We start from the raw sequence: 57,671 nt of genomic DNA on the forward strand, positions 1-57,671 counted from the left end.
AACCGCCGTAAAAAAGAAATGTATGGAAGTGGTGGAATAAATATGATATTTGGAATTAAAATAAAGAACATATTATTTATACTTATAGGTGCTGCCATTATGGCGTTTGGACTTGTCAATTTTAATATGCAAAATAAACTTGCCGAGGGCGGTTTTACAGGAATTACTTTATTATTTTATTTTTTATTTAAATGGGACCCTTCTTATTCAAACCTGATACTGAATATCCCACTCTTTTTTATTGGGTGGAGAATTTTGGGCCGTAATGCTTTTATTTATACCATTATAGGAACCGTGGGGGTTTCCATTTTTTTATGGATTTTTCAGCGCTATAGTATCGATATGCCACTCCAACATGATCTAACTTTAGCAGCATTATTTGCAGGTGTGTTTACTGGGATTGGATTAGGAATCATTTTCCGAACCGGAGGTACTACTGGCGGGGTAGATATAATAGCCCGACTTGTTCAAAAGTATGTTGGATGGAATATGGGCAAAACCATGTTTATTTTCGATTTTTGCGTTATTGCCGTTTCATTATCGTACTTAAACTATAAACAAGCAATGTATACTCTAGTTGCCGTTTTTGTCAGTGCCCGAGTGATAGATTTCATGCAGGAAGGTGCCTACTCAGCACGTGGTGCCATGATCATTTCAGAGAAAGAAGAAGAAATTGCCGAAAAAATAATGGAAGAAATGGACCGTGGTGTAACAGCCCTTCGTGGGTATGGATCCTATACAAAAAACGAACGTGATGTATTATATTGTGTCGTCGCCAAGAACGAATTAATCCGCCTGAAAAATATCATTACCTCGGTTGACCCACATGCATTTATTTCCATTTCAGTGGTACACGATGTCCACGGTGAAGGGTTTACACTGGATGAAAATAAAATGCCCATTAAAGACTAAAAAGCAATGTCCAAAGACAGGACATTGCTTTTTTTAATCTTCACTTCTATTCATTCCGGTAAAGATCAAAACAAGTCTTAAAAGCTCTAAAACAGCAACAGCTGCTGCAGCTACATATGTAAGTGCGGCCGCATTTAAAACCTTTTTAGCCTCTCTTTCTTCACGATTAGCGATTAACCCAAGGGAAACAACTTGATCCATTGCACGATTGGAAGCATTAAACTCAACAGGTAAGGTAATGATTTGAAATAGAACGGCTGCAGCCATAAAAATAATTCCAAGTAACAGCAGTCCACTTAAATGAGCAAATATTCCAATCATAATAAGAATCCAAGATGCATTTGAACCTAAATTAGCAACAGGAACTAAGGCATGGCGGAACCTGAGGAAGGTAAAACTTTCTGCATCCTGGATTGCATGTCCACATTCATGTGCCGCAATAGCTGCAGCCGCAATAGAATTACCATGAAAATTTTCTGGTGAAAGTCGAACGGTTTTGCCCCTTGGATCATAATGATCACTGAGGAAACCTCGCCCTTCTTCAACCCCTACATGATACAAGCCGTTAGCATTTAAGATTTCCCTAGCAACTTCAGCTCCTCTACGATAAGTTGATGTTGGTACCCGTGAATATTTCGCAAAGGTATTTTTGACTTTCATTTGTGCCCAGATAGGAACAATAATAATAATGGCAAAATAAATAAGATAATACATAATGTCCTCCAAATCAGCTCGTGGTGTTATTGGCAGGATGTCAAGCCAATTAGATGCATCAATCCTTTAAATCTCTTGACCGGTTTTTTTTCAGATCTTTATCAGCTTGATACTTTCTCCAGCCCACATACGATAATGTCATGATAATTATGCTTCCTGTCGAAATGATTACCCACCATAATGATGGATCCGCATCATCTTCTTCCATATTAGCAAACAGATTTTTTAGGTCTGTGTCTAAGGCATTTAATTCCTGCTGATTTTGTGAATCCTGGATAACTTGAGAACGATATTCATTTATAAAGTCAATTCTTGCATCTAATCTTTGAATATTCTCTACAGGAACATCAATTTTCATACTAGGATAAATGACATTATATAGAGATAGAAATGTGTTAAAGTTTGTATGAAAATGGGCCGCATCACCCTTAACTGCAGCATCCTTAGCGTGGTGAAAGGCCGACATAATTTGTTCTTCCATTTCAGTCCATAAAGGCTGATGACTCGTTGCTACCGCATCAATAACAAGTCGGAACTTTGTTAGTTTATTTAATCTTTCCTCATATTTCATGTTGGGACTAACTGCGGCTTCCATTGCTTCATCATGTGAGGTATTTACGATTCTAACCTCGTCCATTGATAAAGGGGGTTCTGCCCCATTTATGCTCGTAAACTGGTCAGAAAAATAATCGAGCATTTTTTTTGCGTCTTCATATCTTTGGAACTTGACCATTTGAAGAGCTTCATCTGAAATATCATCCAGCTTCTCCATTGGCGATTGTTGTTCGGCATATACAGTTATGGGAGTGAGCAACATGATAATTGCTAAAAAATATAACCATCTAACTTTCAATCCTTGTCCCCCCTTTCATTACTAATAAAATGTATGTTGGGTTGGACAAGGTTAGACCATCTTCTATTATTTTATTTCAAGTATAAATCGTTTTGGTCTAATGACAAGATAGTAGGCAATCCCCAATGATAGGATCGATAACCAGAAAGTAAAATAGCCAATATTCGGGGTATATTGGTCAAGCATGTGATAGCTTGGCATCATAAAAAAAACGTAATCAATCACATCATTATGAAGTGTCCAAATGGCGGTTACGATTAGATGCCACCCTTTAAATCGATAGAAGGGTGCATACAGAATCCCCTGTACCGCCATTGCGAAATGAGAAAAAATCAACATATAGCCTATCCAATCCAGTTCACCTTGAACAAAATAGACAAGAATGTTCATAACTACAGCCCAAATTCCATATTTAAAAAGAGTAACAATTGCTAAAGCTTCAATCAATGGCCAATTTTTCCGTAATAAAAATGCTAACAGGACAAGTACAAAAAATAAACTAGCTGTAGGACTATCCGGTACAAAGGCTAAAAAGATTGCTGGCGTTTCTTTAAGCTGCCATCCATACCAATAATACCCGTACACAGTTCCAGCGATATTAACAAAAAATAAAAGCTTTAGGATCGACCGATTTGCCAAGAGAGGATAAATAGAACGCACAAATAACTCCCCGTTTCATAATTTTTCTCTTACTATTGAATAAGAAAAGCGCATGGCGCTAGACTGTAGAAACTTATAAATTCTTATATTATGTAGAAAAAAGCTGACGAAAGAACGTCAGCTTTTTATAATTTATCTTTATTTTCCAAGACCAGAGATATACTCTGAGAGCTTAGTAAGTTCTTCGTCAGTTCCCTTGAAGATACCAGCTGGCATTTTGCCACCTTTACCTTCTTTAGCAATTTTCGCTACCTCTTCAGCTGATAAACCTGTACCAATTAATGTCGGTGCTCCAGCTCCACCTTGAAAGGCATCTCCGTGACATGTGATACATGTATTATCACTAGCGATTTTATACCCCTCGCTAGTTTTATCAACATCTACTTTTGCCACAATTTTTCCTTGACGTTCTGCTGCTGCCCAGTCATGCGTTGCAACAGATTGCCAAGTTAAAAATACAACTCCAGCAATGGCTAATAGCATAAAGCTAGTAGCAAGCGGTCTCTTTCTTGGGCGACGTTCAGGGCCTCGATCAAGGAACGGTGCCAATAATAAACCACCAAACATTAGACCAGGTATAATCATTGAACCAATAACATTATATGGACCAGATGCAAATGTATATTTTAGCAATTGATATAAAAATAAGAAATACCAGTCTGGTAGTGGGATATAGCCTGTATCAGTCGGATCCGCAATCCTTTCAAGCGGAGCCGGATGTGCAACTGTTAGACATAAAAAGCCGACAAGAAATACGGCACCTATCATCCATTCTTTTAAAAGGAAGTTAGGCCAGAATGCTTCTGTTTTACCAGGATATTCTGAGTAATCTTTCGGAAGTTTCGGTGTGCGTGATTCAGGTGCTGGAACACGTGAGTCACCTACGAACTTCATACCTTTACCGCGATGCATTGAACAATCCCCTCCTTTTTTCCGTATTAAATTATTACTATGTCTGAAATTTTTTTTCTTAAAGTGGTCCAGAAATACCTTGTCTGCGAATCATTACAAAGTGTGCTGCCATTAATCCAAATAATACTGCTGGTAGGAAGAACACATGAATCGCAAAGAAACGAGTCAATGTTTGCGCACCAACAATATGTTCATGACCTGCTAATAGTACTTTCACGTAGGAACCTATAAACGGTGTCGACTCAGCAATCTGTAGACCTACTTTTGTTGCAAACAGCGCTTTCATATCCCAAGGTAATAAATATCCAGTGAATCCTAAGCCTAGCATCACGAAGAAAATAAGTACTCCGACGATCCAGTTTAATTCACGTGGCTTCTTATATGCTCCTTGGAAAAAGACGCGTAATGTATGTAAAAACATCATGACAAGTACTAAGCTTGCTCCCCAGTGATGCATTCCACGTACTATTTGTCCAAAAGCAACTTCATTTTGCAGATAATAAACTGATTCCCATGCATTTTTAATATCCGGTACATAGTACATTGTTAAGAACATACCAGAAAGAATTTGAATGACTGTTACGAAAAAAGTCAGACCGCCAAAGCAGTAAACAAACGCTGAAAAATGGTGCGCTGGGTTAACATGCTCAGGAACTTCATGGTCTGCGATATCGCGCCACATAGGCGTAATATCTAAACGCTCATCTACCCAGTCGTAAATTTTGTTTAACAAAGATTACGCCTCCTTCCGTGGTTCTGCTTTCCCTAAATAAAGGAAACCATCTTTTTCCTTGAATGGATATACATCAAGCGGTGCCAGTGGTGGTGTACCAGCGATGTTTTTTCCATTTTTCTCATATCGACCATAGTGACATGGACAGAAGAACTGATTTGGATGTTCCTTATCAGTATTCCAGTTAACCGTACAGCCCAAATGTTTACATACTGGTGATAATGCTACAATTTTATCTGTACTCTTATCCCGATAAACCCAGGCAGTATTGGTAACCTCTGACTCATACCAAGCATCCTTTTGTTTAAAAGTAAAATCGACCCTTACTGGTTCATCAGTTAATTCAGAAACTTTTTGCTTGGTTGCAATAAAGTCTCCGCCTCCTTCTGCTTTTAAAACAGGATCCACAGCGAAACGTACCATTGGCATTAACATACCGGCAGCCATAAATCCGCCTACACCAGTTAATGTGTAGCTTAAAAATTGACGTCTTGAAACGCGTTCTTTACTCATGTTTATCCCCCCCTCTATTCATGAAGTTAAGTCCAGCGGACAATAATTAAACACATATAAAACTAGGACATAACAATGATATATCAATCTGCAGGCAAGGTCAATATCATACTATTTTAAAAACATATAATCTGCAGGTTTTTACTAATTTTCATTCCATTTTTGCGTGAAGAAAGTCGATATTTGTTTCACTTGGCTATCGATCAATCCTATTTTTTGCGAGTCATTCATATCTTCTAATGGTATCGAAGGAAGCCATAATAATGGACCTCCTAAACTTTGCTCGTGGGACCGCCAATCTAGCTCAGACGTGATGTAAACAATATGCTTAAAATCACTCTTTACGATGTTATCCTCCCACTTTATTAATTCACTTAATACTTTTTCACTATCTTCACTTTTTAAATATGTAAATGGCGGAAATAATAAAATCCTTCCTGTGAATTGCCTTTCTAAGTGACTTGTCAATAGTGTAATAAATTCAACCATTGCAGCCGATTGTTTCATTTCCCCCCCAAATGCTATTGAATAGATTGGGATCACAGCTGTATCCACATACTCAATGGCATCCAATGTGGTTTGAACCTCTTGAGGAATCCATTTCATTTATTTGCACCAACCTTTTGAATTAACTAGTCCTATAATATCATTTTTTCCTAACATAATAAAAGTTAAAGTGGAATTTTTAGTAATTTCCTTCATTATCAAGGTGATTTGCCTCTCGAAGCAGAAAAAAGGAAGCCTGCTTATCGCAAACTTCCCTTTTTTTCTGTCATTGAAAGTTGATTTAATTTTTCTGTTAATTCCTTGAATGTTTTTCGATCTTGTTTATCCAATGCTTCATCAATTAATTGCAATAGCTTTTCACGTTGAAAACGTTCAATACTTTTTTGTATGAATTGTTCAGCAATGATGCCATCCTTTTCGTTCACTTGCAAATGTTTCGGAACAAATGGATTCTCTTCGAGTACAGCAGCATATTGATGGGCCTGATTGGAGGCATGAAAATTTAATTGAATAAAAATATCTTCATCTCGATTTAACCGAATATCATGAAAGGACTTTTCTGCATCTGTTGTCATAACATTCTCCTTGTAAAAACGAAATGGTACTTTATCAACACAATGTGTCGACATAATCAGGCCACGCGGACAATATTGGGCTTGCTCAACAAAATGTACCTTTTCCATAAGTTGATCATGGCTCATTAAATAGTTAAGAATCCACACACATTCTCTTCTCTTCAATTGATAATGATTTAAAAACCAGCGAATAAAGTCCTTCTTCTCGTTGACAGAAACAGGGGTTGCCATAATAGTTTCCCTCCTCTGCATAATCAGCTTTTTATTCTTTCACATCAGTAAGACGTTCCAGTAAATCCAAATACTCAACGTTTGTTGGATCCCCCATTAGTAGCTGTTTAAAAATTTCGGCGGCTCGGTCGTTTTTTCCTTCCTCAATTAGAAAATATCCATAATCCTGTAAGAATGTTTCATTATTCTTAAAGAAAGTATATGCACTTTCATATTTGTCTGATGCGTATGAATATTCTTCAAGTTTATCATGTGCAAGGGCAGCGTCCCAAATAAGCTGCGGCTCTTCATCTCCCACAATATCTAGTTGAGAAATTAATTCAACCACATCTTCATATCGTTCTTGCTGAAAAAAGAGCTTGTTAAGTGTAATGGCAGCTTCCATAAAGCCAGGATCGAGGGCAAGAGCATCACGGAAATATTGCTCCGCTTCTTCTACTTTCCCGAGCTTAATAGACATTTTTCCACCAAAGAAAAATAGTTCTTTATTAAAATCATCCTGTTTAATACCCTCTTTAATAGCGAATAAACTATTTTCAAGCTCCTCTTCTCTCTCATATGCTTTAGCAAGATGTAAGTATAGTGAATGATATTCCGGGTCAAGCTCTTTTAATTCCAAGAACTTTTCAATAGCTGTACGATTATATCCAGCCTGCAGTGCTGTAAATGCATAGCCGAATAAAGTGTTAATCTCTAATTTTTGAACTAATGCCTTGTCATAGAAGCCAAGTGCCTCTTCAAAAGCTCCGGAAGCACTTAATAAGTCTGCCATTCGCCCATTAATATTGACTCCAGCAATTTCACTTTCTTCCATTAAGACTGTCTCATAGGCGTTCATGGCCTTAATCACTTCACCCTGCTCACTGTATAGCTCGCCTAAGGCAAAATCAATGATGATTTCATCGGGTAATATTTCCTTTGCCTTTAATAGCTTTCTTTCACAAACTTCATAGAGTCCCTGGATCTGATAGAGATCAGCTAACAATAATAATGACTGTCCAAAATTTGCATCCTGTTCTGAAATTCTTTCCAAAACAAGGATGGCCTCTTCCTCTTCTCCTGCTTCTACTAATATTTCACCCAGCAGGACAAGGAGTTCCCCTTCCTCAGGATATATTACTAATAGGTTTTCAACTAATGCTTTTGCTTCAGATAGAAAACCATATTGGTATAGTTCTTCTCCTAAGAGAAATTTTTCTTCTGGAAGACCGCTTTGTAATACAACATTATATTCACTTAAGGCCTCATTATGTTGACCATTTTCTAACAAGCTAATTATTTTATTTACTCGATCCATTGGCTTTACCTCTTCTCCCCCTTGATATTACAAAGAAAAATAAGATGGGGTTCGCACCTTAACATGTTCTCCATTTCCAGGTGTAAATAAAACTTTCTTTCCTGCTCGGACAACTTTTCCTTTGTTTACTGTAACTAAGAGTCTATCTCCATGATAATGAAATAAACCTTGTTCATCAACATTATTGATTTCCCTATCTTTTAAATATAGGTTATAACTTAATTCTGTGCCATTCATTAGACTGGCTTTTTGCGGGTATAGCCCCATTTTGTTTAGCACTGAGATAGATAATGGCTGATTTTCTTGCAGCTCCTCATATAGGGCTGGTATTTTTTCCTTCTGCATTATATCATTCCATTTCGACAGAACCACCTTCGCTTCCTTCTTTTGCGAAGTGGAAATTATAGGGATGATTGGACAATTAAAGGGAAATAAAGCTTCTCTTATCCATCCCCAAGGTATAGTCTCCAGGAACTCACTATCCTGAAGATCAATAAATAATGCTGGAATTTTCAACTTTTTACAAATCCTAATAAATGCTGGTGTAATAAGACGTGTCGGGATCTTAACCCCGATAACATAATCAATTGGACTACTGATTAAGGCCGTTTTTAATTCATTAATTCTGTCAGAAAGTTCATTTGCATAGTTGATTGCAACATAGGTAACCAAAGTGGTGCATCCTTTTAGCAAAAAATGGTCAATTAAACTAGTCTTTAAATCTTGAAAGGCACCTTGAAGGGGTATTTTCGAGCTTAACATGACAAAGGATGGGGTCATAATATACGGTTCAACATCCATCTTTATAAAACGATAGTGTTTGAATCCAGATTGATTGGCTGTTATTCGATTTCCTGTAATTAACAATGAACTCGTAGTTACCTCTTTGTCCTTCAGGATATTGGCATTTTCAATGATATACATCGTCCCAACCACCTTTTCCAAACGAGCACTTTCACAATCTCTTCTTTAAGACAAGCTATGCAAAAAAAACATAACCTATGACTTACAAAAAAAGAAAAGCTGCACGAAAATGCAGCTTTTAGCGGATAAGGCTATTTAAGTGTGGGAAAAAGTTTGGGTACGAAACGGAAATAGCATCTGATTTCTCAAGTTGAACTTCATTCGTACATAGGAGTGCTGCAATCGCAAGCATCATGCCAATACGATGGTCGCCATGGCTTGAAACCTTTCCTCCCAATAAATTAGATTTTCCGTTTATAATCATTCCATCAGCTGTTGCTTCTATGGAAGCACCTAGTGTCCGTAACTCCTGCACGACCGTATCAATCCGATTAGTTTCTTTAACCTTTAATTCTTCAGCATCTTTTATGACCGTTTTCCCTTCAGCCTGTGTTGCCAAAAGAGCAATGATCGGAATTTCATCAATTAACCTAGGAATTAAATCACCTTCAACAATCGTGCCTTTCAGCTTGGATGTCTTAATAATAAGATCCCCAACAGGTTCAAACGATTCATCATTCTGCTGAACAACCTCTAAGTCTGCCCCCATCCTCTTCATAACCTCAATAATTCCGGTTCTCGTTGGATTCAGACCGACATTTCTTAACACAATTTCACTTTCTGGTAAAATCGCACCCGCAACAAGAAAGAAGGCAGCAGAAGAGATATCGCCAGGGACGAATATGGTCGAAGCCGTCAATTTTTGTCGACCCGTAACAGTAATGGTTTTATTATCTTTGTTGATTTCTCCCCCGAATTGTCGAATCATTCTTTCCGTATGATCACGAGTTTCAGTTGGTTCTATGATCGTCGTTTCACCATCAGCCTGAAGTCCTGCTAGGATGATGGCAGACTTTACTTGTGCACTAGCAACAGGAAGCTCGTAATGAATGGGCTGTAATTGTCCTCCACGAATGGAAATGGGAGTATAAGACCCGTTTTTCCGACCGTCCAGTTTGACACCCATGGCAGTTAAAGGACCTGTTACCCTTGTCATCGGTCTTTTTCCAATCGATTCGTCACCTACTAGAGAAGTGTGAAAGGCTCTCCCTGCCAATATTCCCATTAATAACCTAATCGTTGTCCCAGAATTGCCAACATCTAATACTTCATTTGGTTCAACTAAACCGTCAAACCCCTTACCGATGATTCGAAGTTCATGACCATTTTCCTCGATCGTAACTCCCAGCTTTCGAAAACACGAAATGGTACTTAAACAATCATCACCTGGAAGGAAATTTGTAACCCTTGTCTCACCGTGCGCAATTGCACCAAACATGACGGATCTATGCGAAATAGATTTATCTCCTGGTATAGTTACCTCTCCAACTAACCGAGTTATGTTATTCTTAAGTTTATATGACGACATCAAAATCACCTTTTTAATAATATCAGAATTAGTTCAATACACTTGTTAAATATTCCCAGTCCTATCCATTTAGCTTTTATACTTTCTTAAGAACCAATGGTAGTTGCATAACTAGAATAACTCCCAATACACTGTTCTGCCATTTGACGATCCTGTTCTGTTTGAAAACTAATTACCAAAACTCCATTTATATCTTCACGTGTTTCTAAGATACGAATATTTGTTATACTAATATTTTCCTTCGCTAAATAGCCAGTGATCTCGGAAATGACACCTGGATAGTCTGGTACATCAACAAACAAATCATAAAATGATGGAATCGCACCTTTTTCTTTTTGAGGCAATCCATCGCGGAATTCCTTTGCTTGTTTAAAGTAATTGAATATGCCAGTACTATTTTTATTTTCTAATAATACTTTAACCCCGTTCATTTCAATTGACCACAAATTAAGTAATTCAATCAAGGTGTCACGATTGTGCAGCAAAATATCCTTCCACATCTCCGGGCTACTAGAAGCAATACGTGTAATATCTCGAAAACCACCCGCTGCAAGACGAGGGATCAGACTTTCTGATTCGGAAAGTTTTTCAGTTTGCCTTACTATCGATGCAGCAATAATATGGGGAAAATGACTAACGATACCTGTTAAATAATCATGATTTTCCGGTGTAACGGTTAAGAATTTAGCATTTGTACCCTGTAACCAATCCTTTAAAAGGATTATCTCGGAATTCTCTATATGCTCTTCTGGCGTTAACAAGTAAAATGCATTTTCAAATAATATTTCTTTTGCAGCTGAAACCCCGCTTTTATGAGAACCTGCCATTGGATGCCCGCCAATAAACGTAATCCCTCGCTGTTTTAAACTAATAGCACTGTTTACTATTTTCCCCTTTGTACTGCCAGTATCTGTTACAATCACTTTTGGATTTAATGGTAATTCAGATAGGAGTAGGATGATTTCTTTCGCTTCATTTACCGGTGCTGCAATAATGATTAAATCAGCGTCAATTGCCCCATCCGAAATATTTTCGGCTATTTCATCAATAACTCCTAACATTTTAGCAAGTCTAGCTTGTTCCTTATTAATATCATACCCGACGATGACTGCTTCGTTATGTTCTTTCTTAATACATAATGCTAAAGAACCGCCAATTAACCCTAAGCCTACAACAAAAACACGGCCTTTCACTTTTCATCCCCCTATTTTAGAGAAAACTACTAATTTCCCCTGTTCGCTTCTAAAAATTCACTTAATACCTTAAGGACGCCTTCATTTTGTTCTGAGGAGCCTACTGTTATCCTAACCGCTTTCGGAAAGCCGAGCGCTTTTCCAGAGCGTACAATATACCCTCTCTCCTGCAGATATTGAAAAATCAAATCTCCATCTACTTTAAAATCTATAAGGATAAAGTTAGTTTGTGTAGGATAATAGCTTAGTTGGTTTTCTTCACAAAATAGATAAAACTGTTCTAGGCCTTGCCTGTTCTTCTCTTTGCAGTCTGTAACAAACTCCTGATCATGGATCGCTTCACTTGCCGCTAATTGTCCGATAGAATTTACATTAAATGGCTCTCTAGCTGGCTCGAGTGCTTTGATAATCGCTCGATTAGCCACTCCATAACCCACGCGGAGTGATGCAAGTCCATATATTTTTGAGAATGTTCGAAGGACTATTAAATTCTCGTACTGACGTGTTAGCTTAATGGAATCATAGTAATCTTCTGCCACGACATATTCAAAATAAGCCTCATCAACCACAACAAGAATATGTGAAGGTACTTTTTCTAAAAAAGATATTAATTTATATTCCGGAATATATGTACCTGTTGGATTGTTTGGACTACAAACCCAAATAACATTCGTCTGTTCATCAATGGCCCCTAACATTGCATCTAAATCATGGTCTCCATTAACAAGCGGAATTTCCTTCACAATAGCCCCTTCGATTATGGCATTATGCTTATATTGAGAAAATGTTGGCGAAGCCATTATCGTACTTGCATCCGAATGGAGGAGAGCACGGGATATGATTTGAATAAGGTTATCAGAACCATTTCCAAATATCAGCTCATCCGCATCTACTTCTAAAAATTCTGCCAGTGTCTCTCTTAATTTTGTAGCATAACCGTCGGGGTATAGAGCCAAACTAGGTTGATACGTTTGGAGAGTAGAAAGTACCCTTGCTGAACAGCCAAAAGGATTTTCATTGGATGCTAGCTTGACAATCCGCTCTAGGTTAAATTGCCTTTTTACTGCCTCGATTGATTTCCCTGGTTGATACGGAGTCAGTGTTAGTAACTGCTCTTTCCATCTCATTTTTCCCACTCCAATCATGAATGTTTCTTTTACTAACTGTTTTCTGTATGATTTCATTGCTGCTTTAGATCTGGTCGAAGCACCTTAGCACCTCTTAGGTAAACATGGACCACATCTTCCTGAGGAAGATTGGTATTTACGTGCATCATAATTCTAACGCACATTTTTAGCGAATTGGGCACAGGTATTTCTCGCATACACATAACTGGTACATATGTCCAATCGGCAAATTTTCGTAATGCCTTTGCTGGAAAGGCTGCATCTACATCTTCCGTCGTTGAAATGAACACAGAGGCAACACTGTCAGGTTGAATCTGATTAAGCTCAATTAGGTTGGTCACTAGTTCCTCAGTAGCAGAGACAATAGCCTCTTCAGTATTCGCACAAACCGTCGTTGCTCCCCTCACCCCTCTAATCATGAAAAAATCCCCCTAAATTATAAGCGTTTTAACTCATTTAATAATTTTATTTCAGATATTTCCTGAATGGTTGGTTGTCCAATTTTCTCTAATAATACAAATCTGATTGACTCACCAACGGACTTTTTATCCTGCTTCATCCTATCGATTAAACTCTCAAAGGAAAGATGCTTAGGAATATTCGTTTGGTAGCCCAACAGCTTCACCCAATTGACGAACTCATCTAGCTGAAAAGTTAATCCAAGAAGGTCCCTGCTTAGCTTCAACGCAAAAATTGTTCCTATCATAACCGCTTCACCATGGGTAAAGTTTCCATAACCCATTTCAGCCTCGATTGCATGCCCAAGTGTATGCCCTAAATTTAGATAGGCCCGCACACCCATTTCTTTTTCATCTTGAGAGACAAATTCGTTTTTTATCTTGATTCCCTTAACTAAGGAATCAGAGAGTTGTTCTGCAGTTAATAAATTCAAATCATGTATATTCATTTTTAACCAATCGTAAAAAGTTGAATCAGAAATTAGTGCATGCTTAATAACCTCAGCAAACCCTGAACGGATTTCTTGAATTGGCAACGTTTTTAAAAACTCAAGATCATAAAAGACGGCTTCTGGTTGATAAAAAGCACCAATCATATTCTTCCCTAAGGGGTGGTTGATGGCTACCTTCCCACCAACAGCACTATCATGAGCCAAAATCGTCGTTGGCACTTGAATAAACGGGATTCCTCTCATAAAGGATGCGGCCACAAAACCAGACAAATCTCCGACTGCCCCTCCTCCAAAGGAAAGAATCACTGATTTTCGATCAAGACGGTTCTCAAGCGCTGTTGAAAGTGCTTCATAAAAAACTTCAAATGTTTTAGCTTTCTCTCCAGTTGGTGCAGTATAAATAATCGGATTCCATTGCTTTAGTGCGACCTGCAACTTTTCCAGGTGAATATTTGCAACTGATTCATCTGTAATAATTAATATTCTCGTAAGGTTTGTAAAATGTTTCGATAAAAACGAGTCAAGTTCATTTCTAATTCCTTCTCCTACATAAACAGGGTATTGTTTTGACTCTGTTTGGATTTGAATGGTTTCCATTAAAACTCCCTCGCATATTCACGCTGCCGATTTATATCATCGGCAAAAGTATCAAAACGATCACTATTGAATTGTTCTACCAGGGCATTCGCTAGCTCCCACGCTACAACATGCTCTGCTACAACCGCTGCTGCAGGAACTGCGCAACTGTCAGATCGCTCTACACTTGCTGCAAAGGGTTCTTTCGTCTCAATATCGACACTCATTAATGGTTTGTAAAGTGTCGGAATTGGTTTCATCACGCCTCTGACCACAATCGGCATACCCGTGGTCATTCCCCCCTCAAATCCACCTAAGCGATTGGTTTTCCTGTAATATCCCCGTTCATTGTCCCAACCGATTTCATCATGTACTTCACTGCCAGGTTTTCTTGCAGCCTCAAAACCAATCCCAATTTCCACACCTTTAAATGCGTTTATACTCATAATAGCTGCAGCTAATTTCCCATCTAATTTACGATCATAGTGTACGTAACTACCGACACCAGCCGGCATCCCTGTGGCAATCACTTCTACAACGCCGCCAATGGAATCGCCATTTTTCTTAGCCTCATCAATGGCTGACATCATTTCCTGCTCAACTTGTGGATCGGCAACCCGAACTGGAGAACTTTCTGTCCTCTTTTTTAATTCCTCTACCGATAACGATGAATCTACATTCGCTTTAATTCCACCAATTTCGACGACATGCGAAACTAGTTCTATACCTACTAGAGATAATAGCTTCTTGGCGACAGAGCCGGCAGCTACTCTTACAGTTGTCTCTCGCGCTGAAGATCGTTCAAGAACATTTCTCATATCTCGGTGCCCATATTTAATGGCACCATTTAAGTCAGCGTGGCCCGGTCTAGCTCGAGTTACCTTACGTTTCATTTCTTCCTCTTGATTTTCATCTATCGCTTCAATACCCATGATTTTGGTCCAGTGCTTCCAATCATTGTTTTTCACAACTAGAGTGACTGGAGACCCAAGTGTTTTTCCATGACGAACCCCCGATACAATCTCCGCGGTATCCTTCTCTATTTGCATTCTTCTCCCACGACCATAACCTTTTTGCCTTCTAGCCAGTTCTTCATTTATATCTAATGCTTCTAGCGGTATTCCCGCTGGCAAGCCCTCTACTATTGTTGTTAACTGTGGACCATGGGATTCCCCAGCAGTGAGATATCTCATTCCCATACTCTTTCCCCCTTCAACTCATTAAAGAATTATGTACCAATATAACATATCAAGCGAAATAAACATAGTATAACTATTCAGAAAACGACCGAAAAGTTTTTGAAATCGGATACAAAAAAAGGCACTCATATAAACTATACAAGTGCCGATAAGCATTAAATTAGTAGATCCATTCGTTAACTAGCTTTGTATATTCCACTACTCCGCTATCTTTAAAAAACAAACCAATCTCACGCTCAGCACTCGTTGGAGAATCAGAGCCATGAATCACATTCTTACCAACTGTTAGACCAAAGTCCCCACGTATAGTACCTGGAGCTGCATCCTTTGGATTCGTTGAACCCATCATTTGACGAGCCGTTGCAATGACATTTTCTCCTTGCCATACCATAGCAAAAACTGGACCTGAAGTAATAAAATCTACTAATTCACCAAAGAATGGACGTTCCTTGTGCTCGCCATAATGTTCCTCAGCAAGCTCTGTTTGGATGTTCATTAACTTAGCTCCAACCAATTGGAAGCCCTTTCTTTCAAAACGTGCAACGATTTCTCCTATTAGGTTACGCTGTACGCCATCTGGCTTTACCATCAAAAAAGTTTTTTCCATGAATTCCACTCCTAATTAATTATGTATGTTGATTGTTAGCAGAGAACAATCCATGGAAATATTAACATTTTTTTGAATATTTAGCAAGGTGAAAAAAAGAATACTGCTGATTCTTAAAATTTTCGTCTACCTATGGATTTAGCAATATCACGAAGTGTTTTTTTAGCCTTATTCTCCGGCAGTTCATCTAAAACTGCGATTGCTTTATCTAAATAATGATCACTTAAAGCGATCGATTTTTCAATGGCTCCTGTTTGTTTAATAAGGGAGATTATTTTCGCGATATCCTCTGAGTCCATCTCTTCATGGACCTTCGCAATTTCCCTACGTACTTCTGGATCCTCCATTGCGTACAGAGCTGGTGCTGTAATATTTCCTTGTAAAAGATCACTTCCAGCTGGTTTACCCAGTTCCTTCTCTGTGGAAGTGAAATCTAATATATCATCAATAATTTGATATGACATTCCCACATAATACCCAAAACGATATAGTTTCTTGTGGACGTCTTCTTCAACTCCTGCAGCAATTGCACCTAGTTGGCAACTAACAGCGATTAACAAGGCTGTTTTTCGCTTGATGCGACGGAGGTAATCGCGCAGGTTCTGATCGAAACGGTATTTATCTTTTATTTGCTGTATTTCCCCTACCGTCACTTCAACGATTGTATTCGCTAAAATTTTGTGAGCAGCCGGTTTTTCTATATTTGTCATTAATTCTAAGGCTAAGGCAAAAACAAAGTCACCTGTATACATGGCAATTTTGTTATCCCATTTCGATTTAACGGTTGGTTGACCTCTACGAAGGTCTGCATCATCAATCACGTCATCATGGACAAGCGAAGCCATATGAATAAGTTCTAACGCAACTGCCACATTTTTCATCACATGAATATCATAATGACCAAATTTACCTGCAAGCAAAACAAAAACAGGACGAATTCTTTTCCCTCCGGCTTGTAATGTATGCATAGAAGCCTGTCGCAAGAGAGGAGACTTTGGTTGAATCGTCTCTTCCAGTTCTTTTTCGATTATGTTAATATCCGAATTCAAAAATGAATACATCATTTTTAATTTCATTTGTATTCACCCAGCTTTTCATCCTGTCTTCAATATCTATGAATTATTCTTTTTACCGATATGAACTGCGGCTGCACCGCCGCTATATGATTTGTATTTTACGTCTTTGAAGCCTGCTTGTTCAAACATTTTTGCGAGCTCCCTCATCCCGGGAAAATCACGTGCAGATTCATGAAGCCATGAATATTCTCGATAGCTTTTAGCTAACAATTTACCGAACAATGGCATAATAAAACGGAAGTAAAAGTAATAAAGTTGTTTATAACCGATTAAGGTAGGCTGAGAGGTTTCAAGACAGACAGCAATGCCTCCTGGCTTTACTACTCGATTCATTTCCTTTAGAACTTGCAGGTAATCCGGGACATTCCTTAAGCCAAAGCCAATGGTAACATAATCGAAGCTATTATCAGGAAAAGGAAGTTCCATGGCATTCCCGTGGATTAGCTTGATTTGGTCATAACCTAGACTTTCTACCTTTTCTATACCAACATTCAGCATATTTTGACTAAAATCTAAACCAGTTACTTCACCTTTTGGGCCAACTGCTTCTGCTAAAGCAATTGTCCAATCTGCTGTTCCACAGCATACATCAAGTGCTTTTGAACCTGGTTGGACATTCATTCTTTTCATGGTGTCTTTTCGCCACTTGATGTGTTGCTGAAAACTAATAACAGAATTCATTTTATCATAGTTATCAGAAATCTTTTCAAACACATTGTGAACACGCTGTTCTTTCGATTCCTGCATGGTTTACCCTTCTTCCACAAATGTTTTTGCAAATGGCTGGTATTGATTTAACAACGAATTAATCCTGTTTTCTAGCAGGTCATTTAAGAAAGGAAGTTGATTCAATCCTTTTTCAATGACATTTTTCGATTCCACTAAATAGTGATCACAAATTTGTACTAATTGATTTCGTTGTGCACCAGTTAATTCTTCCAATTTTGATTCATTACCCGAAAAGATAATTTTCTTTAATGATTCAAATAAAACTGAGTTTTCCAATTGAAAGTATAGCTTTTTTTCATTCAATAATCGCTTAAAAAGTAAGAAATGCGCAAGAAAATCGTTCCATAAGTCTACTTTGAAAAAATCAGAGAGCTTCGTAAGAATGGAGCTTTCAATCCGCTTCATGCTGGTCATCAGTGTTTCTATGCCTTCTAACTCACTTTGGTAGAGGAGAATCTTATTTTCATTGACCTCTTTAACACCTTTTGAGAGTGATTTAATCATCGAAACATCTTCCGAATCTGCGAGAAGTTTATAATATAAGCCGCTAAAATAATCCCCTGCAAGAACCGTTAGTTGTCGATTTTTTTCATCACTCGAAGAATTGGAAATATGTTCATGGGTATCAAGGGCTATTTGAATCAACATAGTCGACAATGCATAATTCTGAACTTCTTTAAAAGACAATTCGAGTCTTTCCATTATTGAAACAAGGATAAGAAGTTTATCCTCATCAATAATTGGGGTTTCAATATGTTCAAGCAGATAAGAGTTATAAACTCTTTTTTCAACCTGCTCCTTAATTATTGCATATTTTTGACGAATGTCCTGCACTCTAATCACCCTTGCTTCCCCGAAGTAATATCATTATGTATTATTTATTGTCTATTTTAAAATAATTTTCATGCCAAAAAATCAAAGAAAAGCACACTCATTCTCTTTTAAATAAGGCAAACAACATTATACCATAAAAGGCATCCAATCTGCAGATATTCACAAAATAATCATTTATCAATCATGATCGATTATTTTTCGTTGACAGCCTCTGTATAGTCCATTTATTTCTTCATTTCAGAATCGATTTCACCAAATTGAGTAAGAATTTTAGCATTACCCCTGATTTTTATAGCGGATGTATGCTCAGTAAATTGAGCAATGAGAACTTCTCCATTATCAAGTTTTTCAGAATGATGAAATCTTGTATCAGTACCTCTGGTTAGACCAATCACACTAACACCATCATCGATCGCTTTAATGACAATATAATCACTATTTTGCAGATTGCGCTTTTCCAATTTAATCACTCCAAATATGTTAGAAATAATCGACACTAATATTTTATTAAGGAGAGTACTTCAGAACGAGCGATCGCATCATCAGCGAGAACGCCACGAACTGCCGTTGTGATTGTTTTCGAACCAGGCTTTTTCACGCCACGCATGGTCATGCACATATGTTCCGCTTCCACTACGACCATAGCTCCATGTGGTCCTAGTTTTTCCATAATACTATCGGCAATGGTCGACGTAATCCGTTCTTGTAATTGTGGTCTTTTGGCAACAGCTTCAACAGCTCGAGCTAATTTACTTAAGCCTGTTACACGACCATTTTGTGGAATATAAGCAACATGCGCCTTCCCAAAAAACGGTACTAGATGATGTTCGCACATCGAATAAAAAGGGATATCCTTCACTAGTACTAATTCTTCATGATCTTCACTAAAAATAGTTTCAAAATGCTGTTTCGGATCTTCATTTAATCCGCTAAATACTTCCTCATACATTTTTGCTACTCGTTTTGGTGTATCAAGGAGACCTTCACGATTTGGGTCTTCTCCGATAGCTTCCAATATTAAACGCACCGCCTCTTCGATTTGGGCACGATTGACTTCTGACATACAGTATTCCTCCTAAAGGTATATCTATCAAGTATAGACGACAAATACATATTAGCACATTCTTTTCAATGCAAGCAAAAAATTTGGAGCTCTTTGCTTTATGAGACATCTGATTGGCACTCAAATAAATATTCGATGTTCCCCAAAGTAAAAAGGCCATGGAATAATCCATGACCTTTTTGCCTAAGCAAGATCGCTTAAAGCAATAATTATGTAATTATTTTACTGCGTCTTTAAGCGCTTTACCTGGTTTGAAAGCTGGAACCTTGCTAGCAGCGATTTCGATCTCTTCACCTGTTTGTGGGTTACGACCTTTACGGGCTGCGCGTTCGCGTACTTCAAAGTTACCAAAACCGATTAATTGTACTTTATCACCATTTTTTAAAGCATCTAAAATCGCATCAAAAACAGCATCAACTGCTTTTGTAGCGTCCTTTTTTGAAAGCTCGCTAGCTTCAGCAACTGCATTAATAAGTTCTGTCTTGTTCATGCCATTCACCTCCTCCCGAAGAAATTATCAAGATTCGTAAATAAGATTACTTATCTACATTTCTAAACAATTTTTCTAATTTCTATACGTCATAGCGTTGTTTTATTACCAAAGTAATCCCATTTCGACTACTTTCATAGCGGAAATCTATTTTTTTAATAAAAACCTTATCAAATAAAGGTTTCAAGCACTATAACGTAATTCTGTTAAAAGATTATCATAATCAATTCAGCTTATCAAGAAGATTTCATGAAATAATGGTAATCTTTTCTTTCGTTCACCATTTTTCTACTATTTTTGACATTCTTATGGTCGAATTTTAACAAAAACTAAAAAGGGACTCCAATAGTGGAGTCCAAAACTTAGAGGATTATGGCGATTAATCCGCCTGATCCTTCATTTATAATTCTTTCTAATGTTTCTTTTAATTTATATCTGGCATTCTCTGGCATCAAGGAAAGCTTTGCTTGAATTCCTTCACGAACAATGGAACTTAGGCTACGACCAAAGATATCAGAATTCCAAATCGATAATGGGTCATCCTCGAAGTCCTGCATGAGATAGCGAACTAGTTCCTCACTTTGTTTTTCTGTACCTATGATGGGAGCAAATTCCGATTCAACATCCACTTTGATCATATGAATCGATGGGGCCACGGCTCTAAGTCTAACCCCAAACCTTGCTCCCTGACGGATGATTTCTGGTTCTTCAAGGCTCATATCTGAAAGTGTAGGCGATGCAATTCCATAACCAGTTTGTTTCACCATTTTTAAAGCGTCAGAAATATGATCATATTCAGCTTTGGCATGAGCAAAATCCTGCATTAATTCAAGCAAGTGATCTTTCCCTCGAATTTCAACCCCAACAATTTCTTTTAAAATATCATCGTACAATTCATCAGGAGCCATTAAATCAATTTCAGCAACTCCTGAACCCATCTCAATACCAGCTAATCCAGCTCTTTCAATGAATTCAAAGTCACTAAATTGTTGGACGACACGATCTACATCTCGTAATCTCTTGATATCTTTAACGGTTTCCTTCACCGCTTCTTGATAGCTTTCACGGAGCCAATGGTTTTCCCTAAGTACCATTACCCAGCTTGGGAGGTTTACATTAACTTCGAGGACTGGAAACTCGTAAAGGGCTTCTCGAAGGACGTTAAGAACGTCACTGTCCCTCATACTTTCCACACTCATTGCAATAACTGGGATGTCATATTTTTCTGCTAAATTTGATCTTAATGTTTCAGTACTAGGGTGGTATGGCTGTGCGCTGTTGACAACCATGATAAAGGGTTTTCCAACTTCCTTCAGCTCATTAATGACTCTTTCTTCTGCCTCAATATAGTTACTTCTAGGAATCTCACCAATGGTTCCATCTGTGGTGACAACGACACCAATTGTGGAGTGTTCTTGGATGACTTTTCTTGTGCCAATTTCGGCCGCTTCATGAAACGGAATAGGTTCTTCATACCAAGGGGTATTGATCATTCTTGGACCATTTTCATCTTCATATCCTTTAGCACCAGGTACTGTGTAGCCGACACAGTCTACGAGTCGGATATTAACATTTAGTCCCTCATCAACATGAACAGTTGCAGCCTGATTTGGCACGAATTTAGGCTCGGTTGTCATGATTGTTTTTCCAGCTGCACTTTGTGGAAGCTCATCTTGTGCTCGTGATCTTTCAGCTTCACTGTTTATATTCGGTAAGACAACAAGCTCCATGAACTTCTTAATAAATGTGGATTTTCCTGTTCGAACTGCTCCTACTACTCCTAAATAAATATCACCGCCTGTTCTTTCGGCAATATCTTTAAAAATATCAACCTTTTCCAAGTGATCCCCTCCCGATCATAGAGTAAAGTGGGATAATCTCATCCATTTTAGGTATTTTTGGACAGTATATGTTTATGATGTTGTCCTATATGTTTATGACACTTTTCGAAAATTTTTTACCCCCCTTATAAAAAATTAACGAGATACCCTGTTATCTATTTCTCTGAATATTCGATTATATGGAGGGTTTCTAACTATGATTCCGGGATATGAAAGATTAGAAATGACCATATCACGACACAATAAGTAGCAAAAAAAACCCTTCTCCTACAATATATTTCGTAGGAAAAGGGTTTATGATAAGAACTAAGTTATTCTTCTAAGAAAACTGGTTCTTTCGTATTTGAATCTACCGTATAGGGCAAAGAATATGCCGGAACAAACATCGAGTCACCTACTAATATCGGCCGAATATCCTCACCTGGTTTTAGCTCGATATCTGCTTTTTTAAGTGCCTGATAAAGGTCTGGCCGATAATCGACGAACACCTCTGCATCCCCAGTTATAACGAGGGAAAGATTTTGTTCAGTAAATGGGCTTACTACATAGGGCTGTTTCTTATACCCTAATTGTTTATAATCAAGCGTAAACACATTTTTAGCAATCTGTTCCTTAAATGGTGGGTAGCCTTTTGATTTAATCCTTAATTTGATCTCACGAATCGTTTCTGTCATTCGTAAGTCAAATAATTTAACGGTTGGATTCGTTTCTACATCAATAAGAACATACTGAAAAACGCCACCACTTTCAAAAGCATTTCCAGGAGGCTCAGACATATACTTCGGTGTTATCTTTTTAAATTCAATCGGATATTTTTGATAGATAGGCGTTTCCGCATCTTTTGTTTTGATTGGCAGAATTCCACCATTTTCCTTTTGAAAGTCATCTACTGCCGTTTGTACGGTTTGGATTTGGTCCTTATATGGAATTTGATTCTGTGATAATTCTTCCTTCGGGTACATACACCCCGTTAATAGAACCATTGCTGAAATAAGGATGCTGACTAGCAATTTTCTTTTCATAAAATCACCTTTTGATTTATGTATTGTAAACAATTAAGTCAAGAAAACAATAAGTAAGGTCAATCCTGCAACAATCATAAATAAATAAGCGATAATTGCTGTAATAAACCGAAGTACCCCTTTTAGCTTGTACCTACTTAAATAAATGGTCATAATAGCAAGAAACATGAGACCCATTCCTGCAATGGAAATCCACATTTTGATCATAGCTGGTGACAATGAATATTCCCCCTTTTTCGAAGATTAATTATATCACAGCTATTCCTATTCCAATAAAATTTTTATCGCAAAAAATAAAAAAACTGAAGTAAAGAGGGGCGAATTCTTTACTTCAGCCAATTAGGACTAAATAACCCATTCTCCAGCGTCATACTACCAGGTTGCTTCGTTGCATTGTATGCAATCCCGATAAAAAGCGCATCATCAGAACGCCTATTTTCTTCAGAAAAAAGCACAATTTTAGTTTTCCGTATTTTTTTCATCTAGAACATTGACTAATTCTTCCATTTCATGGGTCTTACCGCGAGCCATAAGAACATCCACAGCATCTTTTGCGTTTTTCCCGTTAAATAAAACATCATATAAAGCGAAAGTGATTGGCATGTTTACCTGATACTTATTGGCTAATTGATACGCTGCCTTAGTTGTTCTAACGCCCTCAACGACCATTCCCATATTATCAAGAACCTCATCAAGCGTTTTACCCTTACCAAGTAAATTACCTGCTCTCCAGTTTCGTGAATGAACACTCGTACAGGTAACAATTAAATCACCTATTCCTGTTAATCCAGAAAACGTTAACGGATTTGCCCCCATTTTTGTTCCAAGACGGGCTATTTCCGCCAATCCTCTTGTCATCAAGGCGGCTTTAGCATTATCACCATAGCCAAGACCATCCGTTATTCCAGCAGCAAGGGCAATAATGTTCTTTAAGGCACCGCCAATTTCAACGCCGATGACATCGGAATTCGTATAGACGCGAAAATTGTGGTTTATAAATAAATCTTGGATTTTCTCGGCAGCTGCCATATTCTCTGATGTCACAGTCACCGTTGTCGGATGCCTTAGACTGACTTCTTCTGCATGGCTTGGTCCAGAAAGTACGACGATATCTTGTAAGAGCTCTTTTGGCATTTCCTGTGTAATCATTTCCGAAATACGTAATAGTGAATCAGGCTCAATCCCTTTACTTACATGAGCAACTGTTATTGGCGCCGTCTGGACCGCACTTATCTTTCCAAGAACTTCCCTAATCGCCTTCGTTGGAACAGCTAAAATAACTGTTTCTACTCCCATTAATGCATCACGTAATGAGGCATAGCCAACAATTAATTCTGGCAGACTAATTTCTGGTAAATACCTTTTATTTGTGTGACATTCATTGATTTCTTTAACTTGTTCTTCATTATGGCTCCATAGACGAACTTCATGGGCATTATCAGCAAGCACGATTGCAAGAGCTGTCCCCCAGCTCCCTGCGCCAACAACAGTTATAGCAGTTCTTTTATCCTGCATCATACTACACCCGCCTTATCTTTATTTTCTTTCTCTAGCATAAATCTTGATAGGGGTTCCTTCAAATCCAAAAGCGTCTCTAATTCTATTCTCTAGAAAACGCTCATAGGAGAAATGCACTAATTCGGGTTCATTGACGAACACTACAAAGGTAGGCGGTTTTACAGCAACTTGTGTTGTATAATAAATTTTTAAGCGTTTACCTTTGTCAGACGGTGCCGGGTTCATAGCAACGGCATCACTAATAACATCATTAAGTACACTAGTTTCCACGCGCATAGAATGGTTTTCGCTTGCTGTATTAATCATTGGCAATAGTGTATGGATCCGTTTTTTTGTTTTTGCAGATAAAAACACAATTGGCGCATAGCTGAGGAACAAGAAATGTTCTCTAATCTTATGTTCGAGCTCTTTCATGGTCTTCTCATCTTTTTCAACGGCATCCCACTTATTCACTACAATAACAACAGCCCGTCCAGCCTCATGGGCATACCCAGCAATTTTCTTATCCTGCTCAATAATCCCCTCTTCGGCATTGATAACTACGAGAACCACATCAGAACGTTCAATAGCCCTTAATGCACGAAGAACACTATATTTTTCCGTACTCTCATATACTTTTCCTTTTTTTCTAATTCCGGCTGTATCAATTATGACATATTTCTGTCCATTATACGTATATGGAGAATCGACTGCATCACGTGTTGTACCCGCAATATTGCTGACAATTACCCGGTCTTCTCCCAAGATTGCATTCACAAGTGATGACTTACCAACATTTGGTCTTCCGATTAAAGAAAACTTGACAACATCTTCACCATATTCTATAGGCTTATTTTTTGGAAAGTGCTTAGCGGCCTCATCCAATAAATCTCCGAGTCCTAGTCCATGTGATCCAGAAATAGGAATCGGTTCTCCGAATCCAAGTGAATAAAAGTCATATATATGCTCTCGCATTTCTGGATTATCAATTTTATTGACACCTAATACGATCGGTTTTTTAGACTTATATAATATTTTTGCTACTTCTTCATCTGCAGCTGTAACCCCTTCTCGTCCATTTGTTAAGAAGACAATCACATCTGCCTCATCAATTGCTACTTCTGCTTGCTGACGAATTTGCTCTAAAAAGGGTTCATCACCAATATCAATTCCACCTGTATCGATTAAATTGAATTCATGTGTCAGCCACTCACCAGAACTATAAATACGATCTCTTGTTACTCCTGGAATATCTTCTACAATCGAAATTCGTTCACCCACAATTCGATTAAAAATGGTTGATTTCCCAACGTTCGGTCTTCCTACAATGGCAATAACTGGTTTAACCATTAAGATCGCCATCCTTTCTCATATATTTCACAAATTAATTGTTATGTTAGCATTATTCCATTTAAAGTTCTTATTAAGTAAAGAAACCCTTCTGTCAACGAGAAGGGCCTAACTTACATTATTTTATCAATCTTAATCCTTTCTAGCAACGGTAAGCATCACAAGAATCCATTTTATGAGGATTTTTGTCTCCCTTTTTCAAAAATATGGAGATGATTTTGCATATAGGCCCCAGCATATTCCAGTGTACTCCAGCCTACCAATAAAGCGATTGTTAAGGCACAAACGTCCAAATATTCGAAGGAACCGATCGTATAGGAGAATTGAAATTTTCGTAACGTATAGGCATATAAAAATTCACCCTGCATCGTACCACAAATGATAATAAGCAATCTCCCTTTTAATGTTTTTTGCAGGAGAATTGCAAGATAACCAAAGCAAATACCCATCATCCATTCTACCTTAAAAATAATCCAAATAGGATCAAAAATTTCAAATAAATGGAACGCAACATAGGCGGTTGACACGATCAATGAACATATTAATGAGTAAATAATGACTCTGCTCTTTTCTTGGCTAAAGAATATATAGGAAGTGATTAATAAAAATAATCCACTCACCTGAATGTCAAAATTTCCAACCATGAACTGAAAATTCGATAAAAGTAAAACAATGAGAATAATAGCCGCCAGTTTTAACCGATATGGATTTTTTTTATCTAGAACAAATGTTAGATATACCCAAAAAGTCCAACAAGTCCAGTAAAACAATGCTCCTTCCATACACTCACCTCCCTCTTTTTTATTATTGGTACTTTTTCTATACTTTCATACTTCCTTGAATAATATTTCCATGGTGAATCATCTTATAAAGAGGAGGTGTGGATATATGGGTAAGGATCGTCAAGAGAAAAAGCTAAAAGCAAGTCGGAGAGTGGAGTCAGATCGTGATCAAGCACTACACTATCCAGGTGCTACAAAGCTTTCAAGCCCCGAAGAGGCAAGAGGATTAAACGATGGAAAGAGATAATCAAGCATATAAGTAAAGCTCTCGCGGAAGCGAGAGCTTTACTCTTTATTTCGTTGGCTAAATTGTTTTGTATCAATTCCTCTTTGATTCAACCAATGATAAGTATCACCGGAAATCATCAAGGGGACTTGCTTTAAATCCGAGATAGATTTAGCACCTAAAGCAGTCAGAATTAAAGTCAACTCCTTGTGAAGTTTTTCAATTTCGGCCTGTAAGGATTCTACGCCCTTCTCGACGAGAATCCGCAGAAAATTGCCAGCCATTCCGATTGCATTTGCTCCAATCGCAATACCCTTGGCAATATCAAGTCCGCTTATAAAGCCACCTGAACCTATAATTGATATTTTTTCAGAAAGAAGTGCTGCTTCAATAATGGAGATTGGCGTAGGAATACCCCAGTCATTAAAAAATGATAGTGATTCATCTCTTCGATTATTTTCAATTTCTGCAAAATTAGTTCCCCCAGAGCCACCCACATCTACGGCAGAGACACCTACTCCTGTAAGGGCTCTAACAGTCTCCATTGTCATGCCGAAACCAACCTCTTTCACAATGACAGGAACTTCTACTGCTTTAACAATTGACTCAATTCTCTTAAGTGCACCAGAAAAATCTCGATCGCCTTCAGGCATGGTTAGTTCTTGAATGACATTTAAGTGAATCTGCATGGCATTTGCTTCAATCATATCAATGGCCACTTTGGCATCGTCCGTTGTGGCTTCACAACCTAAATTGGCAATAATGGTCCCCTGTGGATTCTCTTTACGAACGATTTCATATGTATAGCGTTCACGCTTATCCTTTATAGCAGACATTTGTGAACCGACAGCCATAGCCAATCCTGTATTTTTAGCAGCAATGGCCAATTGCTGATTAATTCGATATGTCTTTTCACCGCCGCCACCCGTCATCGCATTGATAAAAATTGGCGAACTTAAAGAAAGTTCGCCAATTGAGTGATCTAATCGAACATCCATCACACTGATATTCGGTAAGCTTTGGTGTATAAATTTGACATCATCGAAAATTGTCGAGTGGGTTTGCCGATTTTCAAGGGCAAAACGAATGTGATCCCATTTTCGTTCAGATCTAGACACGTAAATCACCATTATTTTCTTAGATTCTTTAATTTATCTCCAATAACTTCTCCAAGTTGAAAGCCTTTAGACTCTTCTGGAAGTTCATAATCAAAGTTTTCTTCAACGTCTTTTTCAAGTAACTCTTTTATGCTCAAAGATAGACGTTGTTCCTGCTCATTAGCGTCGAGAACCTTAACTTTTACTTCTTGACCTTCTTGAAGAACTTCATGTGGTGTTCCAATATGCTTATGGGCAATTTGGGAAATATGGACAAGTCCTTCCACACCAGGGAAGACTTCCACAAAAGCACCATAGGAGACTAATCTTTTAACATTCCCATCTAAAATACTTCCTTTAGGGGCTTTTTCAGAAATATTAGTCCACGGTCCTGGCAATGTTTCTTTTATGGATAAAGAAATTCTTTCGTTATCACGATCGACATTTAGTACCTTTACATTGACCTGTTGTCCTTCTTGAACTACATCAGTTGGTTTATCAACATGATCATAGGATAGTTGAGAAATATGAACTAACCCATCAATACCCCCAATATCAACGAAGGCTCCAAAATCGGTAATTCTTTGTACAGTACCCTCAATAATCTGCCCTACTTGAAGCGCATCTAGACGGTTCTGTTTTAGTTTACCCTTTTCTGCTTCTACCACTGCACGATGCGAAAGAATTAAGCGATTCTTTTCTTTATCTAATTCAACAATTTTAAAAGAAAGCATGCGTCCTTTATAATCGCTAAAATCCTCTACAAAATGTGCTTCAACAAGGGACGCAGGAACAAAGCCACGAACTCCAAGATCCACAACTAGTCCGCCTTTTACAACGTCTTTTACCTCGGTTTCAAAAACTTCTCCTGATTGGAATTGCTGTTCGAGTGTCTCCCATGCCTTTTCTGCGTCAACTTTCCTTTTTGAAAGAACTAAAGCTTCTTCCTCTACTTTTAATACTTCCAGTTCTAATTCATCACCTTCGAGAGCAGCATCAGATGCTTTTTCAATATGAAGGCTTGAAAGCTCACTAATTGGAATAATTCCATCAAGTTTACTACCCGGAATGTTCACAAGCACCTGCTTTTCTTCAACTTTAGTAACTTGTCCTGTTACTTTGTCCCCAATTTCAAAGCTTTTCACTTCTACTTGATTCAGTTCTTCCGACATATGTATTCCTCCTTAATCCATTTACTCCTAAAAATCTATATATGATTTGGTGAATACCACACAGGATACACCACATATAAAACTAACGTAAAAGCAAAGAATATTCAAAAAAAAACTCTTTTTATTAACTTCTTACAAATAGTGTATTTTGTCAAGCACAACCTATTGATGCTCTTTTATAAGTTTATCAATTTCTGACATAATTAATTCAGTAACCTGATCAGCCGAAGCCTTTGTTTTTCTCACTTCATCCATTTTAATTGGTTTTCCATATACGACCCTTAGTTTCTTAAAACTTTTATATGGTCCAATTATCGCACACGGAACAACATGAGCTTCTGACCTTGATGCAAAAAAACCTGCACCTGACAGGCCCTTTCCTAACTCCCCGGTCTTACTCCTTTTCCCCTCAGGAAACAGGCCGAAAACATGACCATCCTTTAATACCTTTAAACCCGTTCTCAAAGCCTCTCGGTCACTAAATCCCCGTTTCACTGGGAAGGCATTACATTTTCTAACGATTCCACCTAACACTGGGATCCGAAAAAGCTCATCCTTCGCCATATAATGAACAGGACGTGGCACCATAATTCCCACAACGATTGGATCAAAATTATGAATATGATTGGCACAAAGAAGAACCCCACCTTCTTTGGGAATATTTTCTACCCCAATCGCCTCAATTCTGTACCATGGTTTAAAAATCGTATAAACTACTGACTTTGCAAATGCATAAAACGTCACACTTATTCAATCCTTTCATGCACCAGAGCCATTATTTTTTCGACAACTTTAGGAATAGTCAAAGAGGTTGTGTCAATTTCAACAGCGTCCTCCGCTTTCTTCAATGGTGCTACTTCTCTTTCAGAATCAATTTTATCTCTTCTGGCAATATCTTCTTTTAACTTTTCTAAATTAGAAGGATAACCTTTTTGAATATTTTCAGTATGGCGCCTCTCAGCTCTTTCATCAACACTCGCTAATAAGAATACTTTTATTTCCGCATCGGGTAATACATGTGTTCCAATATCCCGACCGTCCATCACGACTCCACCTTTAATGGCAAACGATTGTTGTCTTCTGACCATTTCTTCACGAACTTTCTGATGTATTGCAACATAAGAAACAGAATTAGTTACTTCTGATGAGCGAATTTCATTGGTTACCTCACTATTATCTAGATATACCAATTGTCCCTTTTCTGAAGGCAGCAATTTAATGTCCGTCGATAAGAGCATGTCTAGCAAAGCGTCCTGATCCTCCAGGTTAATATGATGAGCGATTGCTTTATATGTTAATGCCCTGTACATTGCACCTGTGTCGATATAAAGATAAGAAAGGTTTTCTGCTACAATTTTTGCCACTGTACTCTTCCCGGCTGCAGCAGGGCCGTCAATTGCAATTGATAATTTCTTTTCCATAAATCCTCCTATATTTCCATGAATGTCTCATAGGTTGTCTATTCTTATTTTACCATAAGATGATGAAATGCCCCTTTATTTTAACATTTTTATTAAAGAAAACTTAGGGCAGAACCTGGCTGCATATCCGTATTCATAAAAAATAAAGCAGGATAGCCTGCTTTATTTTTCTCCAGATTGGAGGGTTGGTAAGATTTCAGTAAATGTATTTTCATTTACCCCTTCGTATTTCGTAAGTTGTTTAATTTGAGGGAAAATATCTATCTGATGAAAAAATAGCTGTGATAAAAACAAAAAGATAAACTGAACAATCACAACCTTTATTAAGATCCTCTCTACGACGTTCAAACCAATCACCTTTCGTTTCATCCATCATCCGAGGTTCTGATGTTAGTAATTCTAAAGCTCAGCTAATTTGTTTGGAATTCCCTCAAAGTACATCGTCATAAATGGACTCAGCATTTTTCATTTTTTCTACTTCTTCTTCAAAACCATTTTTAGCGTTAATAAATATTCTATACGTATCATCGTTAATTGTACCTAGAAATTCATAACATAGTACTTCTTCATTGATATCGTTTAATATAATCGCCTGGTGGTCTTCCATCACTTTCAATTTAGGATTCACCTTTGCACGAGCTTGATCAACCGTAATCTCAGGTTTATCAATAGTTCTAGTGTGGAATGATTTCAAATATTCCTCAGCAGAAACCCCGATAATATCACCGTTATCTAATGCAACCTTAACCTTAATAGACTCAGGATATACTCTAACTCCATTTATATTTGTAACAAAGTTAAAGACACCGATATTATCGTATTGTGTGCTTTCAAATACCTCTAGATCTTTGAAACCTGTCTCTTTTAAAAATTGAGCTGCTTTATTGTCTGCTTCATTTAAACTTATCACTTGTTTTTTCACATCACGGTTATTAATAAACCAAATTGGATGACCTGCTTTTTTCGTGATATCCATGCTAGCTTCCTGGTTAGTTTGTTTATTTTGGATGGACACACTGTAAAAACCATAGTCAGATCCTTTCCCATTCTCTGTAACTTTAACATCAGCATTACCATCAAACTTCATATATTTTTTTGCAATTTCGATTGCTTCTTGACGTGTAATAGTTTTCCCTTTAATTTTCTTGAAATTTTCGTCCTTTTTTTGCATGTTTACAAATGTAGGGCCAAAGTCTGTTTCCTCATAACCGGACACCGTTTTTTCGACTGTTTTAAAACCATCTATGATCGTGTTATCAGTCGTTTCTTTCCCAGACGCAAGAGCTAACTCAACATCCATCCAACGCAAGTTATTTTTCAAGACCATATGCTGCACGCTTCGAAGTTCGTTTTGTATATCGCCAGACTGCTTATAAAGTGTCTGCAATGTTTCATACTCTTTATCGCTCAATGGTTCCTTTGATAAATCCCTTACGGCTGTTCGATAACTAAAATTACCAATATTAGCCAAGAACTCTTCGGTTTTATTAAAAGGTAATAGTGTTAACGGAAGCTGCCCAACATCACCATGGGCCTGTGATGTAAGTCTCCAAACTTCAATTAAAGATGGAGACAAGGTATCCTTGGAGTTCATTGCTAGTGTTGTCCCAATTTTATCGTGGAGGATATCCATCCGATACGAAAGATTATGAAACGATCTTTGGTAGTTATTTTCTGCATTTAGCAGAATAGCATTTTTTTCTTGATGTTCTTGATAACCCCAATACGCTGTCCCTGCAACTCCTACAGCTAAAACCCCTATTAATATTCCTCTAATCAATTCTTTTCACCTCTCTACTTACAAAAGATATGTTTCCCAATCCGTTTAATTTGCGGTCTACCCCAAATCCACCCACTAGTGGCTGTATCGGGATTAAAGTAGTATAAAGCTTCGCCCGTTGGATCCCACCCATTGATGGCATCTAATACTGCCTTTTTAGAAGACTCGTTTGGTGTAAGCCAAATTTGCCCGTCTGCAACAGCAGTAAAGGCTCCAGGTTCAAAAATAACTCCGGAAATTGTGTTAGGAAAAGATGCACTATTAACGCGGTTAAGTATTACTGCAGCAACTGCAACTTGACCAATATAGGCCTCACCTCTGGACTCGCCATTAACTGCATTCGCCATCAAACGGATATCATTTTGTGAAAAACCATTTGGCGTATTTGCAGCAGTGGGCTTTTTAGGTGGTGTTGTTTTAGGTGCGACCGGTTTCGGTTTTGCAGTGCTCGTTGGCGCTTTCGCTGCCGGCGCTTTCGCTGCCGGTGCCTTCGCTGCTGGCGCCTTTGTTGCTGGTGCCTTTGCCGCTGGTGCCTTCGCTGCTGGTGCCTTCGCTGCTGGTGCCTTTGCTGCTGGTGCCTTCGCTGCTGGTGCCTTTGCCGCTGGTGCCTTCGCCGCTGGTGCCTTCGGCTTAGGGGCACTCTGTTTGCTTTGATCAACACCACCATAGTGTGTAAATTTGTTCCCTTCATTAATGTTCTTTTTGACAAACTGTTCATTGTATTTGCTAGCTTTGGCTAATTTTGCTTTTGTAGCCGAACCTGCCAACCCATCAATTGGCAATCCAAATTCATATTGAAAGTTTCGCAACGCCCAATACGTTCTCCATCCAAAAACCCCATCAATTTTCCCATTATAGAAACCAATATATTGAAGCCTTGATTGAAGTTCTATTACATCATCACCAACAGCACCTTTTTGGATTACCTGCTTGGTGAAGGCATGTACCTCATGATTCCCTATGGGAGATAAGGGTACAATGCAAAAAAAGATGAGGATAACGTACTTGATTAGGATGTTCTTCTTTAACATGGAATAATAACCCCCATTATGAATCTTTTTAGCAGTAACCCTATTTTTTGTTTTATTGATGTTTTTATTCCATTTTTTACAGATAAAAATAAAAACCCTTCATTTTGAATTGAAAGGGTTTTGGTAAAACGCTGGAATTATATTGTCATTTTTGACTCATCAATTTTATACCGTATATTGATTCCTATAAATCATCCAATTATTCTAAACAGGAGCCTGTGCCTTTTGTTCGGGATATTTCTTAAAATGATTAGCACTAAGGACTTTTGCTTTCTTGACTTTTCGTAAACCAAACCACCAAAGGAAAATCATAAATGGTAAGATAATAAACAGCCAATTTTCAAGAGATATTAAAATAAAATCATAGGATCCATGTAAAACAAAGGGTAAAAGTAAAGAAAGAGTAATCCACTTGGTCTTAAATCCCTCAGTAAATTTTGCCTTTCCCAGATAAAAACCCATAATCACCCCAAAAAGAGCATGGCTTGACACAGGTAATAACGCTCGAGTCATCGCATGTTCTATCCCATTGGCAATTAAATAAAAGATATTTTCAACGGTAGCAAATCCCAGAGAAACTGCTACGCCATATACGATACCATCAAAAGGCTCATCGAATTCAACATGTTGATAAATCGCATAAAAAAGGATAAACCATTTAAAAAACTCCTCCAAAAGACTAGAGTTAAAAAACGCGTCAAAAAGTTGGGATTTTACCAAATGCTCCGTTTCAAGGACATGTTGAATAAACATGATGGGAAACACTAATAGAGCCCCGTACAAAAATGTCCGAAAAACAAAGGAAATTGGCTCTGGCTCATATTCATCTTTTAAATAAAAATAACTAAGTAATGCGAGGCCAGGGGCAATTCCGGCAGATAATATTCCCAGCATGATGAACCTCTTTTCCAATTCGTTTCCTTTATCGTACCATGTAAACCAGATAATGAAAATGAAAGTTTCATTCCACTTTTGGTGCTAACCAGCAGAGTCTACTATATTCAGTCATTTAATTTTTTGTCTGTTAAAAATTGATTTGCTTAATTCCGCTTGCCATAGCTACAGCAAGCTTAATTCTTGCTTTTTTAGAATCATTGTCACTGCCGAGGATGACCCCTTTGCGATAGAGATCGTATGCACTACCTTCATAATCATAGGTAGTATAGACTGCCCCTTCTTCTGCGCTCGTTGTGATTACCAATTTTAGTCCTCCATCAATAGACTTTTCAATCTCTTCCATCATGTTCGGAGCTACTTGACCACGTCCTACTCCTTCAAGAACAATTCCGGCAACCCCTGCCTCACGGGCTGCTTTAATAAATTTTCCATCTGCACCGATATAGCATTTAATGATTTCTACTTGTGGGATTGGAGATTTGATTTCATAATATTCTTTTTTTATTGGTTTCTGAAAGATGTGGACACAATCATTGTCAATGATTCCAAGGTATCCGAATCCAAAGACATTAAAACCTTGAATATTGGAGGCATGTTCTTTTTTCACATACCGTGCAGCAAAAATCCGTTCATTAAAAACTACCACAGCACCAGCATTATGTAAATCACTTGAACATGCTGAATAAATAGCGTGGCGCAAATTGATGTACACATCACTTCCTAATTCTTCAGGTGACCGTTGTGAACCCGTTACAACCACTGGCCTATGATCATTGATGGTCAAATCTAGAAAATAGGCTGTTTCTTCCATCGTATCCGTGCCGTGCGTAACAACTACCCCTGAAACGGTTTCATCTTTAAAATAATTGTCAATTTTATTTTTCAAGTACACTAAATCATCAAATGTGATATGGATGCTGGCTTTTTGTAAAACAGAATCTACTATTACTTCAATGTCATTCGGTAAATTACACATGGCCGCCAGCTCTTCACCAGTTAGAGCACCTGAGGCTAATTTACCAGAATCCTTATTTGCTTTACTCGCAATGGTACCGCCTGTTGTTAACAGAACCACCTTTTTCATCATCATCATCCTTTTTCGACTTTTTCTAGTATGGACCTTGCTATTTGTTCCCCATGAAACCGGCCATTTTCAATAAAAATTTCATTTGCATTATTTCCTGCAGCAATGACACCTGCGATATAAATTCCCTCTATATTGGTCTCCATTGTCTCATTATCATAAAAGGGTCTCCCTGTTTCCCCATCAATCGTCACACCCATTTTTTCTAAAAAACGATGATCTGGATGATAGCCAATCATAGCAAAAACAAAATCATTTTTAATCGATTTTTGTTCTCCTTCTTTTATATAGGTGATTTGACTCTCTGTAATTTCTTGAACATTCGTACGAAATTTCATGTCAATCGTACCATTTTTCACCAATGAGTCGAACTCTGGAAGTATCCATGGCTTAATACTGGGCGAGTATTGTTCACCTCGATATAAAACCGTTACTCTTGCACCAGCCTTTACAAGTTCAAGTGAGGCATCAATACTTGAATTTTTCCCACCAATCACACAAACATCTTTATCAAAATAAGGATGGGCTTCTTTAAAGTAATGAAGTACTTTTGGTAACTCTTCTCCAGGTACGTTCAACAAGTTCGGATGATCATAGTAACCTGTTGCGACAATTACATAATTTGCTATATATGAACCTTTATCAGTAAGGACCTCAAATTGTTGATTTTGTTTGGAGACTTTTGTCACTGTTTCATACGAGTTGATCCGGAGCTGTTTTCGCTTCGCAACCTCACGGTAATAAACAAGAGCCTGGTTTCTTCTTGGCTTGTAGCTATCGGTTATAAACGGCATTCCACCAATTTCTAATTTTTCACTCGTACTAAAAAAAGTTTGATGGGTTGGATAATGGTAAATAGAATTAACCACATTTCCTTTTTCAATAATTAATGGAGTCATTCCACTCTCTTGTAAAGCAATTGCCGTTGCTAAACCACAAGGTCCACCGCCAATGATGATAATATCTTCCATTTGCAATTCGTACATCTCCTTAAAAAATATATAAACAGATTCTTTATTTGACTCACGAAAAAATCCCCTACCGTATCATGATAGGAGATTTTGTACTAGGTTTCAACAATCATAGCTTTTCATTTCAGTTTAATATTAAATCCAACCTCTAAAACGGCTTGCTTCGGCCATTTTTCTTACGCCAACCATGTAGGCAGCCAGACGCATATCAACTCGTCGTGTTTGTGCTGTATCATAAATATTTTTAAATGATTTCACCATAACTTTTTCAAGCTTTTCTTCCACTTCCTCCTCTGTCCAATAATAACCCTGGTTATTTTGAACCCATTCGAAGTAGGAAACCGTTACTCCACCTGCAGAAGCTAATACATCTGGAACAAGCAGGATACCACGTTCTGTTAAAATCTCGGTTGCCTCTAAAGTAGTTGGACCATTAGCTGCCTCCACAATAATACTTGCCTGAATATTATGCGCATTTTCAGCAGTAATTTGATTTTCAATGGCTGCAGGAACTAAAATATCACAATCTAGTTCAAGCAATTCCTTATTTGTTATTGTATGATTAAATAATTTAGTTACAGTCCCAAAACTGTCTCGTCTATCTAAGAGATAATCAATGTCAAGGCCGTTGGGATCATGTAATGCACCGTATGCATCAGATATTCCAATCACTTTCGCTCCTGCATCATGCATGAATTTAGATAAGTAACTGCCCGCGTTACCAAAACCTTGAACAACGACCCTAGCACCTTCAATTTGAATGCCTTTCTTTTTAGCCGCTTCACGGATACAGATGGTCACACCTTTAGCCGTAGCTGATTCACGTCCATGTGAACCACCTAAAACAAGCGGTTTACCCGTAATAAAACCAGGAGAATTGAATTCATCAATTCTGCTATATTCATCCATCATCCAAGCCATAATTTGCGAATTGGTAAACACGTCTGGTGCAGGGATGTCCTTTGTTGGTCCAACAATCTGACTAATTGCTCTCACATAACCACGGCTTAACCTTTCAAGTTCTCTAAAAGACATATCACGCGGATCACAGACAATACCGCCCTTACCGCCGCCATAGGGAAGATCAACAATCCCACATTTTAAACTCATCCAAATTGAAAGGGCCTTCACTTCAGTTTCAGTTACATTTGGATGAAAGCGAATACCGCCCTTTGTTGGCCCAACTGCATCGTTATGCTGTGCACGATATCCAGTAAATATTTTTATCGAACCGTCATCCATTCTTATTGGAATTTTAACTGTCATCAAACGTAATGGCTCTTTTAAGAGCTCATATACTTCTTCAGGATAACCTAACTTTTCAAGGGCCTTATGAATAACCGTCTGTGTCGATGTCAACACATCGTGCTTTCCCTCTTGATTAGTCTGATCATTAGCTTTTTCGGCTACCATTTGTAATCCTCCTAGAAATTGCTTTAACGAATGTTGTCCGCTTTCAGACACAAGTATACACGTTTAATTGATTTATGCAAGAAGAAAAATGCTTATTTATCTTTACTCATTCTAAAATATGTAACCGTATCCATTGCAACTAATTTGGCATTTTAACACACCTGCTCTTTATGTATTACTTCCTTTCTGTATAAAAAGGGGCAGTGCCCCTTTTTACGTCATATTTATTCATTTTTCCTTATTTAAAAAAGTGTAGCATCGTTTCCACTGCATAGTGCTCGATGACTGGTTTTCCATATTCAGCAAGAACAAATGGACTTAAAATGGAGGGGTTACCAAATTCCGATAAAATGCAGGCAGCTTTTTCTTTGTTAGCCGGCTCTACTTGGTCCATCAAAAGGTAATAACGATTATGAAATACATATAGGCTCCCACCGAATATATCGACAATAGATAATCTTTTTGCCAGATTAATTACATCTTCGATTTCTAAAAACTCATATAAGAGTTCCTCGCAACCCTCAACCCTGACCTGCATTTCTATATAGCCGTCGTATAATAATTCTTCATCATCTTTTACTTCATCCACAGTAATGATCAGAATCATTCCCTGTGCCTGAAGAGAAAAAATTTCTACTGCTACTGATCCTTGAATATCGACATCAAATTCTTCACTTGCTTCTTCAAGCATATCATGAAAGAGCTGGTTCCATTTGCTTGAATCTTTCCAAATATCTTCTTTTGATAAGCCTCTTTCAAATAGATCATCAGAAGTTAAAAATATTTTTATTTTATTGGCCGTTAAGCGTTCTAAGCGCATGCTTTTGCCCCCTGCCGTGACATAACTCTTGTTTTCAGTGTATGCCTTAGGGTTCTATTGGTGAATTGTCTACATCAGCCCAACTTTTCTGCTCCACGCTTGAGGGTAATAAGGTGAGATTCCGCTGGTGCCCCTAACCTTAAGGGAAGGGAAGTGGTTCCATAACCATTACTGATTAACAGTATGGTATTTTCTACTTTTTTTATTTTCCCACGCTCAAAAGGACTATATCCCAAAATATGGATTTGTCCACCGTGTGTATGTCCACTTAACACGAAGCGGATATTATGCTCCGGTAGAATTTTTTTCGTTATGTCAGGATAGTGACTTGCTAATATTTTAAAACTATTTTCCTCCGCATCAGAAAAGGCCAAATCTAGGCGATCACGCTCCTGACTTAGATCATCGACGCCAAGTAAACATAATTTTTCCCCTTGTTCAGATTCAAAAGTTACCGCAGTATTATCTAGAACCTTTACTCCCGATGCGAGCAAAATAGCATCCAAATCACGAAAGTCCACTTCATAATCATTATTGCCCCACACAAAATACACGGGGCCGACTTGTTTTAATTTAGTTAAATTAGCTTTTACCTTTTCAAATGGGACACCCTTTTCAGTTAAATCCCCTCCGATCACAACGATATCTGCTCGTCCTTTTACATTCTGTATGATCGATTCCGAAACGGTTCGCTTATGTATATCCGAAATAAAAAAGATGGACACCTTGCCAAATGATGCAGGAAAGTCAGGAAAAACCATTTCATGTTCAATTACTTTATTCAAAAACGCCTCTCGAACCATATATATGAGCAAGAGTATTCCTCCAATAATGCATAGGACAATCAAATCAATTATCATCTTATATTTCTCCATTTCCCAAGCTTACTTCTACGGAAATAATACCATAAACAAGGCCTAAACTAAAAAGACAGGGGTATGACCCGATCAATGGAAAAGATCTGTTCAAAGACTAAATATTCCATTATATAAAAATCCCTCCCATACAAAGTATGAGAAGGACGTCCATTCTTTTCCTACTACGTTTTTATTCGTCTTCTTGAATACTTAAAATGCGGAACCCGTGTTCCTCAAGTTTTTTGGTAAACCTATCAATATTATCTTTTTTCTCTATTTTCATCACAATTCTACGGACAAGCTTGTCTGTTTCATCAAATGTGACAAGTGAGATGATGTGCTCATGGAATTGATGAGCAATTTCCGACAGCCGGGCAATACGTCCCTCCGTTTCCACGGATGTAAACGCAATTCTAACCCCTGGTCGATTCATACCGAATGCACTTTCGAAAGAACTAATGACATCTGAGCGTGTCACCACTCCAAGAAACGTTTTGTTTGAATCGACAACTGCTAATAAGGGAAAATCCTTTAAATCGAGAAGGGTTTTTTCGAATACTTCCCCTCCAAGTAAAAATTTTTCTTCATGAGAAACGATATCACTCACATTCGTCAAAGATAGATATTCATCCCTTTGTTTTCCTGAATGAAAGAAGCCTTCGTAAATATTATATCTTGTTACAACCCCTATATATTTATCAGCATTTATAACAGGCAATCCATCGATTTGATGTGTTTCTAACAAAGCCAACGCATCCTTTAGTGTTACTTCAGCCTGCACTGTAAAACATTCATGTTTTGGTATCATTATATTTTTCACAAACATTTCCCATCACCCCATAGTAGTAATCAACCTTTATCCTTATTATACTTCTATACCGGAAGGAAAAAACCTTTAATATATTAAGGTTTTATGTCATGTATTAAGAAATAGTACATATGATTAATTGATATTATCTAAAGGGAGGGCACCTATGAATACTCATTTTAAAACATATCATCCCTATGTGAGTCCGTTTGACCCCTGTAAACCCATCTTAGAAAAAGCTTACTCGACACCACCAAATTTATATATGGGATTCCAACCACCTAATCTGCCACAATTTACACCGTCTGAAGCATTAAAAGCAGGTACACTATGGAAGGCCTTTTATGACCCTTGGTTTAGTCCATTAGAACCAGGCAAAGGAGGCTTGCCACAATGAAGCAGGTTCCTGCTGAATATTATCAAATCATGGAACAACTTCAAACAGTGGACTTTGTATTAGTCGAGCTCAGCTTGTACTTAAATACACACAATGAAGATCTTGAAGCCATTAATCAATTTAATCATTATGCAAAAGAGAGGAAACGGATAAAAAAGCAATTTGAAAGTCAGTTTGGCCCCTTACAACAATTTGGGAACAGCTATTCAGGATACCCTTGGAATTGGGACGATGCACCATGGCCATGGCAAGTGTAAAGAAATGAACCTCTAGTAGAATTGTAATTGGATGAGACAATCCCCCCAATTTAGTCATAAAACACTAGAGGATGATTGTTTAACTGTATTAAATAGCTGGAATATAAGTTTAAAAGGAGGGGTTACGACAAATGTGGATTTACGAAAAAAAACTACAATATCCTGTTAGAGTGGGTACGTGCAACCCGAGATTAGCAAAATATTTAATTGAGCAATATGGTGGTGCAGATGGAGAGCTGTCTGCTGCCCTACGCTATTTAAATCAAAGATATTCAATTCCTGACAAAGTAATCGGTCTTCTAACCGATATCGGTACTGAAGAGTTTGCTCACCTTGAAATGATTGCAACGATGATTTATAAATTAACGAAAGACGCCACACCAGAACAGATAAAAGCTGCCGGAATTGAAGATCATTACGTTAATCATGACAAGGGTTTATTTTACCATAATGCTGCTGGCACACCATGGACCGCCGCATTTATCCAAACAAAGGGTGACCCTATCGCTGATCTTTATGAAGATATTGCTGCCGAAGAAAAAGCTAGGGCTACCTATCAATGGATCATTAATTTAAGTGACGACACCGATTTAAATGATGGTTTACGTTTTTTACGTGAAAGAGAAATCGTTCATTCACAGCGCTTTCGAGAAGCTGTCGAAATTTTAAAAGATGAACAAGGCAAGAAGAAAATTTTCTAATGAACTATAAGAAGCAGCTTCATATTCTGCTTCTTATTTTTTTTCATGATACAAATTGATATCATAATGCTTTTTCATCACTTCAAAAACAAAATGACGGTTTTTCCACTCTTCTTCCCTTTTCCATAAATCCTTACTTCGATCAACTATTTCACACCTTAATTCCTGATATTCTTTTTCTTTTTTTTCCTTTTGTTGCTTTAACAAATTCATCGTCCCAAATCCGATCATCGAAAGCACAAGAAGGAACATAGCTACAGTATCATTTAATGTAGCCGATAACATGGATAAAAAGGAAAAGGAATAGTGTTTGTAAATAGTTAAATAAAAATAAACAATAAAAACAAAGGCACCAAAGAGCGTTCCATATATCGAAAAATAATGCCACATTTTTGCTTTATCAAACTTTGTCTTCCTTTTTCTTACGTTTTCTAACATTTGTTTTGTTGCTTGATCTGTATATTCAAGTAATTGGATTGGAGTATCCATGACTTCCACCCTCCATTTCCTTATATACATATGACCTTGTCCTAGCAATTATGTATCTAAAGCAAAAAAAACCGATCATGAGATCGGCTATTTGTTAAGCGGTATTTTCAAAACCTGACCAACATTAATTGCTTCAGTTTGTAGGTTATTTGCATTTTTTATGATTTCAATCCCATTCTGGGACTTGTAATACTTTATAGCAATCCTAAATAATGTTTCATGTGGTTGAACTGTATGATAGACAATATCACTGGTCGTCTCAGTAACATTTTTATTGGTGGTTGTATTGCTATTCGTATTGGTTGGACTTGTTGTCGTTTCTCCCTGCTTATTATTGTTAATACCTGTTATCTGATTATTGGTAGATGATTCATCTTGCGAAGAGGATTGATCAGGATGATTTTCACTTTCATTAGCTTCTCCCTGCTTGGTGTCAGAAGGCACTTGATCATTTTCCCCCTCTGAGTCTACCTCTCCACCTTTATCCTGGGGGGTTTCCTTTGGTTCATCTTCTTGATTCATTTCATCGAGATTAATGGTTTCATATCCAACCGAATTTCCTGACGTTTTTTCTGTGCCCCCAATTTTTTTGCCGTTCTCCCGGTAGGAAATGACACTAAAAATGATAATAGGAAGTAGGATAAAACAAAGCACCAAAAGCCGAATAACTGGATACTTTACCTTCCATTTTGTTTTTTTCCTTTTTTGGCGGTGCACCTGTTCTCGTGGAGGTAATTTGCCACTGTCATTTACCTCAACCATTTCTACATTTTTTTGAATCCGTTTCTTCGATCTTTCCGCCTGATTGCGGAATGGTTCCTCTTTATTCACGGAGCGATTCCTCCCTAACGATCATCTACTTTTAAACGTCTAAATTTTATATATACCCCTAACAGAAAATCAATGACAAAATGCATGGTGATAGTAACTGCTAAGTTTTCAGTTAAATCGTATATAACTCCAATAAAAAAACTAAGTAGGACAATATTCATAAATAGAAACCAATTAAAAAGGTAACGATAATGAATGACAGCAAAAATAATACTAGCCATGATAAGACCTACTTTAGTTTGAATAATGCCACGAAATAGCAATTCCTCACTGAATGCCACAAATAGAGCGATCACTAGGATATGAAAGCCATTACGGTTTTTAAAAATCCTTTCATTTAAGCCCCCATCATCATAATAGCTAGATGGCAGCCAATTCATTAGTGCAACATCGATTATGACCACGGCAATACCTAGAGGTATTCCAACTGTAACAAACTCAATATCATTGAAGTGAATATTGTTCAGATAGCTGAGATGGTCAAATAATAACCATCCCAGAATAAAAGAAATAGTTAAGAGAATGATTTGCGTTAAATAGAGATGATGCAGCAATTCTTTATCTGTTAAGCTGGCGATTAGATCATTATATTTCTTCTTCATTCTCTCAACTCACTTATTGATTAGAATTTTTGCAAGATAATCCTTCCACTTTTCATCTGGTCGCTTTACTGAAGGTTCAACTACGGTTGGCTGATAGTCGCTCAGCTCGAGTCCACATATATCGCAGCATGAATGATTCTTTTTAGATGCTGTTTCATCAAAATAGTTTAAAATATATTCTCGTCTGCATGTACTTGCTTCCACAAATTTTTTCATCCGAAAAATATTTTTGATTTTGAGCCCCATTCTGTCCTTAAGCATCTCTTTTATGCTGTCCCTAACCATATCAGAGGAATAATTCTCTTGAGTCGGAGTATTGACAATGTCGTTCATTATCCTCCATTGAATATCAGAAAATCCACCATCCTCTTTTAATCGATGACTTAGTTCAACTTTACCATTTCTGAGTACTTCCTCATATTGCAAATTTGAAAATAACCAATCAATTTGCAGTTCCGATGGCAATTCCCCTTCCGCAAGTTGTAACTGAAGTCGCTCATCACCCGGCGAATAAAGTAAGATAGCTACGCTAGGAATACCATCCCGTCCTGCCCGACCTATTTCCTGTAGATAAGATTCAATCTGCATCGGCATATGATAATGAATAATAAATCGAATATTTTCTTTATTAATCCCCATTCCAAAGGCACTGGTAGCACAAATAACATCGAGCTGATCATAGATAAACTGTTGCTGGATTAATATTCTTGTATTTTGATCCAACCCCCCGTGATAGGCCATCGCTCGAAAATTCCCACTATCTACCAGAATAGCAGCCATTTGTTCCGCTGTCTTTTTACTTGAAAAGTATATAATTCCAGGTTTTTGTAACTTCGAAACAAGTTCAATAATCCGGTTTTGTTTATCCTGATAGTCATTTAATTCTTCCACATAAAAGGCAATATTCGGCCGATCAATCGTTGATTCAATTTTTGTGACTTTTCCAAGCCCTAGTGTGGTGACAATGTCTTCACGTACTTTGCTTGTAGCCGTGGCCGTAAGTGCAAGGGTTAAAGGATTATTCAATTTCTCACGAAAGTCACCCAATTTGGAATAATCCGGTCGAAAATCAAATCCCCACTGTGAAATACAATGTGCTTCATCGACTACAAATAATGAAATCGTAAGTTTTTGCAATTGCCTCATAACAAACGAAACTCGAAGCATCTCTGGAGAAATATAGATGAATCTATAATCCTTTAAATGTTGTAAGGCATATTGTCTTTCCGACGCGGAAAGAAAAGAATTTAAAGCGAGTACTCTCTTTTCACCCATCCGATTCAATTGCTCTACCTGATCCTGCATTAATGACAAAAGTGGAGAAATAATTAATATTTGCCCTTTAAGAATATAACCAGGAAGTTGGTAGCATAATGATTTCCCTGTTCCTGTTGGCAGCATTGCCAATGTATCCTGACCAGAAAGGATGGATGTGATCACCTCTTTTTGACCCGTCTTAAATGAATGATATCCAAAATGCCTTTTTAACAGTGCTTCTAGGTCCATTATCTTTCACCATACTTGGCTAATACTAACCTTATTTGAAAATAGGTAGCTGCCTCTAATTTTTCTTTAATTCGCTTCAATTGTCTTGTTTCTGAGTCCCGAGCTATATCGATAATCTTCATCTGTAAGTCTTTATCAACATAAGGATCGATTGAGAACCCATCAATATGTAAAGAAAATTCAACAATATGATCTTCGATCGTACTTACCTTCAAGTGCCTAAACTCTGCTATTTGTTCAAGGTTGTATCCCTGATTTAATAGCTTCCACGTTTTTCTTGAGGTAATGGTTAATTCATCTTCTTGCTTCATATCACTTATTAAAATAGCTAAAATGCTATAGCTCAAAGGATCTTTGATAATATTTTGCAGTAAATAATGAAGGGTATGAATAAATCCAATATGGTATTCATGTATATTCATATCCAATTTTTTGGCTGTCTGAAGTGGAGTTAAGCCAATTTGCTGATAACCTGTTAAGCGAAAAACCACTAGTGCGGGATTGATTTTCTTATCCATATTGAAACAATCCGTTAACTCTGTGAAAACCTTGTTACCTAATTCCGACCTGGGAACATCGATTTCTTTTAATTTAGTTTTCAGCCATAAATGAACATCCTTATTTTTTTGGATTGGAAGATACCTTGCTTCTCCATATACAAGATTGGAGGTGACCTGAACAAACAAACTTAATCTTTCCCAAAAAAGTGTGGTAACGGGGTGGAAGCTCCAACCATTTAGGTAAGTTGGTAAGGAAGTATTATCTAAGAACACCTTTCCAGACTGCGTTAGATGATACCGTTGGTCACCACAAAGAACAACCCACTCCTTTTCTAACATTGAATAAATGATTTCATCAAAAGACTCCCTTGTTAATGGTTCATATATTCCAAAAAACTTCTTCAAAGAAAATAAATGGGCATCTTGAATCGTTTGCGATGACTTTTTTCCATTTAAAAGATGAAAAATCGAATAAATGGTTCGTTCACTATTCAATTGCTTCAGACAATATAGAATGATGGTTTCGAATTGCTGCATGGGGCTTCACCCCTTTTCCTATTTAATCGACAAATTCTCCATTTTTCTGATTTTATTCTACCATGAATTAGTGGAAGTTGTTGCTGAAATATGTGGAACTTTCCTAAATCAATATTCACTACCCTTTTCTTTAATAGTATTTTTCTATTGAAAAGTTGCCGATACAGTTTTACAATAAGGATAGTAATGCGTTTCCATACTTATTATGAGAAACAAGTTAGAATAATTTTTGTTATTTTACTGGGAGGTTTTTTTTCATGGCAAAGTATACAATTGTTGACAAGGAAACTTGCATCGCATGTGGTGCATGTGGGGCAGCTGCACCTGATATTTATGATTATGATGATGAAGGTATTGCTTTTGTAACTCTTGACGAAAATGAAGGAATTGTTGAGATTCCAGATGTATTAATTGATGACATGATGGATGCGTTTGAAGGCTGTCCTACCGATTCAATTAAAGTGGCCGACGATCCATTCGACGGAAATCCAACTAAATTTGAATAATATTTTTCATTAAGATATTGTAAAGCTACTAACCCCCGCCTTTTTTTAGTCGGGGGTCTTTATTTATACTCCCTGACAAATTCTATTGCCTATAAAAACGGGGGTCTCAATTGAGATCCCCCGTTACTTTTTAAGCATTTTTTACCGTTGAAAATTTAGTTATCCAGGTTTGCATCCGGACGAATAGCAGCATAAAGATCAGTGACATCATTACACCTTTTAATATGTTAAAGGGCAAAATAGCTGGGACTACCAAGTTTCTCATATCTGGAAAACCCATAAGGACTGTATAAGCAGGTAAAATGAATGCATAGTTTAATATACTCATCACTATTGCCATCGTTATACTCCCTGTAATTAACGCTATTGTCATCCCCTTTTTAGATTTTAATTTGTTATATACAAAATAAGTTGGTAGAACAAACACAATACCAGCTAAAAAATTTGCAATATGACCAACGGGAACACCCGTCGGACTCCCCGTCGCAAAATAATTAAGAAGATTTTTTAAAAATTCAACTAATACCCCGGCAACTGGTCCAAATATTAATGCTGCAAGTAAGGCTGGGATATCGCTGAAATCGACAAATAAGAAATTAGGAAATAACGGCAGTGGGAAATTTAACAACATTAATAAATAGGCAATACTGCTCAGCATTCCAATTGATACATAGGCCATTACTGATAATTTTTTCATTTCTTTCATTTTCCTCTCTCCTTGTTGATCCATCATATAAGGAAGAGAGGTTCAGCAGAAAGATGCCCTCAGTAAATAAAACTCCCTCAAGATCATATACTTGAGGGAGTAACAAAGGCACGCTTAATAAACGTTCAAAACAGCTACTTTTTTGAACGTTTGCAGAACCTCCATCTTCTCCCATCCAGACTATACTGTCGGCTTTGGAATCTCACCAAATCCTGCCAAAAAGGCTCGCGGGCTCAAGAGCATTGCTCTTATACCGCCGATCGGGAATTTCACCCTGCCCCGAAGATAGATCGATATTAAATTACAACATTATTATACTAAAGAAAATCTCATTTGTTAAGTAAAAGAACTTTATCTGCTATTGTAAATATTGCTTCAAGGTCTGCATAGTTAAACCTGCAGTGACGACGAATTGCAGGTTTTACGAGTATTATTGGATAATTAAAATTTGGTTCGGTTTAATGAGATCAGACCTTAAGTGGTTAATGTCTTTTAATTTCGTAACAGAGCTATTTTGTTTTTTTGCAATTGAGTACAAGGTATCCCCTTGTTTAACTGTGTATTGTACCGATTTTCCTGAACTCTTTGACTGTGATGTATTTTCATCCAATTGCAAATGAAGATGGGAACTAACTTCTAAAACATTTTCCCCAATACTTACAATCCCACCTTGAACGGTTTCTCCCACATCCGCTTTTCCTAACAATTTCTCTGGGTCCAGTGCATATTTTTTGTCATATCTCCATTCTACTTGATGGGTCTCAAAATGGAGATGAGTTCCAGTTGCTTGACCCGTTCGACCCATTTTTCCGACTTCATCCCCTTGCTTTATCAACTGACCTTCTACTACATTCCGCTTATTTAAATGGGCATAAACAGTTACAAAATTACTTGGGTGCTTAATAAAAACCACGTTACCGTATGTATTAGAATAATAGGACTTTACGATTACACCATCATCAACAGATAGAATAGGCGTATCCAATTTCCCTGCTATATCAATTCCTTTATGTTTACCCTGCCTTGTTCCGTACGTATCGGAAATAATCCCATCTGCTGGCCATATCCAATGATCATTCAGTTTATTAGGTTGCTGTAGTTCAGCAGCTTCAGGATGTTTTCCACCTATAAATAATAAACCGACACAAAGTGCCATGATAATGGCAATCAAAAACCTTCTTATATAGTCACGCATTCTTACTTTCCTCCTTATAACTTGTCCTCTCCTCCACACAATATGTTTGACTGGTTATGTTTAGAACATACTGCTTTATAGAGGTAAACCAGAGCATACTTGTTATAATTTGGATTATTCCATAATTTTATTCATAAAAAAATCAACCAAGAATGGTTGATTTTAAAAATTACATTTATTGTATATTACGTATATTCGGCGCAACTGGTACTTTTGTCTCTTTTGATAGATCGAAGGTTCCAATATTCTTAAGCGGAGAATCTTTTACAATTATTTTCTCTAAACCAAATTCCTTCGCCGTTAAGAGCAATGCCTCAAAAGAAGATGTGGTAAGCTGATCATTCAATAGACTTGTGTTTCCCTTGAACGATATTAATAATGTTTTATCCAATATGGATATATCATTAATTGGCAGCAGTGGTAGTAAAGAACTTTTTAATTCTGATACTGCTGGGTCTGTTTTCATCGCTTCAATTGCAGCTTGAACATCCGTATACGTGTCTATCGACGGAGTCAAGAGTGGCAATTTACTTTCACTACCTTCGGGATAATAAAAGAAAAAAGCATGTCTTTTCACATCTTCAACATTCAGTTCTTGTATATCGCCAAAATTACCCAGCTGAATACCTGGTTCTCCATTTGTTGTAAATATTAACTTTTTACTATTGCTATTAGACGATATATCCTTATTTAACACATCGAGAAAATTTGTTTCTATTGCTGATCCTTGACCATACTGATGATCAGTGGGAGCATCCACCAAAATGTTATTATTTTTTTCATCAAGTTTTAATTTCACGTTTAATGGGTAGAAATCTGACAAACCCCATTCCGCTTCCTTGAGACTTGCCATTTTTTCGTTATATAAAGTAAGCCATGACTTTTCCTTTGAATCTGAAACGATAATAGACACCGGGATGAGAATTTGAGCTTGTTGGTCTGGAATCCAGTAGGTTAATACCCTTCCGTTCCCTATCTCATCCTCATAGATTGCTGTTTTTAGCCCGCTTGTTCCAACCTGCTCTTTCTTTACAGCACCTGAAAATATCTGCTCTTTTGGAGAATTACTATCTTTCTCCATCGCGATTGTAGAATCCTCATGCTTTTCATTTAGCTTAATGTCATTGTTTTTTGTGGAAGCTTTCTCCTCTTGGGCATTCTCATAAGAGACCTTCGTCCCATCCATAAATTGTGGTATTAAGATGAAAAAAAGAAGCAAGGCTGCCGCAGCAGCTATGCTGGGTACTATCCATGGTTTCATTTTGCGTCTCTTCAAAGAAAGATTCTGGTAAATGTCACGAGGATCGCGATGATCTTGTATTTTGGGCAACTGCTGTAATAATTCTTCGAGCTCATTATCGCTCCACTCTGACCTTTTCACTAGTCAAACCCTCCTTTTCATAGAACCATTCCATTTGCTTCTTTAATACTTTTAGTGAGCGGTGCTGTGTTGTCTTCACTTTACTTTCCGTCCACCCTAAGGTTTGGGCAGTTTCAGCAATGGATAAATCCTGTAAATAGCGTAATATAATGACAGACCTTTGATCTAACGTGCAAAATTCAAGACATTTATATATCCATCTTATTTCTTCATTTTGTAAAGTAATTTCTTCTGGTATTGGATACTCATCCTTCACCTGGTTAGTGGACCAATCAAATTTTTCAAGCAATCTGTCCTTCCAGCCCTTTTGTTTTCGGAAAAAGTCAATTGCGACATTCCGTGCAATTGAAAATAGCCATGTTTTCTCACTACTTTTCCCTTCAAAACGATGATAAGACTTAAATACACGTATATAGACTTCTTGGACAAGATCCTCAGCTTGTTCCTTGTTTCTAACCATATAAAATAGAAATTGAAATACGTCATGATGATATTTTTGATACAGCTCATCGAAAACGGAGTCCATCAATTCCCCTCCCCGTTCATTAGTATTAGTCGTTCTCTATGTTTAAAAAGTTTCACTATTTAAATATAGACTTTTTGGGGGCAAAAAGGAAGGTATTTGGAGGAGGGGATTTTCAAACCAGTTTCTTGACATATTTGAAAAAGCTCATCCTAATGGATGAACTTTTTCAAATGAATACTACCTGGCCTCATGATCAAAAAAACTTTATAAATGTTTCCCGTGAATCAAGAACAATCGGCAAAATACTTGATAATATTACTTTTTTCGTGGTAATGAGAAGGTAAAGGTTGTACCTTGCCCCATTTTACTTTGGACAGAGATAGAACCACGATGTGCATCAATTATATTTTTAGCAATCGCCAACCCTAAACCTGTTCCTGCTCTCCCTCTTGTCCTAGCTTTATCAGCTTTATAAAAGCGTTCAAAAACAAAGGGAAGATCTTCCTTTGGAATCCCCGATCCGGAATCCTTTACTTCTATTTTTATTCGCTTCACATCGGATGTAACGGTTAACTTCACCTTACCACCTTTTGGCGTATGCCTTATGGCATTATCAATTAAATTCGTCAAAACCTGTTCGATTCTGTCAGGATCAAACAGGAGCGATGAAATTTCATCCTCAATTTCGGCAAATAATTGAATTTCATTATCTTTTGCGACCCCTTGAAATTTATGGATAATTCTATTGATAAAAGTAGAAAGAGCTACATCTTCTATGGCTAGGTGAATATGCCCAGCTTCCATTCTGGCAAGGTCCAGTAATTCATTAACAAGCCTGCCCATTCGCAATGATTCATCATAGATAACTTTTGCCATTTCTTTTTTCTCTTCCTGAGATTCCGCAATATCATCGACAATTGCCTCACTATAACCTTGTAACATGGATATAGGGGTGCGTAGTTCATGTGAAACATTGGCAATAAAGTCTTTTCTCATTTTCTCCAACTGTCTCTCTTCGGTCATATCCCGAAGAACAGCTACAGCTCCACGAATAAATTGATTGCTGTAAAGTGGACTAACTAAAATGACCCAATGACGACCTTGTAATGAAATTTCACCTATCTGTTCTTTTTCAGTATCTACTGCCTGTTGAAAAAGAGCCATAACCTGTGATGGAATAGCTTCTGAGTCAGTATCAAATTCACCTTTTTCATAATACCAATACTGCAAAAAGCGATCAGCAGGAGGATTCGTAATCAAAATGGTACCATCCCGATTAAACGTAATGACCCCGTCTGCCATACTACTTAAAATACTGGAAAGTTGCTCCTTTTCTTGACTTAAAGCATTCATATTGAACTTCAGTTGTCGGCCCATCTGATTAAAGGCTGTTGCCAACTCCCCAATTTCATCTTGAGATAAAAAAGGAACTTTCGTATCAAACTTCCCTCTTGCCACCTCAAACGCTGCCTCTCTCATTTTCCTTAGTGGCGCAGTAATTCTTGACGATAAAAAGAAGGCGAAAATCGTCGTTAAAACAATGGCAACCCCCGCAACCAATAAAATAAACTTTGTTGTAGAATGAACTGTTTTTTGCATTACTTCTAATGATTGATAAATAAAGACTGCACCATTCGTTTCACCGGGAAGATGCATCGGTACCCCAATTATGGTATAATTAGCCTCTTCATCGCCGTTTTCCGACGAAAGGTCCGAAGTTTTTTCAACCGTCTTGTTGTTATAATATGCTTGTGACAATACTTGATCTTTTTTAATATCCGACAATGTTAATTTTTTCGCCTGTTCGGTATTTGGAGAATAATAGACTTCATCCTCATTTTTGACGACGACTACTTTATGTGAATCATCAATAATTTCCCATGATATCTCCAACCCTATTGGTAATTCGCCATTAGGATGCTCCTCTAATACATGGGCTATCTTTTCAGCTGTATGTGTTAAATCTTCTCTAGTTTCTCGAATATTATTGTTTTGAAAAAATTCAAGCAGCATGACTGTTAAGATAAACAGCACAATAGAAACTAAAAAAAGAATAGTAAACCAAAGTTTACCTACAACACTTCGTAAGAAGGTCATTCATTAATTACCTCGAATTTGTATCCTACTCCCCAAACGGTAACAATCATTCTTGCCGCTTGTTCAGATACTTTATTTAATTTTTCACGAAGTCGCTTCACATGCGTATCAACTGTCCGTAAATCTCCAAAAAACTCATAATGCCAAACTTCTTTTAATAACTGTTCACGGTCAAAGACTTTATCCGGTGCCTTTGCCAAAAAATAAAGTAATTCATATTCTTTTGGAGTTAAACTAACTTCCTTGCCATCTGCCAATACACGATGGGCATCATTATCTATTGTTAAGTGTGGAAATACAATGACATCTTTAGTGGTTGTTTCTGTTTGTAAGTAACTCGTTTGTGATGCTCGTCTTAATAAAGCCTTCACACGTAAGACCACTTCCCGCGGACTAAAGGGTTTTACAATATAATCATCTGTCCCCACCTCAAAACCTTGGACACGATTAATTTCTTCCCCCTTGGCGGTCAGCATGATAACTGGGGTAGCCTTTCTCTCTCTTAATTCCCGACAAACTTCGATTCCATCCTTGCCAGGCATCATTAAATCTAGAAGGATGACATCATAATCAATAGCAAACGCTTTCGACAAGGCCTCGTTACCATCTTCTGCTTCATCGATACTATATTCCTCACGCTCTAAATACATTTTTAATAAGCGGCGAATTCTTTCCTCATCATCTACAACTAATATTTTCACGTCTTTTTCCATTATTAATCCCCCCATGGAGTTTATTTTACAAAATGACATGACATTTTGCTACATATTCACGGTAATTACTCTTTTAAAAAGTGTCAAAAATTTGACAATCTCCTACATTGAGAATAATAACTTGATTTTAAAGAAAAGCGCAAGTCGCCTGGAGCTGGACCATTCTCAAAGTCAAAATTTATTCTTTCTTAACTTTTTTAAAAAAGCCTCCACTGTTCAAAGTGAAGGCTATAAGTTCATTATAGGTCCATATAAACCTTATTAACCCGCATAGGAATGAAGGCCGGCAATCACAAGATTTACTGCTACTAGATTAAACATTATAATAACAAAACCAATAACAGCTAGCCATGCTGATTTTTCTCCATGCCACCCTTTGGAAAGACGTAGGTGCAAAAATGCGGCATAAAACAACCAAGTGATTAATGCCCAAACTTCTTTGGGATCCCAACCCCAAAATCTAGACCAGGCCATCTGGGCCCAAATCATCGCAAAGATCAGGGCACCTAGTGTAAAAACAGGGAAACCAATTAAAACTGATCGATAACTAATCTCATCAACAAAATCGAGTTTGATATTTTTAACAAGTGGTTTAAGCGCAGCTGCAATCCGTTTCCTTAAGATTGTTCTGATTAGCCCATATAAAACAAGTCCTCCCATTAAAGACCAAATGACTGTGTTTAGTTTTTTGGCATTGATGAAAGCAGGCATTTCAACTAATGGACTATAACCACCTTTTGTCAGTAATTCGCCCTCATTTGGACCTGTAATTGCAGGCATCGTGTACTCCATAACAGCCGTAGCATCATGCTTATCAATCCAATTAAATTTTTCATGATAACCCATACCGGAAAATACAGATGAAACAACCACAAAGCCGAGAACGGTCACTAACGAAAACATGACCATTTCAAGCCAAAAGGTTTGTTTGGTCGATTTTGTTTGGTCAATCGCTTTTACCAAATAAATAAGACCAGCCGCGAAACTAATAGCTAAAATTGCTTCCCCCATTGCAGCTGTCGTTACATGAATATGTAACCAATAACTTTGTAATGCCGGTATTAGTGGAGTAATTTCCTTTGGAAACATACTCGCGTACGCAATGACCAGGATGGCAACAGGCATTGTAAATAATCCCAGTAAGGTTGTCCGATAAATAAAATAAATAACGATAAATGCTCCGACAAGAGCCATTCCGAAGAAAGTCGTAAATTCAAACATATTACTGACAGGAGCGTGCCCCGCTGCAATCCATCTAGTGATAAAGTAGCCAAGTTGTGATACAAAACCAACAATCGTTAAAAATACAGCTATTTTCCCCCAGCGGTTGGTTCCATTCTGTTCATTTTTTGTTTTAATGGAACCACCATAAAACAGGGTAGCGACTAAATAAAGTATAAATGCGATAAATAATAAATTACTACTTAGTGTTGCCAACTAGACTCCCCCTTTATCCGAATTTTCCAGTTGAAGTTGATCATCTGGGATGTCAAGCTTTGTATCCGTTAGAATCGTTTCAATTTCTTTTTTTATACCGTACCAATTTTTATTGGTATGCGCTGCAATCCAAACTTGTCCATTTTTATTTTGAACCCAGATTCGACGATGATTCCAATAGGCACCTTGTATAACACCAATCATGAATATAATCCCACCTAATATAATCGCCCATAAGGATGAATCCTTCCGAACAGTGAATCCTGAAACATTTTTGGTGTCAATCCCTTTAAAGGCCATCTTAAATTGATTATCTCCAAATGGCTCAATCGTTTGTTTAATAGCGACGAAACTCGTCTCCCCTTTAGGAATATCTGGAGTTACCATTTTGAAGACAAAGGCAGGATTGTTTGGTACCCGCGACTTTGTTGTTGGCTCCCCGTCTTTGTTGAATTCAAAATCAGGAAAATAGTTAAGGATTTCAACAGAATATCCATTGCCTAAGTCATACTTTGCCTGTGGATCTTCAAGGTCAATTTTCAATTCCCCAAATGACTGATTTGTCGTTTTATTTGTGAGAAAAAATGTCATCGCTTTTAGTTCACTTCTATATGAGGATTGGAAAACAGAATACCCCTCAAAGGTTAACGGGTGATTGACTCGAACCTTATATTCCTTAACTTTTTCTAGTTTTGGTTTTTCTCCAGGAAGATTATCACTCACTCGTTTATATAAAACCACATTGGATTGATAATTCTTAACGACCTCGCCTGCCTCTTCGATCGCTTTTTCAAACGTTTTATCTTTATCCTTATCATAATGTTGCAGAATAAATTGGTTATTTTGAAGATAGAATTGTTCACTTGTTTCTGGAACTACAGCTGTTTCGCCTTCCTTTACCCAAAGATTTTCATTCACATAAAATCCAGGGATAAATCGAAGCATCCCACCAAATAAAAAGATAATTAAACCGATATGGTTAACATAGGGCCCCCAACGTGAAAAACGACCTTTTTCTGCTAATAAATCCCCATTCTCTTCTCTGACATGATAGCGTCTTTCCTTCAAATGCTTTTTAATAGCATTTAAATCACTTTCGTCGACGTTGTCATTAATACCAAATACTCGTTGTCGCTTTAAAAATCCTTCATGTCGTGTGACTCTTTGCGCTTTCAATGCCTTGTATAGGGGCACAACCCTGTCAAGGCTGCAAATTACAAGTGAAGTTCCAAGCATTGCTATTAACAATAGGTACCACCATGAGCCATACAAGTCATGTAAGCCCAGCTGATAATATAATTTCCCAAACCAGCCATACTCTTGCTCATAGTACACGTCCGCAGGTAGATTAATATACATTTCCTGAGGTAAAATTGTTCCAAGTGTGGAAGCAACTAAGATAACGATTATGATCCAAACGCCAACCTTTACTGATGAGAAAAAATTCCAAATTTTATCAATTATTGTTTTGTTATATGTTTGAGATCGTCGTGCACTACCTTCATAGCGCATGTCAAGAAGTTCTTTTTTGTTCTTTTCTTGTTCATCAAGCACTTTTCCACAGGCCTCACACAAAACGGTTCCATGTGGATTCACATGCCCACATTCGCATTTCACATCATTCATTCTAAAAAACTCCCTACAATCTTAAGGTTTTATTTTTTCCATAAAGTCCTTAATCATATTTTCAGTCATTTCTCCAGTATGATATTTCACCACATCCCCATTTTTGTCAATCAAAAAGGTGGCCGGAAGTGGGTCTATACCATAAACGTTCATGACTTCTTTATCTGTATCAATCATTATAGGGAAATCAAGTTTGTAACGTTCTGCAAATTGATTGACAGCGAGTTTGGGCTCCTGAATATCTATTGATAAAACTTGAACCCCTTTATCTTTATATTGCAGGTATTGATTATTGATATACGGCATTTCCTTCTTGCATGGTGGACACCACGTTCCCCAGAAGTTTAAAAAAACTCCCTGCCCTCGATAATCAGAAAGACGATGTTTGTTCCCTTGCATATCGACCAACACAAAATCAGGTGCTTTATCACCAATCGCGACCTTTTGTTTATTATCTTTTGTAAGATTAGAATAAAGCGAATAGGCGACGGCAGCACCCAAAACAAGTAAAATGATCGTCCTCATCACTAATCGCCGTTTTTTCATAAAAAACCCTCCAATAAATACAAGACACAGTTGTCTAAATTATATCATTTTTCAACACGAACACTGTGTTAATGAAAGAAAGTAAATGTGACGATTTTATGAATTTTTCCTCGAAACATCAATCGCAAGTGCCCTTAGTTGCTTTACCTCATGCGGAGTCAATTCCCTTGCCTCTCCAGCTTTCAACCCGTTCAAATTCAAAAATCCATAGCGTTCACGCTTTAATTTCAACACTTCGTTCCCGATTGCTTCAAACATCCGCCTAACTTGACGATTCCGTCCCTCATGAATCGCTATTTCCACAATCGCTGTTTGTTTCTTTTTATCTGCAGAGAGTAATTTAACTTTGGCAGGCGCCGTTTTGCCATCTTCGAGACGTATTCCCTTTTCTAACTTCCTTAAATCTTCTCGCTGTGGAATCCCTTTTGTTTTGGCAACGTATACCTTATCAATTTCATTCTTCGGATGCATAAGCAAGTTGGCGAATTCACCGTCATTTGTTAATAGCAACAATCCTGAAGTATCATAATCAAGTCGTCCAACAGGAAAAATTCGCTCTTTAAAATTCGAGAAGAAATCAGTGACAACCTTCCTCCCCTTGTCATCGCTTACACTAGAAATAACCCCTCTTGGTTTATATAATAGGAAATAAACAGGTTCTTCCTTCTCAATTTGTATTTCATCCACCTCTACTTTATCGGAAGGTGTTACTTTTACTCCTAGCTCTCTGACAACTTTTCCATTTACCTTTACATGGCCTTCTTTTATTAGTTCCTCGGCCTTCCTTCTTGATGCAATACCTGCACGTGCAATCACCTTTTGTAATCTTTCCATTATTTCACCTCTAAATTTTTCCGGATCTTATAGAATTCAATAAGTAAATTGGAATCTTTCCTATTTACTGTTAAAACTTGCCTACTATACTATCCTTATGAATTATGACACAATTTCTCCACTTTTCAAAGTAACGGGGTTTATTTTCCTAGAAAAATAAAAAGGGTGTTCCCCATTGGAACACCACTAGTCAATCTAGCTATTTTAACCCAAAAATTAAGCCCACTACAAT

The 57,671-nt window shown here is 37.5% G+C and carries 65 protein-coding genes and 1 riboswitch (1 of these 66 running past the window's edge); of the genes, 6 read left to right on the plus strand and 59 right to left on the minus strand.

Translation table 11 applies throughout. The features are described 5' to 3' along the window. The first annotated feature begins 42 nt into the window (after positions 1 to 42). Positions 43 to 912, plus strand: a complete 870-nt coding sequence (locus TY15_RS00835) for a YitT family protein (RefSeq protein WP_040208375.1) — start codon at positions 43 to 45, stop codon at positions 910 to 912. 33 nt (positions 913 to 945) lie between these two features. On the opposite strand, the gene TY15_RS00840 is transcribed toward TY15_RS00835, so the two are convergent. From TY15_RS00840 to TY15_RS00980, 29 genes are all read right to left on the minus strand, one after another. Next, entirely contained in the window at positions 946 to 1,626 is a 681-nt protein-coding gene (locus TY15_RS00840) for a zinc metallopeptidase (protein WP_040208373.1), read from the minus strand. A 58-nt stretch (positions 1,627 to 1,684) separates the two neighbouring features. Beyond that, positions 1,685 to 2,479 (minus strand): sporulation protein YpjB, encoded by a 795-nt coding sequence (ypjB, locus tag TY15_RS00845; protein WP_040208371.1) that lies wholly within the window; start codon positions 2,477 to 2,479, stop codon positions 1,685 to 1,687. Positions 2,480 to 2,545: 66 nt separating this feature from the next. After that, positions 2,546 to 3,139: a lipoprotein heptaprenylglyceryl N-acetyltransferase LhaT gene (gene lhaT / locus TY15_RS00850; RefSeq protein WP_040208370.1), complete on the minus strand. Its 594-nt coding sequence runs from the start codon at positions 3,137 to 3,139 to the stop codon at positions 2,546 to 2,548. A gap of 138 nt (positions 3,140 to 3,277) precedes the next feature. Further along, positions 3,278 to 4,051, minus strand: a complete 774-nt coding sequence (locus TY15_RS00855) for a menaquinol-cytochrome c reductase cytochrome b/c subunit (RefSeq protein WP_040208368.1) — start codon at positions 4,049 to 4,051, stop codon at positions 3,278 to 3,280. 58 nt (positions 4,052 to 4,109) lie between these two features. After that, positions 4,110 to 4,784 (minus strand): menaquinol-cytochrome c reductase cytochrome b subunit, encoded by a 675-nt coding sequence (gene qcrB / locus TY15_RS00860; RefSeq protein WP_040208366.1) that lies wholly within the window; start codon positions 4,782 to 4,784, stop codon positions 4,110 to 4,112. Between the two features lie 3 nt (positions 4,785 to 4,787). Then, complete coding sequence (locus TY15_RS00865) at positions 4,788 to 5,297, minus strand: QcrA and Rieske domain-containing protein (RefSeq protein WP_040208365.1); 510 nt, start codon at positions 5,295 to 5,297, stop codon at positions 4,788 to 4,790. Between the two features lie 144 nt (positions 5,298 to 5,441). After that, a complete protein-coding gene (locus TY15_RS00870) occupies positions 5,442 to 5,903 on the minus strand; it encodes a YpiF family protein (RefSeq protein WP_040208364.1) in 462 nt (153 codons plus the stop codon). A gap of 140 nt (positions 5,904 to 6,043) precedes the next feature. Next, the gene (locus TY15_RS00875; RefSeq protein WP_040208363.1) at positions 6,044 to 6,610 is read right to left on the minus strand and encodes a ReoY family proteolytic degradation factor; all 567 of its coding nucleotides are present in this window, start codon (positions 6,608 to 6,610) and stop codon (positions 6,044 to 6,046) included. Positions 6,611 to 6,641: 31 nt separating this feature from the next. Then, positions 6,642 to 7,907 carry a tetratricopeptide repeat protein gene (locus tag TY15_RS00880; RefSeq protein ID WP_040208362.1) on the minus strand — a complete coding sequence of 422 codons (1,266 nt, stop codon included), beginning with the start codon at positions 7,905 to 7,907 and terminating at the stop codon, positions 6,642 to 6,644. Between the two features lie 27 nt (positions 7,908 to 7,934). Continuing rightward, positions 7,935 to 8,831: a hypothetical protein gene (locus TY15_RS00885; RefSeq protein ID WP_040208360.1), complete on the minus strand. Its 897-nt coding sequence runs from the start codon at positions 8,829 to 8,831 to the stop codon at positions 7,935 to 7,937. Positions 8,832 to 8,949: 118 nt separating this feature from the next. Next, positions 8,950 to 10,239 (minus strand): 3-phosphoshikimate 1-carboxyvinyltransferase, encoded by a 1,290-nt coding sequence (gene aroA / locus TY15_RS00890; RefSeq protein WP_040208359.1) that lies wholly within the window; start codon positions 10,237 to 10,239, stop codon positions 8,950 to 8,952. Between the two features lie 86 nt (positions 10,240 to 10,325). Further along, on the minus strand, positions 10,326 to 11,432 hold the full coding sequence (locus TY15_RS00895; protein ID WP_040208358.1) for a prephenate dehydrogenase: 1,107 nt from the start codon (positions 11,430 to 11,432) through the stop codon (positions 10,326 to 10,328). Between the two features lie 29 nt (positions 11,433 to 11,461). After that, positions 11,462 to 12,559 carry a histidinol-phosphate transaminase gene (gene hisC / locus TY15_RS00900; RefSeq protein WP_040208474.1) on the minus strand — a complete coding sequence of 366 codons (1,098 nt, stop codon included), beginning with the start codon at positions 12,557 to 12,559 and terminating at the stop codon, positions 11,462 to 11,464. Positions 12,560 to 12,612: 53 nt separating this feature from the next. Next, positions 12,613 to 12,978 (minus strand): chorismate mutase, encoded by a 366-nt coding sequence (gene aroH, locus TY15_RS00905; RefSeq protein ID WP_040208357.1) that lies wholly within the window; start codon positions 12,976 to 12,978, stop codon positions 12,613 to 12,615. A 17-nt stretch (positions 12,979 to 12,995) separates the two neighbouring features. Then, on the minus strand, positions 12,996 to 14,066 hold the full coding sequence (aroB, locus tag TY15_RS00910; protein ID WP_040208356.1) for a 3-dehydroquinate synthase: 1,071 nt from the start codon (positions 14,064 to 14,066) through the stop codon (positions 12,996 to 12,998). Beyond that, complete coding sequence (gene aroC, locus TY15_RS00915; RefSeq protein ID WP_040208473.1) at positions 14,066 to 15,238, minus strand: chorismate synthase; 1,173 nt, start codon at positions 15,236 to 15,238, stop codon at positions 14,066 to 14,068. The genes aroB and aroC overlap by 1 nt, the downstream gene beginning before the upstream one ends. A 166-nt stretch (positions 15,239 to 15,404) precedes the next feature. Then, positions 15,405 to 15,851: a nucleoside-diphosphate kinase gene (gene ndk, locus TY15_RS00920; protein WP_040208355.1), complete on the minus strand. Its 447-nt coding sequence runs from the start codon at positions 15,849 to 15,851 to the stop codon at positions 15,405 to 15,407. 113 nt (positions 15,852 to 15,964) lie between these two features. After that, positions 15,965 to 16,927, minus strand: coding sequence for a heptaprenyl diphosphate synthase component II (hepT, locus tag TY15_RS00925; protein ID WP_040208354.1), 963 nt, complete (start codon positions 16,925 to 16,927; stop codon positions 15,965 to 15,967). Between the two features lie 36 nt (positions 16,928 to 16,963). Continuing rightward, a complete protein-coding gene (locus TY15_RS00930) occupies positions 16,964 to 17,674 on the minus strand; it encodes a demethylmenaquinone methyltransferase (protein WP_040208352.1) in 711 nt (236 codons plus the stop codon). Between the two features lie 3 nt (positions 17,675 to 17,677). Next, the gene (locus TY15_RS00935) at positions 17,678 to 18,499 is read right to left on the minus strand and encodes a heptaprenyl diphosphate synthase component 1 (RefSeq protein ID WP_040208351.1); all 822 of its coding nucleotides are present in this window, start codon (positions 18,497 to 18,499) and stop codon (positions 17,678 to 17,680) included. A gap of 215 nt (positions 18,500 to 18,714) precedes the next feature. Continuing rightward, positions 18,715 to 18,951, minus strand: a complete 237-nt coding sequence (mtrB, locus tag TY15_RS00940) for a trp RNA-binding attenuation protein MtrB (RefSeq protein ID WP_040208349.1) — start codon at positions 18,949 to 18,951, stop codon at positions 18,715 to 18,717. 35 nt (positions 18,952 to 18,986) lie between these two features. Then, positions 18,987 to 19,553, minus strand: a complete 567-nt coding sequence (folE, locus tag TY15_RS00945) for a GTP cyclohydrolase I FolE (protein WP_040208346.1) — start codon at positions 19,551 to 19,553, stop codon at positions 18,987 to 18,989. A 217-nt stretch (positions 19,554 to 19,770) separates the two neighbouring features. Then, positions 19,771 to 20,043 carry a non-specific DNA-binding protein Hbs gene (gene hbs / locus TY15_RS00950; protein WP_024030636.1) on the minus strand — a complete coding sequence of 91 codons (273 nt, stop codon included), beginning with the start codon at positions 20,041 to 20,043 and terminating at the stop codon, positions 19,771 to 19,773. 362 nt (positions 20,044 to 20,405) lie between these two features. Continuing rightward, positions 20,406 to 21,884: a stage IV sporulation protein A gene (gene spoIVA, locus TY15_RS00955; RefSeq protein WP_040208344.1), complete on the minus strand. Its 1,479-nt coding sequence runs from the start codon at positions 21,882 to 21,884 to the stop codon at positions 20,406 to 20,408. A 311-nt stretch (positions 21,885 to 22,195) separates the two neighbouring features. Next, positions 22,196 to 22,906, minus strand: coding sequence for a hypothetical protein (locus TY15_RS00960; RefSeq protein WP_040208342.1), 711 nt, complete (start codon positions 22,904 to 22,906; stop codon positions 22,196 to 22,198). 33 nt (positions 22,907 to 22,939) lie between these two features. Next, on the minus strand, positions 22,940 to 23,125 hold the full coding sequence (locus TY15_RS00965; RefSeq protein WP_040208341.1) for a DUF2768 domain-containing protein: 186 nt from the start codon (positions 23,123 to 23,125) through the stop codon (positions 22,940 to 22,942). Between the two features lie 240 nt (positions 23,126 to 23,365). Continuing rightward, on the minus strand, positions 23,366 to 24,421 hold the full coding sequence (locus tag TY15_RS00970) for an NAD(P)H-dependent glycerol-3-phosphate dehydrogenase (protein WP_040208340.1): 1,056 nt from the start codon (positions 24,419 to 24,421) through the stop codon (positions 23,366 to 23,368). A 21-nt stretch (positions 24,422 to 24,442) separates the two neighbouring features. Beyond that, positions 24,443 to 25,753, minus strand: coding sequence for a ribosome biogenesis GTPase Der (der, locus tag TY15_RS00975; protein ID WP_040208338.1), 1,311 nt, complete (start codon positions 25,751 to 25,753; stop codon positions 24,443 to 24,445). Between the two features lie 173 nt (positions 25,754 to 25,926). After that, a complete protein-coding gene (locus tag TY15_RS00980) occupies positions 25,927 to 26,535 on the minus strand; it encodes a YphA family membrane protein (RefSeq protein WP_040208337.1) in 609 nt (202 codons plus the stop codon). A gap of 106 nt (positions 26,536 to 26,641) precedes the next feature. On the opposite strand from TY15_RS00980, the gene TY15_RS23385 reads away from it, so the two are divergent. Continuing rightward, complete coding sequence (locus TY15_RS23385) at positions 26,642 to 26,782, plus strand: YpzI family protein (protein ID WP_007084885.1); 141 nt, start codon at positions 26,642 to 26,644, stop codon at positions 26,780 to 26,782. A 38-nt stretch (positions 26,783 to 26,820) separates the two neighbouring features. On the opposite strand, the gene fni is transcribed toward TY15_RS23385, so the two are convergent. From fni to TY15_RS01050, 14 genes are all read right to left on the minus strand, one after another. Then, on the minus strand, positions 26,821 to 27,891 hold the full coding sequence (gene fni / locus TY15_RS00985) for a type 2 isopentenyl-diphosphate Delta-isomerase (protein WP_275452001.1): 1,071 nt from the start codon (positions 27,889 to 27,891) through the stop codon (positions 26,821 to 26,823). Continuing rightward, positions 27,891 to 29,030 (minus strand): 30S ribosomal protein S1, encoded by a 1,140-nt coding sequence (gene rpsA, locus TY15_RS00990; protein ID WP_040208336.1) that lies wholly within the window; start codon positions 29,028 to 29,030, stop codon positions 27,891 to 27,893. The genes fni and rpsA overlap by 1 nt, the downstream gene beginning before the upstream one ends. A gap of 162 nt (positions 29,031 to 29,192) precedes the next feature. After that, the gene (locus TY15_RS00995) at positions 29,193 to 29,774 is read right to left on the minus strand and encodes a lysophospholipid acyltransferase family protein (protein WP_040208334.1); all 582 of its coding nucleotides are present in this window, start codon (positions 29,772 to 29,774) and stop codon (positions 29,193 to 29,195) included. A 2-nt stretch (positions 29,775 to 29,776) separates the two neighbouring features. Continuing rightward, on the minus strand, positions 29,777 to 30,451 hold the full coding sequence (gene cmk, locus TY15_RS01000; protein ID WP_040208333.1) for a (d)CMP kinase: 675 nt from the start codon (positions 30,449 to 30,451) through the stop codon (positions 29,777 to 29,779). A 162-nt stretch (positions 30,452 to 30,613) separates the two neighbouring features. Continuing rightward, on the minus strand, positions 30,614 to 30,820 hold the full coding sequence (locus TY15_RS01005) for a YpfB family protein (protein ID WP_040208331.1): 207 nt from the start codon (positions 30,818 to 30,820) through the stop codon (positions 30,614 to 30,616). 61 nt (positions 30,821 to 30,881) lie between these two features. Further along, a complete protein-coding gene (gene ypeB / locus TY15_RS01010) occupies positions 30,882 to 32,231 on the minus strand; it encodes a germination protein YpeB (RefSeq protein WP_040208330.1) in 1,350 nt (449 codons plus the stop codon). 14 nt (positions 32,232 to 32,245) lie between these two features. After that, complete coding sequence (gene sleB / locus TY15_RS01015; protein WP_040208329.1) at positions 32,246 to 33,262, minus strand: spore cortex-lytic enzyme; 1,017 nt, start codon at positions 33,260 to 33,262, stop codon at positions 32,246 to 32,248. 204 nt (positions 33,263 to 33,466) lie between these two features. Next, positions 33,467 to 34,156 carry a glutamic-type intramembrane protease PrsW gene (gene prsW / locus TY15_RS01020; protein WP_040208327.1) on the minus strand — a complete coding sequence of 230 codons (690 nt, stop codon included), beginning with the start codon at positions 34,154 to 34,156 and terminating at the stop codon, positions 33,467 to 33,469. A 130-nt stretch (positions 34,157 to 34,286) separates the two neighbouring features. Beyond that, positions 34,287 to 35,243, minus strand: coding sequence for an asparaginase (locus TY15_RS01025; RefSeq protein WP_040208326.1), 957 nt, complete (start codon positions 35,241 to 35,243; stop codon positions 34,287 to 34,289). Positions 35,244 to 35,248: 5 nt separating this feature from the next. Further along, the gene (locus tag TY15_RS01030; RefSeq protein ID WP_040208324.1) at positions 35,249 to 36,220 is read right to left on the minus strand and encodes a YpdA family putative bacillithiol disulfide reductase; all 972 of its coding nucleotides are present in this window, start codon (positions 36,218 to 36,220) and stop codon (positions 35,249 to 35,251) included. A 129-nt stretch (positions 36,221 to 36,349) separates the two neighbouring features. Continuing rightward, on the minus strand, positions 36,350 to 37,627 hold the full coding sequence (locus TY15_RS01035) for a Glu/Leu/Phe/Val family dehydrogenase (RefSeq protein ID WP_040208321.1): 1,278 nt from the start codon (positions 37,625 to 37,627) through the stop codon (positions 36,350 to 36,352). A 238-nt stretch (positions 37,628 to 37,865) separates the two neighbouring features. Next, positions 37,866 to 38,447 (minus strand): genetic competence negative regulator, encoded by a 582-nt coding sequence (locus TY15_RS01040; protein ID WP_040208320.1) that lies wholly within the window; start codon positions 38,445 to 38,447, stop codon positions 37,866 to 37,868. A gap of 74 nt (positions 38,448 to 38,521) precedes the next feature. Beyond that, positions 38,522 to 39,307 carry a metallophosphoesterase gene (locus TY15_RS01045; RefSeq protein ID WP_392391334.1) on the minus strand — a complete coding sequence of 262 codons (786 nt, stop codon included), beginning with the start codon at positions 39,305 to 39,307 and terminating at the stop codon, positions 38,522 to 38,524. Between the two features lie 187 nt (positions 39,308 to 39,494). After that, positions 39,495 to 40,130 (minus strand): CBS domain-containing protein, encoded by a 636-nt coding sequence (locus TY15_RS01050; protein ID WP_040208318.1) that lies wholly within the window; start codon positions 40,128 to 40,130, stop codon positions 39,495 to 39,497. Positions 40,131 to 40,278: 148 nt separating this feature from the next. Between TY15_RS01050 and TY15_RS01055 the strand changes: the two genes are divergently transcribed. The 3 genes from TY15_RS01055 (at position 40,279) to TY15_RS01065 (ending at position 41,467) form a co-directional block, all read left to right on the plus strand. After that, positions 40,279 to 40,509: a spore coat associated protein CotJA gene (locus TY15_RS01055; RefSeq protein ID WP_040208317.1), complete on the plus strand. Its 231-nt coding sequence runs from the start codon at positions 40,279 to 40,281 to the stop codon at positions 40,507 to 40,509. Beyond that, positions 40,506 to 40,766 carry a spore coat protein CotJB gene (locus tag TY15_RS01060; RefSeq protein WP_040208315.1) on the plus strand — a complete coding sequence of 87 codons (261 nt, stop codon included), beginning with the start codon at positions 40,506 to 40,508 and terminating at the stop codon, positions 40,764 to 40,766. Before TY15_RS01055 ends, TY15_RS01060 begins: the two co-directional genes overlap by 4 nt. A gap of 131 nt (positions 40,767 to 40,897) precedes the next feature. After that, positions 40,898 to 41,467 (plus strand): manganese catalase family protein, encoded by a 570-nt coding sequence (locus tag TY15_RS01065; RefSeq protein ID WP_040208314.1) that lies wholly within the window; start codon positions 40,898 to 40,900, stop codon positions 41,465 to 41,467. 33 nt (positions 41,468 to 41,500) lie between these two features. Here the strand turns inward: TY15_RS01065 and TY15_RS01070 are convergent, their stop codons facing one another. From TY15_RS01070 to TY15_RS01090, 5 genes are all read right to left on the minus strand, one after another. After that, entirely contained in the window at positions 41,501 to 41,956 is a 456-nt protein-coding gene (locus tag TY15_RS01070) for a DUF2663 family protein (protein WP_040208312.1), read from the minus strand. 87 nt (positions 41,957 to 42,043) lie between these two features. After that, positions 42,044 to 42,787 carry a LysM peptidoglycan-binding domain-containing protein gene (locus TY15_RS01075; RefSeq protein WP_040208311.1) on the minus strand — a complete coding sequence of 248 codons (744 nt, stop codon included), beginning with the start codon at positions 42,785 to 42,787 and terminating at the stop codon, positions 42,044 to 42,046. Between the two features lie 14 nt (positions 42,788 to 42,801). Next, positions 42,802 to 43,389, minus strand: a complete 588-nt coding sequence (locus tag TY15_RS01080; RefSeq protein WP_040208310.1) for a CPBP family intramembrane glutamic endopeptidase — start codon at positions 43,387 to 43,389, stop codon at positions 42,802 to 42,804. 9 nt (positions 43,390 to 43,398) lie between these two features. Continuing rightward, positions 43,399 to 44,895 (minus strand): RecQ family ATP-dependent DNA helicase, encoded by a 1,497-nt coding sequence (locus tag TY15_RS01085; RefSeq protein ID WP_040208307.1) that lies wholly within the window; start codon positions 44,893 to 44,895, stop codon positions 43,399 to 43,401. Then, positions 44,895 to 45,932 carry a YpbB family protein gene (locus TY15_RS01090; RefSeq protein WP_040208306.1) on the minus strand — a complete coding sequence of 346 codons (1,038 nt, stop codon included), beginning with the start codon at positions 45,930 to 45,932 and terminating at the stop codon, positions 44,895 to 44,897. Before TY15_RS01090 ends, TY15_RS01085 begins: the two co-directional genes overlap by 1 nt. Before the next feature lie 257 nt (positions 45,933 to 46,189). Between TY15_RS01090 and TY15_RS01095 the strand changes: the two genes are divergently transcribed. Beyond that, on the plus strand, positions 46,190 to 46,438 hold the full coding sequence (locus TY15_RS01095) for a ferredoxin (protein WP_040208305.1): 249 nt from the start codon (positions 46,190 to 46,192) through the stop codon (positions 46,436 to 46,438). 130 nt (positions 46,439 to 46,568) lie between these two features. Here the strand turns inward: TY15_RS01095 and TY15_RS01100 are convergent, their stop codons facing one another. The 11 genes from TY15_RS01100 to TY15_RS01155 form a co-directional block, all read right to left on the minus strand. Continuing rightward, a complete protein-coding gene (locus TY15_RS01100; protein WP_040208469.1) occupies positions 46,569 to 47,135 on the minus strand; it encodes an ECF transporter S component in 567 nt (188 codons plus the stop codon). Positions 47,136 to 47,303: 168 nt separating this feature from the next. Next, a riboswitch (FMN riboswitch) is annotated at positions 47,304 to 47,435 on the minus strand. Between the two features lie 139 nt (positions 47,436 to 47,574). Further along, positions 47,575 to 48,339 carry a peptidoglycan DD-metalloendopeptidase family protein gene (locus tag TY15_RS01105; RefSeq protein WP_040208303.1) on the minus strand — a complete coding sequence of 255 codons (765 nt, stop codon included), beginning with the start codon at positions 48,337 to 48,339 and terminating at the stop codon, positions 47,575 to 47,577. Between the two features lie 175 nt (positions 48,340 to 48,514). After that, positions 48,515 to 49,720, minus strand: coding sequence for a hypothetical protein (locus TY15_RS01110; RefSeq protein WP_040208300.1), 1,206 nt, complete (start codon positions 49,718 to 49,720; stop codon positions 48,515 to 48,517). Continuing rightward, on the minus strand, positions 49,695 to 50,246 hold the full coding sequence (sigX, locus tag TY15_RS01115) for an RNA polymerase sigma factor SigX (protein ID WP_040208299.1): 552 nt from the start codon (positions 50,244 to 50,246) through the stop codon (positions 49,695 to 49,697). Before sigX ends, TY15_RS01110 begins: the two co-directional genes overlap by 26 nt. Before the next feature lie 255 nt (positions 50,247 to 50,501). Continuing rightward, entirely contained in the window at positions 50,502 to 52,283 is a 1,782-nt protein-coding gene (locus TY15_RS01120) for an ATP-binding protein (RefSeq protein ID WP_040208297.1), read from the minus strand. Further along, complete coding sequence (locus TY15_RS01125; RefSeq protein WP_040208294.1) at positions 52,280 to 52,996, minus strand: response regulator transcription factor; 717 nt, start codon at positions 52,994 to 52,996, stop codon at positions 52,280 to 52,282. Before TY15_RS01125 ends, TY15_RS01120 begins: the two co-directional genes overlap by 4 nt. 261 nt (positions 52,997 to 53,257) lie before the next feature. Next, complete coding sequence (gene ccsB, locus TY15_RS01135) at positions 53,258 to 54,433, minus strand: c-type cytochrome biogenesis protein CcsB (protein WP_040208290.1); 1,176 nt, start codon at positions 54,431 to 54,433, stop codon at positions 53,258 to 53,260. Next, positions 54,434 to 56,059 carry a cytochrome c biogenesis protein ResB gene (resB, locus tag TY15_RS01140; RefSeq protein ID WP_040208288.1) on the minus strand — a complete coding sequence of 542 codons (1,626 nt, stop codon included), beginning with the start codon at positions 56,057 to 56,059 and terminating at the stop codon, positions 54,434 to 54,436. Positions 56,060 to 56,080: 21 nt separating this feature from the next. Continuing rightward, positions 56,081 to 56,605, minus strand: a complete 525-nt coding sequence (resA, locus tag TY15_RS01145; protein ID WP_040208287.1) for a thiol-disulfide oxidoreductase ResA — start codon at positions 56,603 to 56,605, stop codon at positions 56,081 to 56,083. A 96-nt stretch (positions 56,606 to 56,701) separates the two neighbouring features. Beyond that, the gene (gene rluB, locus TY15_RS01150) at positions 56,702 to 57,439 is read right to left on the minus strand and encodes a 23S rRNA pseudouridine(2605) synthase RluB (protein ID WP_040208286.1); all 738 of its coding nucleotides are present in this window, start codon (positions 57,437 to 57,439) and stop codon (positions 56,702 to 56,704) included. 199 nt (positions 57,440 to 57,638) lie between these two features. After that, positions 57,639 to 57,671, minus strand: partial view of a spore maturation protein gene (locus TY15_RS01155; protein WP_040208284.1) — the 3' end only. The gene runs 504 nt beyond the window's last position; 33 of the gene's 537 nt are visible here — the last part of the coding sequence; the start codon falls outside the window, past its right edge — the gene reads right to left on this strand; it ends in the stop codon at positions 57,639 to 57,641.

Origin of the sequence: Neobacillus jeddahensis, from assembly GCF_000612625.1 — a bacterium.
Lineage (GTDB): Bacteria > Bacillota > Bacilli > Bacillales > Cytobacillaceae > Neobacillus > Neobacillus jeddahensis.

Excerpts from the sequence above, each read along its gene's own strand:
- TY15_RS00835 (WP_040208375.1), top strand. The coding sequence starts at position 43 with ATGATATTTGGAATTAAAATAAAGAACATATTATTTATACTTATAGGT.
- TY15_RS00840 (WP_040208373.1), bottom strand. The coding sequence starts at position 1,626 with ATGTATTATCTTATTTATTTTGCCATTATTATTATTGTTCCTATCTGG.
- TY15_RS00855 (WP_040208368.1), bottom strand. The coding sequence starts at position 4,051 with ATGCATCGCGGTAAAGGTATGAAGTTCGTAGGTGACTCACGTGTTCCA.
- TY15_RS00865 (WP_040208365.1), bottom strand. The coding sequence starts at position 5,297 with ATGAGTAAAGAACGCGTTTCAAGACGTCAATTTTTAAGCTACACATTA.
- TY15_RS00870 (WP_040208364.1), bottom strand. The coding sequence starts at position 5,903 with ATGAAATGGATTCCTCAAGAGGTTCAAACCACATTGGATGCCATTGAG.
- TY15_RS00875 (WP_040208363.1), bottom strand. The coding sequence starts at position 6,610 with ATGGCAACCCCTGTTTCTGTCAACGAGAAGAAGGACTTTATTCGCTGG.
- TY15_RS00880 (WP_040208362.1), bottom strand. The coding sequence starts at position 7,907 with ATGGATCGAGTAAATAAAATAATTAGCTTGTTAGAAAATGGTCAACAT.
- TY15_RS00885 (WP_040208360.1), bottom strand. The coding sequence starts at position 8,831 with ATGTATATCATTGAAAATGCCAATATCCTGAAGGACAAAGAGGTAACT.
- aroA (WP_040208359.1), bottom strand. The coding sequence starts at position 10,239 with ATGTCGTCATATAAACTTAAGAATAACATAACTCGGTTAGTTGGAGAG.
- hisC (WP_040208474.1), bottom strand. The coding sequence starts at position 12,559 with ATGAGATGGAAAGAGCAGTTACTAACACTGACTCCGTATCAACCAGGG.
- aroH (WP_040208357.1), bottom strand. The coding sequence starts at position 12,978 with ATGATTAGAGGGGTGAGGGGAGCAACGACGGTTTGTGCGAATACTGAA.
- aroB (WP_040208356.1), bottom strand. The coding sequence starts at position 14,066 with ATGGAAACCATTCAAATCCAAACAGAGTCAAAACAATACCCTGTTTAT.
- aroC (WP_040208473.1), bottom strand. The coding sequence starts at position 15,238 with ATGAGATATCTCACTGCTGGGGAATCCCATGGTCCACAGTTAACAACA.
- ndk (WP_040208355.1), bottom strand. The coding sequence starts at position 15,851 with ATGGAAAAAACTTTTTTGATGGTAAAGCCAGATGGCGTACAGCGTAAC.
- hepT (WP_040208354.1), bottom strand. The coding sequence starts at position 16,927 with ATGAAATTAAAAATGATGTATTCATTTTTGAATTCGGATATTAACATA.
- TY15_RS00930 (WP_040208352.1), bottom strand. The coding sequence starts at position 17,674 with ATGCAGGAATCGAAAGAACAGCGTGTTCACAATGTGTTTGAAAAGATT.
- folE (WP_040208346.1), bottom strand. The coding sequence starts at position 19,553 with ATGTCAGAAGTCAATCGTGCCCAAATCGAAGAGGCGGTGCGTTTAATA.
- hbs (WP_024030636.1), bottom strand. The coding sequence starts at position 20,043 with ATGAACAAGACAGAACTTATTAATGCAGTTGCTGAAGCTAGCGAGCTT.
- TY15_RS00960 (WP_040208342.1), bottom strand. The coding sequence starts at position 22,906 with ATGAAAAGAAAATTGCTAGTCAGCATCCTTATTTCAGCAATGGTTCTA.
- TY15_RS00970 (WP_040208340.1), bottom strand. The coding sequence starts at position 24,421 with ATGCAGGATAAAAGAACTGCTATAACTGTTGTTGGCGCAGGGAGCTGG.
- der (WP_040208338.1), bottom strand. The coding sequence starts at position 25,753 with ATGGTTAAACCAGTTATTGCCATTGTAGGAAGACCGAACGTTGGGAAA.
- TY15_RS00980 (WP_040208337.1), bottom strand. The coding sequence starts at position 26,535 with ATGGAAGGAGCATTGTTTTACTGGACTTGTTGGACTTTTTGGGTATAT.
- TY15_RS23385 (WP_007084885.1), top strand. The coding sequence starts at position 26,642 with ATGGGTAAGGATCGTCAAGAGAAAAAGCTAAAAGCAAGTCGGAGAGTG.
- fni (WP_275452001.1), bottom strand. The coding sequence starts at position 27,891 with ATGGTGATTTACGTGTCTAGATCTGAACGAAAATGGGATCACATTCGT.
- rpsA (WP_040208336.1), bottom strand. The coding sequence starts at position 29,030 with ATGTCGGAAGAACTGAATCAAGTAGAAGTGAAAAGCTTTGAAATTGGG.
- cmk (WP_040208333.1), bottom strand. The coding sequence starts at position 30,451 with ATGGAAAAGAAATTATCAATTGCAATTGACGGCCCTGCTGCAGCCGGG.
- TY15_RS01005 (WP_040208331.1), bottom strand. The coding sequence starts at position 30,820 with ATGAAACGAAAGGTGATTGGTTTGAACGTCGTAGAGAGGATCTTAATA.
- sleB (WP_040208329.1), bottom strand. The coding sequence starts at position 33,262 with ATGTTAAAGAAGAACATCCTAATCAAGTACGTTATCCTCATCTTTTTT.
- prsW (WP_040208327.1), bottom strand. The coding sequence starts at position 34,156 with ATGCTGGGAATATTATCTGCCGGAATTGCCCCTGGCCTCGCATTACTT.
- TY15_RS01025 (WP_040208326.1), bottom strand. The coding sequence starts at position 35,243 with ATGAAAAAGGTGGTTCTGTTAACAACAGGCGGTACCATTGCGAGTAAA.
- TY15_RS01035 (WP_040208321.1), bottom strand. The coding sequence starts at position 37,627 with ATGGTAGCCGAAAAAGCTAATGATCAGACTAATCAAGAGGGAAAGCAC.
- TY15_RS01040 (WP_040208320.1), bottom strand. The coding sequence starts at position 38,447 with ATGCGCTTAGAACGCTTAACGGCCAATAAAATAAAAATATTTTTAACT.
- TY15_RS01045 (WP_392391334.1), bottom strand. The coding sequence starts at position 39,307 with ATGATAATTGATTTGATTGTCCTATGCATTATTGGAGGAATACTCTTG.
- TY15_RS01050 (WP_040208318.1), bottom strand. The coding sequence starts at position 40,130 with ATGTTTGTGAAAAATATAATGATACCAAAACATGAATGTTTTACAGTG.
- TY15_RS01055 (WP_040208317.1), top strand. The coding sequence starts at position 40,279 with ATGAATACTCATTTTAAAACATATCATCCCTATGTGAGTCCGTTTGAC.
- TY15_RS01060 (WP_040208315.1), top strand. The coding sequence starts at position 40,506 with ATGAAGCAGGTTCCTGCTGAATATTATCAAATCATGGAACAACTTCAA.
- TY15_RS01065 (WP_040208314.1), top strand. The coding sequence starts at position 40,898 with ATGTGGATTTACGAAAAAAAACTACAATATCCTGTTAGAGTGGGTACG.
- TY15_RS01070 (WP_040208312.1), bottom strand. The coding sequence starts at position 41,956 with ATGGATACTCCAATCCAATTACTTGAATATACAGATCAAGCAACAAAA.
- TY15_RS01080 (WP_040208310.1), bottom strand. The coding sequence starts at position 43,389 with ATGAAGAAGAAATATAATGATCTAATCGCCAGCTTAACAGATAAAGAA.
- TY15_RS01085 (WP_040208307.1), bottom strand. The coding sequence starts at position 44,895 with ATGGACCTAGAAGCACTGTTAAAAAGGCATTTTGGATATCATTCATTT.
- TY15_RS01090 (WP_040208306.1), bottom strand. The coding sequence starts at position 45,932 with ATGCAGCAATTCGAAACCATCATTCTATATTGTCTGAAGCAATTGAAT.
- TY15_RS01095 (WP_040208305.1), top strand. The coding sequence starts at position 46,190 with ATGGCAAAGTATACAATTGTTGACAAGGAAACTTGCATCGCATGTGGT.
- TY15_RS01100 (WP_040208469.1), bottom strand. The coding sequence starts at position 47,135 with ATGAAAAAATTATCAGTAATGGCCTATGTATCAATTGGAATGCTGAGC.
- TY15_RS01105 (WP_040208303.1), bottom strand. The coding sequence starts at position 48,339 with ATGCGTGACTATATAAGAAGGTTTTTGATTGCCATTATCATGGCACTT.
- sigX (WP_040208299.1), bottom strand. The coding sequence starts at position 50,246 with ATGGACTCCGTTTTCGATGAGCTGTATCAAAAATATCATCATGACGTA.
- TY15_RS01120 (WP_040208297.1), bottom strand. The coding sequence starts at position 52,283 with ATGACCTTCTTACGAAGTGTTGTAGGTAAACTTTGGTTTACTATTCTT.
- TY15_RS01125 (WP_040208294.1), bottom strand. The coding sequence starts at position 52,996 with ATGGAAAAAGACGTGAAAATATTAGTTGTAGATGATGAGGAAAGAATT.
- resB (WP_040208288.1), bottom strand. The coding sequence starts at position 56,059 with ATGAATGATGTGAAATGCGAATGTGGGCATGTGAATCCACATGGAACC.
- resA (WP_040208287.1), bottom strand. The coding sequence starts at position 56,605 with ATGAAAAAACGGCGATTAGTGATGAGGACGATCATTTTACTTGTTTTG.
- rluB (WP_040208286.1), bottom strand. The coding sequence starts at position 57,439 with ATGGAAAGATTACAAAAGGTGATTGCACGTGCAGGTATTGCATCAAGA.